At 54.0% G+C, this 57,671-nt stretch carries 53 protein-coding genes and 6 pseudogenes (1 of these 59 cut by a window edge); 52 read left to right on the top strand and 7 right to left on the bottom strand.

Annotation, left to right across the window (positions count from 1 at the left end; genetic code table 11):
* From HA50_RS27510 to HA50_RS27370, 31 genes and pseudogenes are all read left to right on the top strand, one after another.
* Positions 1-185, top strand: a pseudogene (locus HA50_RS27510) (DotH/IcmK family type IV secretion protein) (it extends 815 nt beyond the left edge of the window).
* Positions 186-187: 2 nt separating this feature from the next.
* Positions 188-1,438: a conjugal transfer protein TraO gene (gene traO, locus HA50_RS27505; RefSeq protein WP_244193695.1), complete on the top strand. Its 1,251-nt coding sequence runs from the start codon at positions 188-190 to the stop codon at positions 1,436-1,438.
* A 148-nt stretch (positions 1,439-1,586) separates the two neighbouring features.
* Positions 1,587-2,261, top strand: coding sequence for a conjugal transfer protein TraP (gene traP / locus HA50_RS31300; protein WP_139811058.1), 675 nt, complete (start codon positions 1,587-1,589; stop codon positions 2,259-2,261).
* On the top strand, positions 2,261-2,788 hold the full coding sequence (gene traQ / locus HA50_RS27495) for a conjugal transfer protein TraQ (protein WP_084879923.1): 528 nt from the start codon (positions 2,261-2,263) through the stop codon (positions 2,786-2,788). Before traP ends, traQ begins: the two co-directional genes overlap by 1 nt.
* A gap of 31 nt (positions 2,789-2,819) precedes the next feature.
* Positions 2,820-3,224: a DUF6750 family protein gene (locus HA50_RS27490; RefSeq protein WP_084879922.1), complete on the top strand. Its 405-nt coding sequence runs from the start codon at positions 2,820-2,822 to the stop codon at positions 3,222-3,224.
* Between the two features lie 51 nt (positions 3,225-3,275).
* Positions 3,276-3,473, top strand: coding sequence for a hypothetical protein (locus tag HA50_RS27485; RefSeq protein ID WP_084879921.1), 198 nt, complete (start codon positions 3,276-3,278; stop codon positions 3,471-3,473).
* Between the two features lie 124 nt (positions 3,474-3,597).
* Positions 3,598-4,275 (top strand): conjugal transfer protein TraT, encoded by a 678-nt coding sequence (locus HA50_RS27480; RefSeq protein ID WP_139811057.1) that lies wholly within the window; start codon positions 3,598-3,600, stop codon positions 4,273-4,275.
* A gap of 2 nt (positions 4,276-4,277) precedes the next feature.
* Positions 4,278-4,748 (top strand): hypothetical protein, encoded by a 471-nt coding sequence (locus tag HA50_RS27475; RefSeq protein ID WP_139811056.1) that lies wholly within the window; start codon positions 4,278-4,280, stop codon positions 4,746-4,748.
* A gap of 305 nt (positions 4,749-5,053) precedes the next feature.
* Positions 5,054-8,107: a conjugal transfer protein gene (locus tag HA50_RS27470; protein ID WP_084879918.1), complete on the top strand. Its 3,054-nt coding sequence runs from the start codon at positions 5,054-5,056 to the stop codon at positions 8,105-8,107.
* On the top strand, positions 8,104-8,679 hold the full coding sequence (locus tag HA50_RS27465) for a conjugal transfer protein TraV (protein WP_158087457.1): 576 nt from the start codon (positions 8,104-8,106) through the stop codon (positions 8,677-8,679). The genes HA50_RS27470 and HA50_RS27465 overlap by 4 nt, the downstream gene beginning before the upstream one ends.
* Positions 8,680-8,690: 11 nt before the next feature.
* Positions 8,691-9,893: a conjugal transfer protein TraW gene (gene traW / locus HA50_RS27460; protein ID WP_158087456.1), complete on the top strand. Its 1,203-nt coding sequence runs from the start codon at positions 8,691-8,693 to the stop codon at positions 9,891-9,893.
* Positions 9,890-10,429 carry a conjugal transfer protein TraX gene (gene traX / locus HA50_RS27455; protein ID WP_084879917.1) on the top strand — a complete coding sequence of 180 codons (540 nt, stop codon included), beginning with the start codon at positions 9,890-9,892 and terminating at the stop codon, positions 10,427-10,429. Before traW ends, traX begins: the two co-directional genes overlap by 4 nt.
* Positions 10,430-10,687: 258 nt before the next feature.
* Positions 10,688-12,842, top strand: a pseudogene (locus HA50_RS27450) (DotA/TraY family protein).
* A 57-nt stretch (positions 12,843-12,899) separates the two neighbouring features.
* Positions 12,900-13,247 carry a hypothetical protein gene (locus HA50_RS27445; RefSeq protein ID WP_084879916.1) on the top strand — a complete coding sequence of 116 codons (348 nt, stop codon included), beginning with the start codon at positions 12,900-12,902 and terminating at the stop codon, positions 13,245-13,247.
* 658 nt (positions 13,248-13,905) lie between these two features.
* Positions 13,906-14,523 (top strand): hypothetical protein, encoded by a 618-nt coding sequence (locus HA50_RS27440; RefSeq protein ID WP_084879915.1) that lies wholly within the window; start codon positions 13,906-13,908, stop codon positions 14,521-14,523.
* Between the two features lie 55 nt (positions 14,524-14,578).
* Positions 14,579-15,112: a hypothetical protein gene (locus tag HA50_RS27435; RefSeq protein ID WP_084879914.1), complete on the top strand. Its 534-nt coding sequence runs from the start codon at positions 14,579-14,581 to the stop codon at positions 15,110-15,112.
* 55 nt (positions 15,113-15,167) lie between these two features.
* Positions 15,168-16,574 (top strand): TcpQ domain-containing protein, encoded by a 1,407-nt coding sequence (locus tag HA50_RS27430; protein WP_158087455.1) that lies wholly within the window; start codon positions 15,168-15,170, stop codon positions 16,572-16,574.
* Positions 16,575-16,589: 15 nt separating this feature from the next.
* Positions 16,590-17,060: a type IV pilus biogenesis protein PilM gene (pilM, locus tag HA50_RS27425; protein WP_084879912.1), complete on the top strand. Its 471-nt coding sequence runs from the start codon at positions 16,590-16,592 to the stop codon at positions 17,058-17,060.
* Positions 17,061-17,075: 15 nt separating this feature from the next.
* Positions 17,076-17,351, top strand: a complete 276-nt coding sequence (locus HA50_RS31890; protein WP_244193694.1) for a hypothetical protein — start codon at positions 17,076-17,078, stop codon at positions 17,349-17,351.
* On the top strand, positions 17,290-18,720 hold the full coding sequence (gene pilN, locus HA50_RS27420; RefSeq protein WP_338117377.1) for a PilN family type IVB pilus formation outer membrane protein: 1,431 nt from the start codon (positions 17,290-17,292) through the stop codon (positions 18,718-18,720). Before HA50_RS31890 ends, pilN begins: the two co-directional genes overlap by 62 nt.
* Positions 18,721-18,728: 8 nt before the next feature.
* Positions 18,729-20,021 (top strand): type 4b pilus protein PilO2, encoded by a 1,293-nt coding sequence (pilO2, locus tag HA50_RS27415; RefSeq protein ID WP_084879911.1) that lies wholly within the window; start codon positions 18,729-18,731, stop codon positions 20,019-20,021.
* A gap of 8 nt (positions 20,022-20,029) precedes the next feature.
* Positions 20,030-20,482: a type IV pilus biogenesis protein PilP gene (gene pilP, locus HA50_RS27410; protein ID WP_084879910.1), complete on the top strand. Its 453-nt coding sequence runs from the start codon at positions 20,030-20,032 to the stop codon at positions 20,480-20,482.
* On the top strand, positions 20,472-22,028 hold the full coding sequence (locus HA50_RS27405; protein ID WP_084879909.1) for a GspE/PulE family protein: 1,557 nt from the start codon (positions 20,472-20,474) through the stop codon (positions 22,026-22,028). The genes pilP and HA50_RS27405 overlap by 11 nt, the downstream gene beginning before the upstream one ends.
* The gene (locus HA50_RS27400; RefSeq protein WP_084879908.1) at positions 22,018-23,082 is read left to right on the top strand and encodes a type II secretion system F family protein; all 1,065 of its coding nucleotides are present in this window, start codon (positions 22,018-22,020) and stop codon (positions 23,080-23,082) included. Before HA50_RS27405 ends, HA50_RS27400 begins: the two co-directional genes overlap by 11 nt.
* A gap of 37 nt (positions 23,083-23,119) precedes the next feature.
* Entirely contained in the window at positions 23,120-23,716 is a 597-nt protein-coding gene (locus HA50_RS27395; RefSeq protein ID WP_084879907.1) for a type 4 pilus major pilin, read from the top strand.
* A 60-nt stretch (positions 23,717-23,776) separates the two neighbouring features.
* Positions 23,777-24,307 carry a lytic transglycosylase domain-containing protein gene (locus tag HA50_RS27390; RefSeq protein ID WP_084879906.1) on the top strand — a complete coding sequence of 177 codons (531 nt, stop codon included), beginning with the start codon at positions 23,777-23,779 and terminating at the stop codon, positions 24,305-24,307.
* Positions 24,308-24,319: 12 nt separating this feature from the next.
* Entirely contained in the window at positions 24,320-24,901 is a 582-nt protein-coding gene (locus HA50_RS31465) for a peptidase (RefSeq protein ID WP_158087454.1), read from the top strand.
* 7 nt (positions 24,902-24,908) lie between these two features.
* A complete protein-coding gene (gene pilV, locus HA50_RS27385) occupies positions 24,909-25,835 on the top strand; it encodes a shufflon system plasmid conjugative transfer pilus tip adhesin PilV (protein WP_158087453.1) in 927 nt (308 codons plus the stop codon).
* 1,011 nt (positions 25,836-26,846) lie between these two features.
* Complete coding sequence (locus HA50_RS27380; protein WP_084879904.1) at positions 26,847-28,043, top strand: site-specific integrase; 1,197 nt, start codon at positions 26,847-26,849, stop codon at positions 28,041-28,043.
* Positions 28,044-28,431: 388 nt separating this feature from the next.
* The gene (locus HA50_RS27375) at positions 28,432-29,070 is read left to right on the top strand and encodes a hypothetical protein (protein WP_139811055.1); all 639 of its coding nucleotides are present in this window, start codon (positions 28,432-28,434) and stop codon (positions 29,068-29,070) included.
* Between the two features lie 107 nt (positions 29,071-29,177).
* Positions 29,178-30,384 (top strand): annotated as a pseudogene (locus HA50_RS27370) (conjugal transfer protein TraF).
* Positions 30,385-30,559: 175 nt separating this feature from the next.
* On the opposite strand, the pseudogene HA50_RS27365 reads toward HA50_RS27370, so the two are convergent.
* A pseudogene (locus HA50_RS27365) lies at positions 30,560-32,346 on the bottom strand (phage tail tape measure protein); the annotation flags it as partial.
* Between the two features lie 10 nt (positions 32,347-32,356).
* On the opposite strand from HA50_RS27365, the gene HA50_RS27360 reads away from it, so the two are divergent.
* The 3 genes from HA50_RS27360 to HA50_RS27350 all read left to right on the top strand — a co-directional run bounded on the left by HA50_RS27360 (position 32,357) and on the right by HA50_RS27350 (position 35,946).
* Positions 32,357-33,898 (top strand): ParB/RepB/Spo0J family partition protein, encoded by a 1,542-nt coding sequence (locus HA50_RS27360; protein WP_477614416.1) that lies wholly within the window; start codon positions 32,357-32,359, stop codon positions 33,896-33,898.
* Positions 33,899-33,961: 63 nt separating this feature from the next.
* The gene (locus HA50_RS27355) at positions 33,962-34,276 is read left to right on the top strand and encodes a hypothetical protein (protein WP_084879901.1); all 315 of its coding nucleotides are present in this window, start codon (positions 33,962-33,964) and stop codon (positions 34,274-34,276) included.
* Between the two features lie 371 nt (positions 34,277-34,647).
* A complete protein-coding gene (locus HA50_RS27350; protein WP_158087452.1) occupies positions 34,648-35,946 on the top strand; it encodes a DGQHR domain-containing protein in 1,299 nt (432 codons plus the stop codon).
* A gap of 30 nt (positions 35,947-35,976) precedes the next feature.
* On the opposite strand, the gene HA50_RS31885 is transcribed toward HA50_RS27350, so the two are convergent.
* Complete coding sequence (locus HA50_RS31885; protein WP_084880286.1) at positions 35,977-36,234, bottom strand: helix-turn-helix domain-containing protein; 258 nt, start codon at positions 36,232-36,234, stop codon at positions 35,977-35,979.
* 184 nt (positions 36,235-36,418) lie between these two features.
* On the opposite strand from HA50_RS31885, the gene HA50_RS27340 reads away from it, so the two are divergent.
* From HA50_RS27340 to HA50_RS27330, 3 genes are all read left to right on the top strand, one after another.
* Entirely contained in the window at positions 36,419-36,904 is a 486-nt protein-coding gene (locus tag HA50_RS27340) for a hypothetical protein (RefSeq protein ID WP_084879899.1), read from the top strand.
* Entirely contained in the window at positions 36,819-37,478 is a 660-nt protein-coding gene (locus HA50_RS27335) for a DUF4942 domain-containing protein (protein WP_084879898.1), read from the top strand. Before HA50_RS27340 ends, HA50_RS27335 begins: the two co-directional genes overlap by 86 nt.
* 252 nt (positions 37,479-37,730) lie before the next feature.
* Entirely contained in the window at positions 37,731-38,093 is a 363-nt protein-coding gene (locus tag HA50_RS27330) for a hypothetical protein (protein WP_084879897.1), read from the top strand.
* Between the two features lie 197 nt (positions 38,094-38,290).
* On the opposite strand, the gene HA50_RS27325 is transcribed toward HA50_RS27330, so the two are convergent.
* Entirely contained in the window at positions 38,291-38,578 is a 288-nt protein-coding gene (locus tag HA50_RS27325) for a molybdopterin-guanine dinucleotide biosynthesis protein MobC (RefSeq protein ID WP_084879896.1), read from the bottom strand.
* A gap of 230 nt (positions 38,579-38,808) precedes the next feature.
* Here HA50_RS27325 and mobA point away from each other — a divergent pair, with 230 nt between their 5' ends.
* The 3 genes from mobA to HA50_RS27310 all read left to right on the top strand — a co-directional run bounded on the left by mobA (position 38,809) and on the right by HA50_RS27310 (position 43,113).
* Entirely contained in the window at positions 38,809-39,144 is a 336-nt protein-coding gene (mobA, locus tag HA50_RS27320; RefSeq protein ID WP_084879895.1) for a plasmid mobilization protein MobA, read from the top strand.
* A 21-nt stretch (positions 39,145-39,165) separates the two neighbouring features.
* Entirely contained in the window at positions 39,166-41,865 is a 2,700-nt protein-coding gene (locus tag HA50_RS27315; RefSeq protein WP_084879894.1) for a relaxase/mobilization nuclease domain-containing protein, read from the top strand.
* 96 nt (positions 41,866-41,961) lie between these two features.
* Positions 41,962-43,113 (top strand): Fic family protein, encoded by a 1,152-nt coding sequence (locus tag HA50_RS27310; RefSeq protein ID WP_084879893.1) that lies wholly within the window; start codon positions 41,962-41,964, stop codon positions 43,111-43,113.
* Between the two features lie 234 nt (positions 43,114-43,347).
* On the opposite strand, the gene HA50_RS27305 is transcribed toward HA50_RS27310, so the two are convergent.
* The 3 genes from HA50_RS27305 to HA50_RS27295 all read right to left on the bottom strand — a co-directional run bounded on the left by HA50_RS27305 (position 43,348) and on the right by HA50_RS27295 (position 46,504).
* Positions 43,348-43,617, bottom strand: coding sequence for a hypothetical protein (locus tag HA50_RS27305; protein WP_084879892.1), 270 nt, complete (start codon positions 43,615-43,617; stop codon positions 43,348-43,350).
* Between the two features lie 67 nt (positions 43,618-43,684).
* A complete protein-coding gene (trbC, locus tag HA50_RS27300) occupies positions 43,685-45,985 on the bottom strand; it encodes an F-type conjugative transfer protein TrbC (protein WP_084879891.1) in 2,301 nt (766 codons plus the stop codon).
* A gap of 3 nt (positions 45,986-45,988) precedes the next feature.
* Positions 45,989-46,504 carry a thioredoxin domain-containing protein gene (locus tag HA50_RS27295; RefSeq protein ID WP_244193693.1) on the bottom strand — a complete coding sequence of 172 codons (516 nt, stop codon included), beginning with the start codon at positions 46,502-46,504 and terminating at the stop codon, positions 45,989-45,991.
* 293 nt (positions 46,505-46,797) lie between these two features.
* Here HA50_RS27295 and HA50_RS31460 point away from each other — a divergent pair, with 293 nt between their 5' ends.
* The 5 genes and pseudogenes from HA50_RS31460 (at position 46,798) to HA50_RS27280 (ending at position 49,285) form a co-directional block, all read left to right on the top strand.
* Positions 46,798-46,953, top strand: a complete 156-nt coding sequence (locus HA50_RS31460; protein WP_158087451.1) for a hypothetical protein — start codon at positions 46,798-46,800, stop codon at positions 46,951-46,953.
* Positions 46,954-47,078: 125 nt separating this feature from the next.
* Entirely contained in the window at positions 47,079-47,339 is a 261-nt protein-coding gene (locus tag HA50_RS27290; protein WP_244193692.1) for a hypothetical protein, read from the top strand.
* Between the two features lie 158 nt (positions 47,340-47,497).
* Positions 47,498-48,595: pseudogene (locus HA50_RS27285) on the top strand (RHS repeat-associated core domain-containing protein); the annotation flags it as partial.
* Positions 48,572-48,967, top strand: a complete 396-nt coding sequence (locus HA50_RS31880; RefSeq protein WP_276329387.1) for an HNH endonuclease — start codon at positions 48,572-48,574, stop codon at positions 48,965-48,967. The pseudogene HA50_RS27285 and the gene HA50_RS31880, both read left to right, overlap by 24 nt.
* A 15-nt stretch (positions 48,968-48,982) precedes the next feature.
* Positions 48,983-49,285 carry a DUF7716 domain-containing protein gene (locus tag HA50_RS27280; protein ID WP_084879888.1) on the top strand — a complete coding sequence of 101 codons (303 nt, stop codon included), beginning with the start codon at positions 48,983-48,985 and terminating at the stop codon, positions 49,283-49,285.
* 46 nt (positions 49,286-49,331) lie between these two features.
* On the opposite strand, the pseudogene HA50_RS32290 reads toward HA50_RS27280, so the two are convergent.
* Positions 49,332-49,436 (bottom strand): annotated as a pseudogene (locus HA50_RS32290) (SymE family type I addiction module toxin); the annotation flags it as partial.
* Positions 49,437-49,644: 208 nt separating this feature from the next.
* Here HA50_RS32290 and HA50_RS27270 point away from each other — a divergent pair.
* The 7 genes from HA50_RS27270 (at position 49,645) to HA50_RS31285 (ending at position 57,626) form a co-directional block, all read left to right on the top strand.
* Entirely contained in the window at positions 49,645-49,980 is a 336-nt protein-coding gene (locus HA50_RS27270) for a hypothetical protein (RefSeq protein WP_084879887.1), read from the top strand.
* A gap of 50 nt (positions 49,981-50,030) precedes the next feature.
* Entirely contained in the window at positions 50,031-51,125 is a 1,095-nt protein-coding gene (gene tri1 / locus HA50_RS27265; protein ID WP_084879886.1) for an ADP-ribosylarginine hydrolase Tri1, read from the top strand.
* 215 nt (positions 51,126-51,340) lie between these two features.
* Entirely contained in the window at positions 51,341-55,741 is a 4,401-nt protein-coding gene (locus HA50_RS27260) for an RHS repeat-associated core domain-containing protein (protein WP_084879885.1), read from the top strand.
* Between the two features lie 8 nt (positions 55,742-55,749).
* A complete protein-coding gene (locus HA50_RS27255) occupies positions 55,750-56,193 on the top strand; it encodes a DUF6386 family protein (protein WP_084879884.1) in 444 nt (147 codons plus the stop codon).
* A 224-nt stretch (positions 56,194-56,417) separates the two neighbouring features.
* Complete coding sequence (locus tag HA50_RS27250; protein WP_084879883.1) at positions 56,418-56,723, top strand: DUF7716 domain-containing protein; 306 nt, start codon at positions 56,418-56,420, stop codon at positions 56,721-56,723.
* 190 nt (positions 56,724-56,913) lie between these two features.
* Positions 56,914-57,156, top strand: coding sequence for a hypothetical protein (locus HA50_RS31290; protein ID WP_139811053.1), 243 nt, complete (start codon positions 56,914-56,916; stop codon positions 57,154-57,156).
* Positions 57,157-57,296: 140 nt separating this feature from the next.
* Positions 57,297-57,626: a hypothetical protein gene (locus HA50_RS31285; protein WP_139811052.1), complete on the top strand. Its 330-nt coding sequence runs from the start codon at positions 57,297-57,299 to the stop codon at positions 57,624-57,626.
* The last annotated feature ends 45 nt before the right edge of the window (positions 57,627-57,671 follow it).

Genomic DNA, 57,671 nt, shown 5'->3' with positions numbered 1-57,671 from the left:
CGGACACCACTATCTGGCAGAGCGGTGATGATCTGATGGTCCGCTCCCGCGCCATGCTACGTGATGAGTTCGAACAGACACTGTCCTCTGCCGACGGGACCCATCTGTGGAAACTGCCCGTCACCCCGCTTCTCACCTTTTCTGTGAATGGCCAGTCCGTTCACGTCACTCCGGAGCTGGAATAACCATGAGCGCAGAACAGGATGCCGGAAAGAACGGTAAAAAACTTGGCTCTGTCATCAGCCTTACACTGATCGTGATACTGGCTGGCGGGTACTGGCTGCTTTCCTGGCTTCATCAGGACAAAAGCGGTGCTGACTCGGCGGTCAATCTGAACGGTACCGCGTCCAGCGCGGGTACGCTTACCACCGAGACGCCACGCTACCGTGAACTGTTGAAAGCATCAAATAACCAGGGTGCTGCAGAGGCCGCACGAAACAACACCACCTTCATTGCCAGCATGCCAGTGGGGCTGGACAGTCCAGAGTCATCACAGGAACGCCGACCATCGCCGCCCCCGAAAACGACCACTGTGACGCCGGCCCCACCGCCCAGTCCGCAGACCTCTTCGGCGACAGAAAAGCAGGCGGACGAGAAACGCCAGGAGAAACTGCAGAAATTGTTGACCCGCATAAGTCTCGCTCAGGGGAAAGGGCTCCCCCCGGCACAGGCACGATCGTACGGTAACGGGAGTGGAATTTCAGCCACGGAGGCCCCCGTGGTGCCGGCAAGCCTGTCAACAGCGCAGCCCCGGACGCCGCAACAGCAGTTCATCCCGGCCCTGACCCGCGTAGGGGCTTCCATGGAAACCGCCATCGACTCCGATAACCTCAACTCCCAGGTGGTGGCGACAATACCGGCAGGTGTCCTCGCCGGAGCCCGGCTCCACAGCGATTCCGTGAAACTGGCTGGCGACGGCCTGGAAATCCATTTCACCCGCATGAGCTGGCAGGGCATGGTGCTGAATGTCAACGCTTACGCGCAGCGTGAAACCGACCTGATGTCTTCTGTCGCCAGCGATGTCAACCATCGGTGGGGGACACACATAGTCCTTCCGGCCATTCTGGGGGGGATAGGTAACGTTGGCAGTCTGTATAAAGAGTCCAACACACAGATTCTTCAGACCAATATGAGTACTGTCACTGGCCGGGCGGGTAAACCGGATGCCGGCACTGTCGCTGGCGTGATAGCCGGAGGGACAGCAGAGAAAGGGTCTGAAGTCCTCAGCCAGGAGATGGCCCGCGAGCCATATCGTCAGGTTCTGGTGAATCAGAGAGAGGTGATCTCTGTCCTGTTCGTCGATGCAGTTGGAACTGATGATATCGCCAGTAAAAAACGGGACCACAACGGCCACAACCGCAGCGATTCCCCCTCCTGTCGCAGCAGAACAACTTTCAGAAACGCGCCTGCAGGACGCCATCGCGCGCCGCCGGGCTGAAATCCGCCGCCAGTATGGCGGTACAACCTCACAAGAGAGTAATGAATGATGAGTCAGCAAGATGATTTAACCGCCCCTGCGGCACTGGATGATGTGGACGATTTTGGTGAGGATATCACCAGGAAAAACGCCTTTCTGGAAGCGTGAATTGCTGTTTGGCTACTCGCTCCCCTGGCTCCTCGGTGGGGCTCTGTTCGCCGGGGCGGGTATCTGGTATCTCTACGGACCGTCACTGTCGTCATTATTTTCTCATCCCTCAGACGCAGCGTTTGGTTCGGTGGACAACACCCTGTACAACGCAGATGCGGATGCTCACTCTGCGGCCTCTGCCAGACAGGCCGGTGGGCAGATTGTGGCGTCACAGCCCGCCCATATTCCGCCAGCGGTGACCGGACAGACCGATACGGTGACCATGATGACGGACATCCGTGACGAGCTCAACGATCGGGACAACAAGATAAACGGCACCCTCTCAACCCTGAAAGACAGTCTCACTCAGGTATCAGAGGCCATCAAACGGGATGAGGCCTATGCTGTTGAAACGCGCAATCAGCTGAATGCGCTGACACAAAGGCTGACAGCACTGGAAGCTCATCAGGCTACCAGTAAGGTCTCCTCACCAGTAAGATCATCAGGAAAGCGGACGACAGCCAGCCCTGTCAGTGGCATGAAAGTGGTGTCACTGGAAAATGGAATGGCCTGGATAAAGTGGCAGGGCAGTACCTGGGCCGTTCGGGAGGGCGATACTCTGGGTAAAGTCACCATACGTCAGATTGACCCGGCCAGTCGCACCGTCATCACGTCCGGCGGAACCCTGTACTGATGGCGCTGGATGCGCTAACTGCCATTGAGAATTTTGCATCGGGGATTTTCAGCAGCGGGATCAACTTCCTGTTCACCTGGGGTGAAATGCTCGGCTTTATCTGCCTGGCGCTTTTGTTAACCCGGGCCCGCTCGACAACAGCTATGCCGCTGTCCCCCGGGAAATTCTTTGGCGGCCTGTTTGCCTGCGCAGCCATGGTATCGCTGCCCTCCATTATCAATGCCAGCGGCGCGCAGTTCGGTTTTCATTCAACATCTTTTGATGCCATCGCTTACGTTCAGCCCTCGACCTTCGGGCAGGCGGCAGGTGCGGCCAACGCCGTTCTGTCACTCGCCCGACTTGCGGGGGTGGGCTTTGTCCATTCAGGTCTGAACATGTACCGCATGTCAGCCCTGGAAGGTCATACGGCTCTGAGCGCCAGCGAAAGCGTCCGCGCAGCCACGGTAAAAGTGGTGGCCGGTACTGCTCTTGTTTTCTCACCTCAACTGATCGATGCCTTTCGGGCCAGCCTTGGCCTCGCCTTTTAACACACTCTTTTTTAAAACCCAAGGAGACACTATGTCACGAATCCGTGCCCTGATGGCGCGTCTGTATGCCGTCGTCTTTTCTGTTCAGCTGTCCATGATGAGTCTGCGCGAACGGGCCATCCGGTCCCTGCTCACCCTGATCACAGTTCTGTTGCCGGGGATAGCATTCGCCGAAGGCGATGTTGCCGATATTATTGACAGCGGCGCAGCCGGTGCCAGACGCGTCAAATCATCCGGAATGGATTACTTTCAGATGATCGGTCTGTTTGTCGCTGGCGCTTCTCTTCTGGCCCTGAAGAAGGTAGGCAGCCACCCCCAGGTCACGCTGGGACGATGCCTCACCGGTATCGGTATTGGAGCCCTGATGTTTGTTATTCCTGAACTGATTGGCCGTGTACAGAAACAGGCGGGGATGAGTTCAGTCACCATCAGCTGACCGACATGCGGTGCCGGTATTGACCGGCACCGGCTAAGGAGCCCTGTATTTATGTTTATCCCCACTGATATCCTCCAGCCGCTGCAAAACATCACCCTCCTGCGCACCGACCATGGCAACGTCATTGCCCGGGACGATCGGGACAATCAGGAGTTCGTTTTCGCAGAGTGCAATTCCCCTGCCATCGCTGGCTGTATTCTGGCAATAGTAAGAATCATCGAGGGAGAAAAGGACGATGGCCGCCATTAAAAATAAACCGGAATCGCCGTACCTTCATCCGCTTCCCATACCCGATGTGCTACACACCACTGAACCCATGGTGCCGGCCCCGGAAAGGGTTGCCGGTGGTCGTTGTTTCTGCTGCGGCACTGATATGAAACACCGCTTTCTGCTGCCGGAATCGCTGCCACTGTCAAAGCTTGCAGAAGCGGTCGAAGACACCTTTGTTCGTCTGAACAGAGCACAGGACACACTCCAGCGTCTTGAAGCACGCCAGCCTCCGCAGGATCTGGCTGAACGGGATAAGTACCGGCGCGCACTGAAAGATGCGGAGACAAGCCTGCAGCACGCCTCCCTTGCTGCACGCCGCCTCGCGCTTCGCCATATTCCTTTCCGCCAGGTAACCGAAAGCAGGGTGTTGACCGTAGAGGAACAGGCTGAACTCCGCCGGATTATCCCGACCTTCCGCCTCTGTTACGTCTGCCATGCATGGCATGCACTCAACGGCTTTGCCGCTGCGCAAGGGAGCATGGTCTGGCTTCCGGATCTGCATCCGCGCAGTGTCGTATCCCTGAACCGTAAGGCTCTGCAGGCGATATACAGCCGTAGTCCGGCCCTCGCCCGTGAAGGACGTAAAGTCCTGACAGAGCTCCTTCGCCACCGCCTGCCCGTTGAGGAGCGATTTGGCTGCTGGCGACCGGCGGACTTTGCCGATGCGTTACGACGCTTTCCGCCCTCAATGCGCGGAGAACTGCGGGAAAAAATGTCTGGCGTGGCGCTGATACTGACGCCGGACTCCGTCGATGACCGGGAAAACCTTTCGGAGAACTGAAAGTGAAGATTTTTTTACGTATGTGCCGGCATCTTGCCCGGCACCACCCTGTGCTGGCTGTTTTTATCATCCTGTATTTCCTGGGGGGAAGTTACATCAGCTTTGGTAACTTTCATCACGTTCATCTGGGCTGGATTGCCGGAATTGACTATCAGGCTCAGTTCGAGGCTGGCGCCGCACGACTAAAATACATCAGTTTTTTGTTTATAATGCTTCCCCTGTTTTTCCTTTATCTGGAGTTTTATTTATTCAACAGGATCCCGTCAGGTCTGGAATTCATAAAAAAATACAGACTGAATATTTTTCCGTCCTGGATTACGCTGGCATTTATTTTTTACTGTCGTCAGGATCCAGAAATGGTTACCGGGAATAACTGTATTTTCATTCCGCTTTTCCTTTTAACCTGGCTAACCACCAGTACATTACTGGCAGGACTAAAAGTGACATCATTAACAAGAAAAACAAGACAATAGAATATTCAACCATTTGTTTTATCGTAAAAATAGTTACATCTTTACTGATATTTTTTTATAAAAAGGATGGCCTTTCACTCAAAATCAATATCAGCCTTAAGTTCAGGACATGAGTTATTGCATAAGGCATCATCGAACTGCCACATATATTCTTCAGTCATCTCATATTTCTTTGCCCGCAGGTAAATCAATTGTGAACAAATCCTGAATACTGGAGCCATCTCACCTCTGTCTTTAATGAACTGACGAAGAAATCCCCGCCGGCCTGAAATTTTACCTTTATCTATGGAGTCTGTAACCGCGCCATGAATATCAAACGTATCATCTTCGCTATTGAGGATATTCTTAACACTATTTCCCGTTTCACTGTTGCCGAAGACTTTGTCGACTATTGCGACCTTCGTACTGTTATCGGGCTGGATAAACAGGATCTGGAAGTGCGCCCCTGGCTACAGGCTCCCTATATTGCCGTCACTCACCAGGGGTACTACCTCTCCGTCTTTGAAATCGCCGGCGCACTGTGCGACAGGGATGAAGAGGCACCGACAGAACACCCTGATTCTTTTGAGGGCTTAATTATGCACCTCGCAACCACCCTCGCGACGACCTGGAAAAACACGGGCTATAAGCTGGCATTCATTTTTGAGCGGGACCCTGAAAAAGGTGTCGATGAAATTAGTACGATGATCGCACCTCAGAAACGGGCGATTCAGCATGTGGGGCTCCAGCTGGATGAGCTTCTGGAGGAAAAAATTACAACCCTCTCGCCCTGGCTTATCAGGGAGCGTGCCTGGCTGGCAGTCTGGAGTTCCCCCATACTGGTCAGCCAGCAGGAGAGGACTGATTTTAACAAAGAAATCCTGGCCATCAGTGATAAAGCCCCGGTCGCACGATTTGGTCAGCAACCCTGGCGCTGGCTGATGTCAGGACTGAAAATCCGCCACGACAGTTTTATCACCACCCTGGAAGAAGCGCTCAAAAAAGGGGGCCAGGGGCTTCTGGTCAGACTGATGGAGGTTCCGGAAGTCTGCAATGAAATCCGCCGGGAAATGGCGCGTGACAGCACCTCACCGCAGTGGCGCCCGCATCTGCCCGGGGATGCTTTACCGGCCGGAATCCTGCAGGAGAACGATAACACCGCATTACTCGCACCATTCCTTAATCTTCAGGTTTTCGGCGGGACACCAAAAACGGAAGGTAATCTGGTTAAGGCCGAAGGACTCTGGCACGGGATGGTGGCGATCACCCTTCCGCCTCAGCATCCCGAACCCTTTAACAAGCTGGTTCGCAGCGTGCCACGTGCCGTCCCCTGGCGGATCCGCATTGACCTTATGCCCGGGGGCATGAAGGCCCTGGGTGGGAAAAAGTTTCTCTCCTCCTTCGGGCAGTTTATTCCCTCCATTCGTCCTCTGTATGACGCATGTACCCAGTTAGCTCAGGTTAATGAAAAGGATCCGGTCTGCGTGATGACCATCGTGGCCACATCCTGGGGGAAGACACGGGAAATCTGCTCACGCAATCTTATGTTGCTGGAATCGGCTCTCCAGGGATGGGGGGTATGTGGCACCACCACCACTTTCGGTGATCCACGCCGGGGCTGGGTGAACACGATGCTGGCGGCCTCCGCAGGCTCAGGCCCGGTGCCTCTTTATCCGCCACTGTCGCACGCACTTTCAATGCTGCCATTTAACCGCCCCGGTTCAGTGTGGCGGGGTGAAGGTAATCTGATGCTGCACACTGAGGACGGTTGTGCATGGGAAGTGGGCCTGGCGTCATCACGACAGAACAAACATACCGAACTGGCCCCCGGCGATTCCGGGCTGGGAAAATCGGTTCTCATTAACACTCTCACGTCAATTCAGGTGACCTCAGCACAGGTATCGATTCCCTATGTGGCCCACATCGACAAGGGGTTCGGCGCAATGGGAACCATCCAGCTTATCCGCGACAGTCTGCCTGAAGGGCGTAAAGATGAAGCCATCGGTATCATCCTCAGTAACGACCCTTCGCAGTCACGTAATATCTTCGACATTCTGTACGGTGCCCGCGGGCCCATTCCTCCGGAGAAGCAGTTCATCAGTACCATGCTGACAGCATTCTGCATCGAACCCGACAGAGGGGTGCCCCCCAATCCCACAGACACCAGACAGGTAATGGAGCGTCTGATTGAGCTGGCGTTCGATATCCGCAGTAATGAGGAACCCAACATGTACCGGGAGCACGTCGAAGCGGAGGTGGATACCGCCCTGCAGGAGTCCGGAGTCCGGGAACTACATGACAGCGACTGGTGGGAAGCCACGCCATGGTATGAAGTCCGGGATATCCTGCACGAAAAAGGATTTATCCAGGCCGCCCAGCGCGCCCATTATCAGGCCGTGCCAGAACTGGCTGACATACCTGCCCTGTTGCGCCATGAAAAAATCCGGGAGAGTTTCGGCAATGTGCAACGCAGTGGCTCGCAGGAGCTTTTACTCGAGTACATCGAGCGCTGCCTGATACAGGCCCGCCAGGACTACCCCATGCTGGCAAGCCGGACCCGGTTCGCCCTGAACCCGGATACACGCATCGTGGCCGTGGACCTGAACAACGTCGCCGGTGATAAGTCACCTGCCGGCCGCCTGAAAACCGGTATCATGTTTCTGTTCGCAGGCCAGATCACTGCCGGGGACTTCATCCTGCCGCAGTACCGCAGGGAAGTACTGGCCGCTCTGCCTGAGGCATACCATGCCGGCATTCTTCGCCGTATTAATCAACTCGACAGCGAAATGAAAACCAAAATCTATGACGAACTGCACAACGTCAAAGGTATCGACTTCATTTTTGAATCGCTGGACACCCAGGACAGGGAGCAGCGTAAGTTCGGGATCCGTACCGTACTGAGCACCCAGTTTCTGACCGATTACCCGCAGAGCCTGTTTGATTCGGCCAATACCCTCTGGCTGTTGCGATACCGTGAAAAAGACATACCCATACTGCGTGATGCCTATAAGGTGCCGGAACATACGCTGCAGGCGTTCCTGCGGATGCCTGCCGGCCCTGCGGCCGACGGCAGCGGAGTACCAATGCTGTGTATCATGCGCACCACGCAGGGCACCCTGGCCCGAATTGTACGCTTCACACTCGGCCCGCTGGAGCTCTGGTCACTCAACTCAGACAAAAAGGACAGTGCACTGCGCCGTCACCTGACGGAAATTCTGGGGTCCGCCAGATCCAGGAAGTTACTGGCTAAAACCTTCCCTCATGGTTCTGCGAAGAAATACATAGAACTGAAAGAACGGAATTCAGGCGCCCGGGGCGAAAAGGGGGTCATCGCACAGATGGCCGGGGAGATGATTAATGATCTGGGGTATGACCTTTGATATGCACCATTCATCTGACCCCACGTTGTCGCCGACCCGCTCGCGGGCAGGTCAGTCTGTCCCGCCTGTTGCTCGATGTCGATGGGCATCATTACGCCTTGTCTTCGCGTCACTTCCGGACAGATGCCTCAGTGGGATCACGGGCGGTGTACGCCTCAGACAGACGCGCAAGCCCGGAGGCATGCGGTGTTCTACTGGGACTGGAGGAATATCCGGCCAGACTCACTACCACCGCTATCTGGCGCGTTGACGAACCCGGAGAGCCGGCAAGGGAAGCCAGGCATGTCGTTCAGTGGATGTTGCCCGACAGTGCTCAGGCACTGCTGAGTGACGACACCTGGCTCTGGCCAGCCTCAGAGGATACGCCGCCCCTCAGCGCGGGCGACTGGCCGGTCATGGATATCACCCCGCCGTTATACCCACAAATACAACGGCGCGGCCTGACGGTTATCGATACGCGCAATCACCGGGGACGGATATCGCGCCGGTATCAGACGTTTCCTCTGGCAGGACTGCCCCCCGGGACCCTCTCTGTTCGCCTTCCCGGAATTATCACTCCGCTTACCTTATAGCTGAGGTTTTTATGCACACCTTTCGATTACCGGTACTGCTGCTGACGATGACAGCAGGCCTCCCCCTGACCGTTTATGCCTACCCTGTTGAAGTGATGTCCAGTATTCCCGTGACGCAGCAAATACTGCCGGAAATGGGAACCATTCAGGGCACGCTGTCTGAAATAGTACGTATGCAGCAAGCCACCGGCACAGCCATCACACAGAACTCGGACAAGCTGACGGCCGTCATCAGTCAGGATGGTCAGGCCACCCGTCAGCAGATGATCTTCAATAATGAAACGCAGCGTCTGGAGGAGGCCAGGAGAAGCTTCTCTGTGCCGGACTCCGTTTGCAGTGATTCAGCCTCTGGTGTCGCATCGGAAATCCGGAGCGACGCTGGCAGCACCGCCTCCAGGCTGTCATCCGGTGGCGGCATAAGCAGTGCCCCTGTTCGTCATCGTTTTACTGCGGTCGCAGAATCGCAGGCACGGGATGCCTATGATGGCGCCAATGTTCATGCGGCCTACTGCACAGCAGCCGAATATGCACGTTATGGTGGCACAGACGTCTGTCCTGCTGTCAGCGAGCTGCCCGGTGGAGATAACCAGGTACGTTCAGTGTATGACGGGGCAGGTCCGGAAGGTCAGGCACCTGCGCTGACATGGACACAGGAACAGACTGACGCTGCAATGGCTTACATGAAAAACACGGCTCGCCCTTCCGCTGGTCGTACCCCCGGAAAAGGCGAAGTGAAAACGCTGACCGGGCGCACCTACGTGGGCCTGCTGAACGAATACAACGGTATCATCGATGCGGCTTCTGAGCCGCAGTTGTCACTCATCGCGGACAGCAAACTCAGCGAAGCCACAAAAAGTGCACTGCAGGAAGCCCTCCAGTCTCCATCAGCCGCGCAGTATTTTGACGAAGTGGCTTCACCTGAAGCAAAAGCAAAAGGGTACATGAGCCGTCGCGAGTTTGAGTCCTTCGAAGCCGGCAGGCGATATGCCAACACCGCCTATATCTCCGATCTGCAACAAATGGACGGAGATAACCTGATCCGCGAACTTATCCGGACCACGTCGCTTGTAAACTGGCAGTTAAACGACATCAAGGAGCAGCTACGCAGAGGGAATGTGATTAACGGTCAGTTGCTGGCCATCACCGCTCGCCAGACTTATGCGCCGAGACTACAGCAGCTGGAGTCCGCCATGAACCAGGGAACAGCCCGATGATAATCGATGACAAACCGAAGAAACCCCGCCGCCTGTGGCGCATCACCCGCGGACTGCTGAGCCTTTTCCTGCCGGTACAGGAGACACAGTGGTTCCTTCGCAGCTCCCGCGATGTGACAGCCCGGAATATGGAACGCATCCGCAATGCGTTTCCTGACCTGGATGTGTCCGCCGCGCCACCGTCCTCTCCGGACTGGTCGGCCGCAGTGGCAGCATCCGGGCTGACAGCAGAAGATCTGGAGAAAAACTACCTGAGGCAACGGCGTCGCTGGCGGATCATGTTCTGGCTCCTGGCGGTTCCGGTACCTTTATTTACACTCGCTCCAGTGATCACCGGTAGTGGGATAACGTTCCATCAGTTCACTACCGCTCTGGTTCTGCTTTCCGGTGCCGGGGTAGCCTGGTCAAAGGCCCTTATTGTGACTTACCGGCTTTGGCAGTTGCGTAACCGTCGGGTGAGTCTCGCTGAACGCGGTACCTTCCGCCATTTTTTGGCGGAAACCAATGCGGTGCGCGATGCCATACGCGGTGACTGATATCACGGGCCACCAAGTCACGAAGAGTCACGGAAAGCCCTCACAGCTGATCTGCCTCATCCTGCCGTACTCCCATAGACAAATCTCGCTACAGGATAGCGAAACGCTGAAGCAGACAACGGGCCTGATGAAAACCTGAAAATGCACCGCCACTCATCTTCCGGCCATCATGGCAACATTCCTTACGTGCTGAAAACCGGGCGCCCTGCCCGGTTTTTCTTTGCCACCCCGGCATTCCTGTAATCTCCCGGAGTTCCTGTGAAAAACATCTATCGTGCGCTTTGCGCAGGCCTGCTTATGCCTGCCATTCCGGCGTGGGCCATTACTTACGACGACATTGTCTCTGCCGCTACCAATGCTCAGGATTTATCCCGCCAGGCACTGGTCACAATCTTCGGCGACGTGGTGACTAACCCGCTTGCCGGGGGCAACACGACGATGATCGGTAATCTTTTTGCCCTTTTTAACGGCATCATCGCTATCCTTGCCGTCGTCTGGTTCATCTTTATCGGCCTTCGCCACATCAATAAAACGGGCCATCAGGGTAAGGTATTCAGCGCTGACCGGGATATTGTTGGTACGCTGAGCACCGTAGCAGGGTTTCTGATGATAGTCCCGACGGGTAACGGCTGGAGCCTGGCCCAGCTCATCATGCTCTGGGGCGCATCCATTATGGGTGTCGGGTCGGCCAATCTGATGGTGCAAAAAAGCCGCTGATGATATCGCCAGTGGCTATTCACTTACTGTGCAGCCCACTCAGTCGTCTACCCGTACAGCAGCGCGCGGTATTTTTGAAATGCAACTGTGCAAATACGGCATAAATAGTGCCCTTGATGATTACAACAGCACAGTTCCATCGTCTACGCCGAAAATGTCAGAATCCTCCGGCACCAGTGGCGGTAACTACACTTTCCGGGTGAGTAATGGCAGCGGGGTCTGTGGAACGGCCAGCATCCCGGAACAGCAGAATTCAGGCTCCTCATCTTCTGGTAGCTTCTTTAACCCGCTCAGTTCAGGTGATACCCGCAAGATTGTGGACGCGCAGCATTCGGCGATGGATGCGATGATCAAGGATATGGACAGCGCGGCCAGTGAATTTGTCAGGGGGTTTCAGGATAAACGGACAAATGACGCCGGCACACTCCCTGATATTGAAAGCCGGATACAACAGGCTGCAAATACCTATGAGCAGACCGTTCAGCAGGCCCTTCCGGCACAATCTGAGCAGAGTGGTATACAGGACAGCCTGCGAAATTATCTGGATACTTATGGCTGGGCGGCATTAGGGGCCTGGTACCAGACCTTTGCGACCGCAAACCAGCGCTTAATTGAAGTGGCCAGCCGAGCACCGGCAACCAGTGGTATGTCAGCACTGGGGGAAGTCGGTAACGCAGAGCTGTTTACTGCGGTGATGAGTGCCTATCGGACTCAGTTGCAGAACAGCACCTACGCACCTGCACTGGGAACTGTTGTGTCAAAGGATGAGCAACAGGCTAAAGATAGTAACGATCCTAACAGCATATTAATGAACTCCATTGCACCAACATCCCAATGGTTTACCAACAAAGTCGCTACTGTGTTAACAGGTACGGGCACTGATAACGGCCAAGTGAATCCACTGGTAAAAATGAAAAACGTTGGCGACATTACTTTAGTCGCTGCCGAAGGAACACTAACTGCCTTCACTGCTGCTAGAGTCATCGCAGCTATTGGTGATGGCTCACTTTTGGGAAAAGCACTGGATCTCACCACTGGTACCGTAAGTGGAATCAATAAAGGGTTGGATGCAGTATCACCCGTGGTCTACTTCCTGCTTTTACTTATGTTTACAGCGGGCTTCTCGCTGTCTATCTACCTGCCCTTTATCCCCTTCATCTACTGGATGACCGGGATCGGCAACTGGATTGTCAGCGTACTGGTTGGCTGTACTGCCGGACCTCTCTGGGGCGCAACTCATCTCGGTACCTCCCAGGATCGGGGCAGCAGAGCCGCCTATGGGTATATCTACCTCATTGATACGATGATACGCCCGCCCCTGATGGTATTTGGTTTCTTCTTTGCATCAGTGGCTATTGTGGCAGCAGGTACGATATTGCATGCACTTTTTGGTGCCGCACTGGTTAACGTACAGGCGAATTCCTTAACGGGGGTGTTCAGCCTATTCGGATTTTTGATGATCTATGCCCGTCTCTGTACTTCTCTGGTGTCCAGTATGTTTGCCCTACAGGCTTACCTTCCAGATTATGTCATCTCATTCCTTGGTGGACGTGATGCGCCCAATACTATGGGAAGCATGGCAAGTTCGGTCAAAGATATTTTTGCAGGGGGAGCTAGAAATATAAGACAGACCCCAGGTATCAGTACCAAAGGGTTAAACAGTAACCCAGCAGATAAAGATGGTATTAATCAATAAAAAATGGACATCACATATTAATAAACATAAGATAGGAAGAAACGTGGAGGGTTAATTATGGTCAATCGCTATCCGAGATGGTGGTCTCTTTATATTGTGGCTAAATCTTTTTTCTATGTTGCAGGAATAATAAGTCTTGTTTTTTATGGTGTCATATATACCGCAGCAGCACTAACAAATGACTACTCTACTTACAGTGAGTATGTAATAGGTTTTGGTTGTTGGACTCTACTATTCGCTCCATTTATTTTAAATTACTCCATTGCCAAAAAACGCAAACAGAAGATCCAGTCCGTTCTGAGCGAAATCAGGGCAACAGGCCACTTCAACCCGACGAAAGACTCTGAAGGTTGGTTGTTCTGGAAAAACACTTATATCGGCTTTGACTATCGTAAGGCTAGCTAGCTAGTCCCACAGGAAATACCATGAACTAAAAAAATAACCCGGGCTGCTGCTTCTGCTGCTGCCCGTTTTCTGCCCTGTCTGAACCGCTGATCACCTGTAAGCCGGACGGGGGCATGGGGATACATTAGTTTTCGGTTTGGGCGTAGTTTTTTTTCGTTTGTCCGTTTTTTATGGTCGTTTTTTAATAGCAACCAGCCACCTGTTCCACAAAACCCCGCCCCGGCAAATGGAAGTGGTGCTTTGTCGTGCTCGTCGATGCCGTCGTTAGTTTGGGCGGGAACGTTGCTCGCCATCCACACCAGTCAGCTGGTACCCGATAAAACACGCGGTGGTCAATGAAGTGGCGCTGATGTCCGCGCCCCGTGGTCCAGAAAGGCCTTCGCTACCAGACGCAATGCATCGTTATCAGCCGCAGCGACACTGACGTGGCATTAACCTGCTCGCCAGGTGCCAGAACTGAAACCGTATCGCGAACTGAATTTGATCGCGCGCTAAAAGCCCTGAGAGAGGCAGATGATCTCCGGGATGAACTCAGGATTCAGTCCAGTTTCATAAACATCTGTGCCCCGGACAGTCCCTGAATATGGATGAACCACCTGCCGGTATCGCTTTCCCCTCACAGTGATCGCACACCTCTTTTCAATACAGGAATATCTCCATGAAACACCTCACAACGATTTGCCTCGCCCTTTCCCTGGCCCTGACGGGCTGTAACATGATCCAGCCCGGGGCAGCAAAGCCTGATACCCACCCTGCCGGGCATTCCCTGAAGGCTGGTCCTGAGGTCATTACGCTAAAGGTGGGTGTCTATGAGTACAACCCGGCACAAGTGCCGGCGCTGGCCGCATTACTGACTGAGAAGGGGCCACGACCGACATTCACCATGCTCAGCACATCGCTGGAGCACGTCATCGCGGAACAAACCCGCTCGGGTAAAATCCACCTGATTCAGGAGATGAACGCTCAAACCACATCCGCTCAGGTGGTCCCATTTGCCGTCCAGCACTACAACGTAAAACGCACGTTGGAAGGCCAGACGGTTAACGAAGAAAACCAGTACCTGAACAGCATTGCAATGGCCATAACACCGTTTCATACCCCGGGTGCAGCAAAAATAATCCTGGCTGTGGACATGACACAGTCTGAGGGTAAGAACACCATTGGTTTCGCCCAGCGTCTGTCGCTGGCTGTGGGGCAGAAGGTGTTGTTTATGACGCCTGTCGGTCCTGACAGGATGCGCCTGATGGTCGTTACCCCGACGGTGAACCCTGCGTGATGCCCGTCCCCGGTCATACCGTAGCCAGGAGAAAAGGGCTTCGCATGCTCCCCGTATGCCTGCTCTTAATCTGGATTGCAACGGCCTGTGTCATCACCAGCATTCAGTACCGCCACATCAGCAACCCCTGTTTTTTGTCGTCTCCTTTATTCTGCTGGCCAGCGCACCATTACTGCCGGGCATCGTTGCCCGTCGTCTGCGGTCATTCATGGCCTGCGGGTTTTACAGCCGTGACAAAGGGAGCACCACGCAGATACACCTGAGCCCGTGGGCGAATGCCCGCTGCCGTTATCCCCGCGACGTGGCATTACTGAAAAAGCAGCTGAACCAGTGCATTGCTGATGCCCTGATGCGGGGGCGGACGGTCACGATCCGTTCACACCTTCTCACACGTAAGCGGACTGACGAAATTATGCGTTACCTGACGAAGCAGGGGCTCCGGATGACAGGTACTGTCCGGGAACGCCATACCCCACGCACTGAACGTGTCCTGCTTATTCTGATATACCTCCTGGCCGATCACCGCTACGCACAGATCAGCCGCACCGGTCTGGATGTCACGCTGCAGCCAGTTAACCCGCAATATTAATGACATCCCGTCCGGGGATGTTTTGTTCCCACAAACCTCCCTTTCCGGAGATTTCATGCAAATAAGATACTTTTCCCTGCTTCTGCCGGTACTGCTGGCAGGCTGCGACAGTCTCAGCGCCCGGCCGCGGGAACCCGTGACCCCGGCGCTGGTATTTATCGATGGTCAGATCAGTGACAGCACGGAGGTCATCGCGCAGACACAACGACGAATAGCCCCGGCCATCACCGCACCACGGCCGCAGCCTGTGACACCGGTACAGGCCACCGTTGCCCCGGTCTCTCATCCGGCATCAGTATCTCAGCCCCTGCCCTCACCGGTTATCAGCAATGCATTATCAGCTCTGGTGATGACCGGGAGCGTACCGTCAGTCCCGGTCGTGTCCGTCCCCCTCATCCGTAACCAGACAACGGGACAGGTGGTAAGGCGACTTCTCCCGGCAGACTGGCAGTTGCGCCAGGAGAATGCGGCCACGCCGGCACTGAATACCCGTCTGGTGTCCTGGTCATCCAACGATCAGTGGCACCGCAGCCTGAACCGCCTGTTACAGGAGCAACATCTTTATGGCCACCTGGACTGGAACCAGAAAATCCTGACCATTACAACAACGGCAGCTGTACCGGGAACACAGGCGCCGCCCCCTGCTCTCCGCCCCGTAGCGACGGCCCCAATGGTTAACGCCCGGCCGTCAATGCCTGTACCGGTAACCTCTCCGGCCAACACAGCACCAACACCGAAAAATCCGTTCCGTGAGAATACCGCAGCACCGGCCGCAACATCTCCGGTGAAAAATCCGGCGTCCAGGCTGGTTATGACAGGTCAGGCTCCGGGAGAACCCGTGATATTCCTGTCCGCAGATAATCTGACCACCGAGCAGTGGGTTATGCGGATGACCCCGGCAGGCTGGACGACATCCTGGTCTGGCGTACCAAAAAGTGCGCGCAGCAGCCGGGTGCGTAATTTCGGCGTTAACGATCAGTGGTACCGCGGGCTGGACAACCTGCTGAATCGTCAGAACCTCTGGGGACATCTGAACTGGAACACCAGAACACTGGTTATCTCTCCGTCTGCTGCTGCGCCGGTGGTCACTCCGGTTATTCCTCTGCCCCCTGCGACTCCGCACCCGCTCACGGGTACCGCAACACCCGGAGTAACACCGCCATCCTCCGCGACGGCCAGCCCCCCGCAGGTATGGGTTGCCGAAAAAGGGAACATGCTGCACCAGACTATCACCCTCTGGGCGGCAAAAGCGGTATGCGATGTTCCGGGGCAAGGGCCGCACTGGAACGTTGTCTGGACTACGCCAGTCGATTACTCCATTGATGTGCGCTTCGAAAAAACGGGGACCTGGCAGGAAGCCCTGGATCAGACATTTGCCCTCTACCAGTCAGCCAGGACACCGCTGTACTCCACCCTTTACCCCAAACAGTGCCTTGTCGGAGTCACCGACAAGGCACCCTGATCGGGAGCAGGACGTATGGCCTGGACAACACTGTTCTTCGCCCTTGTTATCAGTATGTTCACGCTGATTACGCATGAAGAGGGGCGGCAGTTCAATAACGCCATTGAACGCCAGCAGACGCAGGAAGCCGGAACCATCGCCATGCAGATGCTGAATCTGAGCCAGTATTTTGGCCACTGGCGCTGGCAAAATCCGGGCGCAACAACATTACCGGCGATCTCATCGCTGGGTCTGCCCTTCTCTGCACCGGATGACCGGATCCATTACGCACTCAGCGGCGGGCGGTTATGGGTATGGGTGGACATCGCAGAGGTGCCAGGCATTGAAACCCGTCTGCGGACCCTCTCGCTGGGATCAGGTCTGGTTCTTCGATGGCAGTCGGGCCAGCTGTATGACAGCCAGGGAAAGGCGATCAGCATGACCGGCCTGACCATTCCAGCCCCCTTGTCAGCCACCAACACCACCCAGCTCCTTCACCTCAATTAACATCAGGAACCGACAATGAAGACCAGAATCCCCACAGTAGCGCTTGTTGCGTTGCTGATTTCCGGTTGCGCCACGCACAGGGAATTCAAAGAAATTGATGCTCAGACCAACAATATTGCCGAACGGGCTCAGAGACTGCATGACGATAATGTCAACAGGATCAGCTCGCCGGCGCTGCGCGTCTCGGACAGCACCTGGATAAACCCGGAGCCGGTGAAGATGACCGACTCTGACAAAAAAATTACCTGTCTGCTGGCCACAGATAAACCGCTCAGACACTCTCACCATTGATGATTTCGCGACAATCATCGCCGACATCTGTCATATCAGCGTCCGCGTGCAGCCGGACGCCCGTGGCGGCACCGGTAACCGACAGGAGTCGTCCGCAGGCACACAGGTTGTACGGGGTAATCTGCCCCTGCCCGGCAGTGATGAACGGGGCCGTACACCGCTGGCACAGGAGACGTCATCACGGCCAGCCCCCGTCAGTGTCGCCGCTGGCGCAACCATTACAGGACTGCACTGGGACAGCAGCCTCAGCGCGCTCCTTGAGCGGGTAACCCCGCTCTACGGCATTTCATATCGCTGGCAGAATCAGCAGCTTCAGTTCTACCGTCTCGATACCCGCACTTTCCAGCTGGCCATCCTGAATGCTGACACGTCCATGAGCTCTAAAGTGATTGGAGGAATGAGCGCCAGTTCCGGCACAAACGGCGGCAACAGCAACTCACTGGGCGGGGAACAGAACACCTCACAGCAGTCGGATGTGACAGCCGCGTCCAAAGTTTACGATGACATCAAAAACACGGTTTCAAACATGTTATCGGCTGAGGGGGTATCTTATCTTGCACCGGGCAGTGCCACCTTAACCGTCACCGACACGCCTGATGTCCTGAACAAAGTGTCTGCCTTTATCGATCGGCAGAATGCCATTCTTGACAGGCAGGTACGCCTTAAGGTCGATATCTACCGCATCACCTTCAAGAAAACGAAGCAGCTCGGCATTGACTGGAGCGCTGTTTACGATAAAGCGAAAAGTCTGGGTTATACCCTGACGAGTGGCCTGAGTGGTGTCTCTTCCGAAGCAGCCACCATCGGGCTGACCTCAGCCTCCGGGCCGCTGTCCGGCTCCGAGGTACTGGTCAGGGCGCTGAACGAACAGGCGAATATCAGCTCGTCAACAACCTACACCCCCATCACCACCAATCTGGTACCCGCCCCGATCCTGGTGGCCAAACAAACCACTTATGTGGCGCGCATGGGGACCACAAACTCGGAAAACTTCAGTACCACCGAGATGGAGCCCGGGCAAATCACCACCGGTCTCTTTATGACCGTATTGCCGTATATCCGGGATAACGGCACTGTGCAGCTGCAACTGAGTTTCAGCCTCAGCGATGAGCCGGTCATTACCTCCCAGGCCTCACCGAACGGCAGCAGCGTTATTCAGACGCCGGTCACTGACCTGCGCTCCAGTTCACAGCGCTCCAACCTACAGCCAGGGCAAACGCTCGTCATGACCGGCTACCAGAACCTCTATAACGATGCAACCCGTCAGGGAACCACCTCCAGTTCCTGGTTCGGATTCGGCGGGGGTGAAAAAGGCCAGCAGGATCGCTCCATGCTGTTAATCCTCGTGACCCCTTCCCTGACTTCATAAGGCCCGTTATGTCTGCTCCAGGTATTCTTAACGTCATTCTTCCGGGGTTACACCCCCGGCTCCCCGGCAGACGCCTGCGGATCATCGCAGGTCTGTGGTGGGCTGATTTACCGCCCGGTCCGGCCGGTAAGGCACAGCTCCCGTCCCGGCGTGGCCAGTGGCTGAAGCTTACCACCTCGGCCGGTCCATATGCCCGCCGTACCGCCTTTACACCGGAACCCGGCCATCTCTGGTCACTTGCCGTGCTGGCCACCGTTCCGCTTGATGGCAACGGCTATGCCTTTGTCCGTAATGGTGACAACATCTCGTTTGTCGCCTGTGTTCGCGGCGCACCGGCACTGGTAGGCGATATCACCGGTCCGAAAGAAGCGGTGGAACGGGCACTGCAGACATTCCTGCAGCTACACAAACGTGACGTCCCGCCTCAGGGCTGGTCCGTTATCGGCAGTGTGGATGCGCCGGTGGATGTCCACCGGGTTATTCCGGAAAAACTGCCACGTCATGCCCGACTGAGACCGGTTAACTTCCGGGCCCGCCTGACCTTCCTGGTCCTGTTACTGTCACTCATCACCGGGTCATTTCTGTGGCTGATGCATCACAACGAGCAACAGAGAGAGGCCCGACTGGCTGCAGCCCGGGCACAGCAGACGGATCCCGCAGCGCGACTGTCCGGGCCGCTCCGTCAACGGGAATCGCCCCCCTGGCCACAACAGCCTGACATTAAAGTGTTTCTGTCGACATGCCTGCCGATGATGCATTCGATGGAAGCCACGATTAAAGGCTGGAAACTCACGGCAATGGAATGTCTTCCTGATGGTTATCGGGCTGAATACACGCGGCCTGCAAACAGCAACGCGACGTTCCAGGATTTCAGGGAGGCAGCGAAACTGAGGAAATGGGTGGATGGCATCGTGCTTGATGACAGCAACGGGGAAAAAGCCCAGCTGCAGCATCAGTGGAATATCGCCGGTGGCGGGGAGCAGTCGCTGCTTCCTGAAGAAGACACTCTGGCGCAGTTTCTGCACCCCTTCCAGCTGGCAAACAGACCCGTCCGACTGGAGAAACAGCCCGTCACCCAAAACAGAATTGTTGTTATTGAAGGCAAGGAGGTTGAGCTCTACCGGGACTGGTACGAATGGCATTTCTCACTCAGTGAACGCATGAACCCGGCTCAACTGAGCAACTGGTCCCTGCCGTCTGCCCGCATCACGTCCGTCTCTGTCACCCTGAGTGGGGATGACGATGACGACATTACCTGGAAAACTGAAGGGAACCTCTGGTCCCTCAAAACAACAGGCTGAGGTAAAACATGATCCACATAAAAAAAACACCAGGCTGGCTCGCCGGCCTCCCTCTGCTCCTTGCTCTGGTGCCGGGAGTTCATGCAGAAACACTGTTGTTTGGCGATATGGATGCCCTGCAGCAGGAAAACATCGTTCTGGCCCAGCAGGCCCGGGCTGCAGAACTACGTCAGCGCATCAGCCAGGCAAACGGTGGTGGCGCAAATGCCGTGGCGGTTCCGTCGTTTAGCTCCGGCGGAACCTATTCATCCACACCGGCGCCGGCACAACCCCGTCTGGCGGGCATTCAGGGCGTAAAAGGGGATCTCGAAGCCCGGGTAACGGCTGATGGCCAGGCCTGGACACTGCGCAAAGGCCAGCAGTGGCCGGGCAGCACCGTTCGGGTGAACGACATTCATCTCGATGGCATCACGCTGAGTGATGGTACGCGCCTGGTGCCGGGAGACAGTTATGGTAAATAATCCAGTGCTTCTCACTGTCCCCGATGCGTTGCAAAACATAGTGGTCCTCACGCGTGATCCGGAAACCCCCGAAGTCACCCTCGCCTGTATTTCCGCAGCAGACAGTGCCCGGGCGGAAATTCATGCCTTTCTGGCCTCACTGCTGGCCCGTTCCGACCTCGATGTCCGGCTTAACGAAATGTCGCCCGTCGATTTTGAGAACCTTAAAAAGGACAAGGGCCATCACACGCAGACGCCGGCCACAGCACAATCACAACAGGCGTCAGAGGTACAGTTACGGGTTATCAACATGATGCGCGAAGCCCAGCAGGTACGGGCATCGGATCTGCACATCGATGTCAGACGTAAACACACCACCCTGCAGGTCCGGGTCTATGGTCTGCTCTGGAAACTCAAACCACTTTCACGGGCTGACGGCATGAGTATGCTGAGCACCACTTTCCAGACCATGTGCGATGTTATGTCCCATAACCACTTTAAGGACTATCAGCCGCAGGATGCACGAATGAAGAAGGAGTTTCTGGGGGCCGCAAACCTGTTTGGCGCACGTTATGCCCACATAAATACTCCCCAGGGAGTGTTTGCCGTTCTGCGCCTCATCCCGGATGACGGCAGTGCCCCACCCTCCCCTGAGGAGCTGGGTTTTCTCCCGCAGCAGATTGCCCTTATCCGCGAGATGCTTGAAAGACCAAACGGCATCATCATCAACTCCGGTCCTGTCGGTTCGGGCAAATCAACATCCGGACGCAGTTTTATGCACTACTGGTTGCAGGTCACGAATAACCAGTTACGCATCATTACTCAGGAAGACCCTGTGGAAGGGGAAGTCGACGGTGTTATCCACTCGTCGGTCACGGGAGACCGGGCTTCAGAGGAGGATATTGAAACAGCCTGGTTGCGGGGACGCAGGGCCATGCTGCGCCTTGACCCCGATATGGTCTACATCGGTGAAATTCGTGATTACGATTCTGCCATGGCCTCCATCAACTTTGCGGAGGCTGGTCGTCTGGTAGTGACCACCCAGCATGCCAACAGTCCGCTGGGTAACCTCAACCGTCTGCAAATCATCGGCATTCCTGCGGGCTGGCTGCGCAGCAGCCGGTTATTTACCGGCCTTATTGCCCAGCGTCTCCTCCCCACACTCTGCCCGGACTGTGCCAGACACATGGAAGATGCAGGTTTGACCCGTGAACAAACGGATTTTATCAGGCACTGGTTCAGCACGGAGGAACAAACGCAACTGCGCTTCCGTAACCCGGCCGGCTGCCAGACGTGTGTTCTGAATGTGTTGGGGACCCACATTGGCCACGGACTTAAAGGCCGGACGGTGGCAGCCGAGGTAATGCGCCCCACTCCGGACATCCTGCGTGCCTATCATGAGCAGGGGGAAGATGCGGCACGCCAGATATGGCTGGACCAGGGGGGTATAACCCTGAGCCAGCATGCCCGGATTCGGGTGCTGGAAGGCCGGGTTGATCCACTTATCGCCCATAAAATCACCCCATTCGATGACTCTGAGGGGAATGGAGACCTGTATGGTAACTGACTGGCAACGCCGTCGGGCAAAGCTGGTTCTGTCAGGGACAAACCGGATCCGCTTTTATGAAGTCCTCAAACTGCAGATCGCCAGCGGCCGTGATCTCGAACCGGCAATCCGCAATATTCATGACGTCTACACTTACGGCGGGACGCGTTACCACGCTTTCGGGGTACTGGCCAGTGACTGTCTGGAGTCCCTGTCTCTCAACAAGGAAGGAAACCTGCTGCCTGATGTTTTCCTGCGCTGGTTTTCAGCCGAAGAGGCTGCCGCGCTGGAAGCCGGCATGCGTACAGATTCTCTGATCAGCGCACTCGACTCACTGATCCGGCTCATTAAAGATCTGCAGTCCATCCGCAGCACTATCATTGCTGCCGCGCTGGCGCCGTTTGCCGCGCTTCTGGCTATCAGCGCCCTGCTTGGCATGATATCCATTCAGCTGATACCGCTATTTACCCGCATACTGCCGCCGGACAAAGCCACGGGTTCACTGGCCATTACCTACAGCATGGCAGACTTCGTCACCCGGTATGGTGTGATGTTCCTGTTAAGTCTGATTCTGCTGTTTATTGTCGCTCTCTGGTCCCAGCCCCGCTGGATCGGCGTTATTCGCCGCGCCTTCGATTACGTTCCCCCATGGAGCCTGTACCGGCTGATGCAAGGCAGCGTCTTTCTGTTGAACCTGTCCACCCTGGTCAGTACCCGTATGTCCTTTAACGAGGCCCTGAATATGCTGAACCGCAACGGTGATCGCTGGCTTCAGGAACGCCTGGAGCCGACGATTTACCATTTCAGTAACGGGCAAAATCTGGGAACAGCACTGGAACTGAGCGGTCACCAGTTCCCCTCTCGTGAACTGATCCTGCATCTGAAAGCTCTCTCCCAGGGAGAAGGTGTAGAGCAGGCTATCCGAAACCTGGCCGAATGGTGGTTGCTACGCGCGCGACATATTGCCCGCGGCATACTCTACCTGAGTATGGTCATCTCCGTCGTGATGGTCTTCGGCTGCATGGGCATCATGGCCAGCAGCATGATGTCACTCCGGACACTCGTTCATATCTGATTGTTTTCACCTCCGCACGAAATATTAAGGAAATTCTATGAAAGACACGCGTCATGACATCGCGTCATCTGTGCACATTCGTCCTGATTCCGCCTGCCGTAAACCTGCACGGGGCATTGATATGCTCTCCGCAATGGGATGGTGGGGGTATGCTACGATCCTGATCGTCTGCGTGTTGGGGCTTTTGACCGCGCTTTACGTCTTCAGCCGTTCTGGCAGTGAGGCCACCAACCTGAACCAACTGGCCTCAGCCACACTGAAAGTGGGGCGAACCCAGGCCGGTTTTGGTACCGCTGACCTGAACGGCGTCCTGTACACAGCCAATGTCATCCCGTCCGGGTATACCTATGACAACGGCACCATCTACAACCAGTGGAACGGGACAGTCAGCGTTGTCGGGAAAAAGAGCTATTTCACCATCACCTCAACCAGCGTGCCATCATCTGAATGTATCTCCATCACTCAGTCCCTGGCATCAGGGGGGGTCGCCAGTTACCTGACCGTGGGTGGAAGTAAAATTACGGTGGCCAGTGATATCGCTGCCATCAACTCCGCCTGCGGGAACGCCAACAGTAGTGTCACCAGCAGCACCGTGACAATTATCATGTACGTAGGCTCCATGACCGCGTCCTGATCCCCGTTCCTTTCGACCGTGTGTCCGCCCGGACACACAACTTTCTTCCGGAAAATGATTATGCTCAGGAAAATCGCCAGTCTGCTTCTGGCCCTGTTCCTCAGTCTGTCACTGCCCGTACATGCGGGTAGGTCGCAACCACAGGCAGGAACGAATTCACTCCCTGTCCTCTCCCGGTCTGAGCTGTGCTTTGACCGGGCGGGCCGGATGTACCAGATAGACCCCTTGCTGCTGGAGGCTATTGCCAGGCAGGAAAGCCGCTTTAATCCCAATGCCACCAACACCCGCAGTGCCGGAGGCTCCACGGATTACGGCATCATGCAGGTAAACTCAACGCACATACCGAAGCTGAAACGCATGGGCATCATTCGCCAGACCGACGATCTGTTCAAGCCCTGCCTCAACATTCAGATTGGTGCGTGGATCCTGGCGCAACATTTCAGAACCTGCGGGGTGAACTGGAACTGCCTCGGCAGTTATAACGCGGGTTTTGACAAATCCCGCGATAACACGCGCGAAAATTACGCCGACATTATCTACAACAACTACCGCACACTGAGCCGGGAACGGCGCAATATCGCCCTGCACTGATGGAAACGACCCATGCTGATGATATTCCTGTTCCTGCTGGCCGGTGGGCTGCTTGGGTTATATACCATCAGATGGTATGAACCTGGCATCCAGTTTAGTTACAGAGAACTGACCATTGCCGCCACATGTGTCATCGGAGGGGAAGTGCTTTATTGTGGCTCCCCCATTCCCGCCAGCATGCCGCTGGGGATGGTCATGGGGTTGTTATGCAGCTGTACCGTGACTGATGCCCTGCGCAGCTGGCTTCCTCTTCCGCTCACACTTCCCCTTCTGGCTGCCAGTGCATGGTATGTCCGTGTATATCAGCCCTGGCTGTTAATACCCGGCCTTATCTGGGCAGTGATTTGGTCGGTGTTTTATGGCGTGCGTTATCTCCTGTATCGCTACAAAAACGGGAACGAAGACGAGTGCCCGGGCAGCGGAGATATCCTGCTCGCGGGCGCAGCCGGATTATGTTGCCACGTCTTCTCAGGGCTGGTTCTCACGCTGGCCATTACCGGTCATCAGTTGTGGGGAACCCTTCGTCACCACCACATCGCGCCTTTTGGCCCCTGGCTGGCCGTATCTGTCGCCGTCCAGCTGCTCTATTTTTGAGGATTTTATGACGCTCATTCACGCACTGAAACGCGCACGCCCGGCCCGGGGGGCCGATCTGATTGGCTCTTATGGTGGCCTGATCCTGTTTTTTACCGTGGTGGGACTGGCTTTAACCATGATGGCCATGAGCAACAAAGAACGTGACCACGAAACCGTAGCCCGTCAGGCAACGACCTGGGCCAATGCGGCCAAACTGTATATCGCGGCCAATTACGATCAACTGCTGGCCACAGCACCGGCGACCATCAGCTACAGCCAACTGGTCAACAGTGGCTATCTGAACAACGGCGAACCGGCCACGAACCTGTACCAGCAAACGTGGAGTGTGGCCGTCAGGATCTCGCCGAAAAACAACAAAGTGCTCGATGCCGTCCTGCTCTCAAGTGGAGGAGATAGCCTTGGGTACGACGCTCTGCGCTACATCTCTTCCGCAATAAATGGATCGGGTGGTTTTGTTTACAACGGCATCATGCCTGAAGGTTGTACAAGCAGCACAACGGTGATCAACGGCGCGGCCTGTAGCTGGACACAGGACCTGGCCGGATTCGGGATCAGCACCACAACAGGTCACATTGCCGTAAACCTGGGTGCAGATATTCTCGGGACAGCAAATGCCGGCAACGACTTTCTGCACCGCTTCTCCACACCGGGACGTGAAGAATATAATCAGATGAACACTGCGCTGGATATGAACGGTATGAATGTTAACCGGGCGGGCAACCTCGTTATTGCATCCGACGGAAAAACGGTGATGACCACGGCAGTAACGGTTCCCGCGGTTTTCTGGGATGGGCTTCAGGCAGTAGTGATGGCGCGGCCAGTGACGGTAAAAATCTCCGGACAGGTCTCTATTTTTCGACTGCCTCCCCCAGCGCTAATGATAAGGAAAGCGTGTGGATCAAAACGACAGATAACACCAGCCTTGAGGTGAAGGGGAAAGTGCTGGCGCAGACAGTTAAGGGGAGTCGTTTGCTGCAGTCTGATGGATATCTGATGCCAGGAATAATTGTCACAGAGGGGAGCCGATGTGATCCTTTATCACTGGGAATTTCTGACCTGCTGGCGAACACAAATGGCCTTGTAGCCCACGCCAGCTCTGGCGCCCCACTTTCCTGTCAATCCGGTCTGTGGAAAGGAGTAGGTATTGGTAACGTGTCATTTTCTCAGACAGTCAGACAAGGGCAGACAGCAAATATCGGTGCTCATGCTTTTTGTGCTCTTTCACAAGCCTCGTACGACTACAATAACTGGCGCTCTTGCGAGATCATTCGTAATGGCGATGGTACATGGCAGTTAACTGGAGCAAATGTCGGTAACGGAGAAGCCACCTGCAGGGCCGTTTGCTTCTGACTGATAGTTGATGGCTCTGATTCATTGACCAGCACAATAGGCGATGGCGGCCAGGCCATGTCCATCATGCATCCCACCCCCTGTCGTTATTTGCCAGGTAGAATCATCGGCAGGAATATTGGTATCGGGCGCATTTTGACCTTTCATCCCCTGACCATGCCCCTACCACCCAGCCACCTGAGATTACGCGTTTTCCACTTGGGCATTTAGCTAAAGAAGTTGCATGCACTCCGCATGCGTTTGGGCCTCTCACTCTGGTGAAGCTATTTAAGGTTCCTGATTTCCACGTGCCGGATTGACAGGTTAATTACTGGCACATATGGCGAAGACGGTTAAGTTCTCTCCGGGGCAGGCAGCAGCCCATCCGTTTCCACTTGGATTTGACCATTTGAGTCGTTCTTTACTACCAGGATTACATTGAGCACCTCCGCCGGTCAGGTGCTCGCCACTTTCGCAGTTAACAAATATTGATTCATACCCTGTATTTATTCTTGTAACCGCCTTAAAACTGCTTCCTTGCCACGTGCCGGATTGACAGGAATATTGATCTTTTCTCATAAAGTTATATGTTTAGCGGTTTTTGGGAGTGGATATGTCTTCCGTTCAGCGGATCCGCAAAATGGCCCTCAGTCGCGGCCTGGATAAATATTATGAGTCTGTCTCTGTGCATAAAAAGGGGCACCGTCAGGAGTTTTACCGGGTTAGCGTAATCAAACGTCACCCGCTTGCCAGCAAATCGATGGATGAAATCACGACCGTCGATATTGCCGCCTACCGCGATGAGCGGCTTGCGCAGCTCAATCCCCGCACAGGCCGTCCCATCACCGGCAATACAGTGCGCCTTGAACTGGCCCTGCTGTCTTCACTGTTCAGTATCGCTCGCGTCGAGTGGGGAACCTGCAGGACCAATCCCGTTGAGCTGGTCCGCAAACCAAAGACATCAAAAGGTCGTGATCGGCGGATAACTTCCACGGAAGAACGCAGGATTTCCCGTTATTTCCGCGAGCGGAACCTGATGCTCTATATCATTTTCCACCTGGCGCTGGAGACCGCCATGCGCCAGGGCGAAATTCTCAGCCTGCGGCAGGAGCATATCGATCTGCAACATGGTGTCGCCCATCTGCCGGACACGAAGAACGGCTCATCCCGCGATGTGCCGCTGTCACGTAAGGCCCGCAACCTTCTTCAGATGCTGCCGGCACAGCTCTCCGGCCCTGTGTTTAACTACACCTCTTCCGGATTCAAAAGTGCCTGGCGTACCGCCCTGCTGGCGCTGGACATTGCAGACCTGCACTTCCACGATTTGCGCCACGAAGCCATCAGCCGCTTCTTCGAGCTGGGCACTCTCAACGTCATGGAAGTGGCGGCCATCTCCGGACACCGGTCGATGAATATGCTCAAACGCTATACCCACTTGCGGGCCTATCAGTTGGTCAGCAAGCTCGATGCCCGACGTCGACAAACGCAAAAAATAGCGCCCTACTTCGTGCCGTATCCGGCTCTGATTGAGGCAGACAGTAACAAGACAGGCAATGTCAGGGTGATGCTTTGTGATTTCGAAGACCTGATAGTTTCGGCCCCAACCCGGGAGGCAGCACTGGAACGCGCCAGCGAATTGCTGTTGCGTACCCTGGCTCTGGCGGCCCAGAGAGGTGACAGGGTCCCCGCCCCCGGCGAACTGCCCGTGGGCGCGCAGTCCCGGATAATGATTTGTCCTCTCAACCCTGTGCAGGCGCTGACATCCCCCGTCAGAACTGATGCGGCATTCTGCTGCCCGGAGTCCCCATAATTTACCCATGAGTTGCAGACCGGGCCCTGCTGTTGTACTGCCCGGTCAACTGCCATCAACAAACGCAATCAAACCGAATGCGCAAACGCAGTCGATCTACCCGATCGAAATTACTCGTTATACATACACCCCACGATTAATTATCTTTAACTCACTGAGCAACAAGATATAATTTGACTTAGGAGACAATGTGGCAAACAGTCTTACGGAAATTTTCACCTCGCTACTGGCGCTCCCTGACCTTGACCGGAATGCGATAGCCGCGCTGCTTTACCGGGGTGACAAAAAACCGCTCCAGACCACGTCTCTGCGGATGAGGGCCGGTACGCTGCAACTGGTACAGGAACTGTCTGTTCGCATCGGTATTTCACAGTCAGAACTGCTGAATATGATTGTGGAAGGTTCACTACGGGACATTTTCCTGAGCTTCAGCAATTCAGCCGCAAGTATCATAGACAGGTTTGAAGTGCTGATGCAGGCGCATCAGCTGCCGCCTACGGATATTGCGCAGATACTCTCACCCTGGAATATCAAATTGAGCGTATTGCAGGACAGAGAACGCACTGTTGACTATCTGACCACATCGCTATTGCAGGAACTGGCAGACTGGTTTTACGTCTCGCGCGACTGGCTGCTTGGATACGATGTGCCCGTTGTGAATACCGGTCAGGCCATTCACCAGTGGCCGCACAGCGAGGATGAATTTAATAAATTCATTATTCCGTCGGCAGAAAATAAAAACTGCGACATTATATTTTTCAGTAACGAAAATTCACCGAAGGGGGAATGTAAAAATAAGTCAGGCATTTTAATTAAGAAGAACGAATCTGCTTCAGGGGTTAATTATTATCCGGTGTTATCGGTTATTCCGCAGAGAATAAACCATGAGCAGCGCCGCTGGGTTGAGCAGGCCATCAGGTCGCACGGCAGAACATGCCCCATACGTTCTGTTATTATCCCGGAGGGTACAGCGATTGCCCTGGCGCAGGGAACGACATTACCGACACTTATTTTCAGAAATATTTAAAGACCGGAAATACACGTAAACGCACCCTCGACAGAGAATGACATGATGCTTCCGCATCGGGCATTGCTTTGCCTCAAAATAAAAACCGAGAAACAGGAAATAGCCAGATGAAAAAAATGATGACAGTAAAAACAGTAATTTCTTCCGCCGTATTATTAGCTTTTCAGGCGACCGCAGCGACCTCTTATATGGAAGCCCGCAGCGACGCAATGGGGGGCACCGGCGTGGCATCAGCACACTACGGTACTGCAGCCCTGTCCAACCCGGCTCTGCTGACACATTTCGGTCCAACCGATGATTTCAGCCTCCTGCTGCCGTCAGTCGGCGCGCAAGTCTCTGATCCCGATAACACGGTGGACAAAGCGGATGATGTGAAAGATCTGTGGGACCGTTTTGATGCAGCAGTCGATAACCAGTCCGGCGTCAGCGAAAGCGCTGCGGCACTGAAAGATAAACTGCAGGATCTGAAAGATACTCATGCCAGTGGTCAGGTTGGTGCCTCAGTTGTGGCCACCGTGCCGAACCAGACCCTGCCGTTTGCTGTGGTTGTGAAGTCCTCTGGAACCGTATCTGTTGAGGGCAAGGTCAGTGACCATGATCTTAACTATCTGGACAACGTTGCTGACGGCACAATTCCCCCCGCAGCCGTGGACAAAGACTCCCTTACGTCAAAAGCTTATGGCCGCGCAGCAGTCATCACCGATGTGGGCGTGGCGATGGCACACGAGTTTGAAACTGCAGGCCAGAAGTGGTCACTTGGCGTAACCCCGAAATACCAGCGGACTTGACCTTTTCAACTACAACGTCTCCGTGCGTGATTTCGACAAGAACGACATCGACTCCGGTGATTACCGCAACACCAAAACCGGTTTTAACGCCGACGTCGGTCTGGCAACAAACCTGAACGATAACTGGACTCTCGGCCTTGCCGTTCAGAACATCATCCCCCGCTCTGTGGATACCAAAGAGATCAATGGCGAAAAAGAAACGTTCAAAGTCCGTCCTCAGGCCACAGCCGGTGCAGCATGGCATAACAGTTTCATCACGACAGCCCTGGATGTGGATCTGACAGAAGCCAGTGGTTTTACCAGCGACAAAAAACGACAGTTCGCAAGTCTGGGAGCAGAACTGAACGCCTGGAGCTGGATGCAGGTTCGCGCCGGTTATCGCCAGAACATGGTTTCTGGTGAAGGTAACGCCTTTACCGCGGGTCTCGGTTTCTCACCGTTCGACGTTGTTCATCTTGATGTTACAGGCATTGCCGGGACTGACCGCACTTACGGTGCCGTGGCGCAGCTGCAGTTTACCTTCTGATAATTTCAGGGAGACTTAGTAGCGGTTTTTTATGTTGAACTCAGGGCCGGTATTATCGCGCCCGGCGATACCCCGGCCCTGGACAATGGAATAAGTGAAACCACAGGCAAGCGAATTAGATCTAGCTAGCTAGAGCGCCAGCGCATCGTCTTTGTCTCATGCCTTCATGCATGTTGATTTCATACTGATACGTATTCTGGCTGCGGTCGGTGTAGCCGCCAGCTGTGGACGGTGACGACACCGGCCGGTAAGGTGCGCCGCCGGTGGCAAGGCTGTACTGCAACCCGTCGGTGTCCACGCCTGCGCCGCCGGTTGCCACCGGGTCGGGGGAAGGCACCTTGTCTTTCAGGCCGTCTGATTTGGTGTCGATAATGCCGAGTTTTTCCAGCACCCAGTCGATACCGCTGCGCAGCTGGTCAAGCGCATGGGTGGGAATTTTCAGCGCCTCAGCCAGCATGTTGCCGAATTTCTTACCCATATCACCGGCAGAAGCGAGTTCCGCCTGCGTGGATTTCACCGGCTCCAGCAGCTTGCCGAACCAGTCCCACAGCTCTTTAATTTTTCCACCGAGCCACTCAAAAGGCGGCTTCAGCGTGCCGAATGACTCGCCAATCGGCCCCATTGCGGCGGTAAAGCCTTCGGCGACACCGGCGATAAAAGCGCTGATGGGTTCCCAGTATTTGCGGATGAGCAGCGCACCGGCAACAATGGCCGCGCCCACGGCAACAACCGGCAGAGTAATCGCACCGATTGCGGCCACAATCGCGCCCCCTGCAACACTGAATACCGTTCCCAGCAGCCCGGCCCCGGCAATCAGCAGATTAACCCCGGCGATAACCGGCCAGGCAACCAGCCCGATGGCACCAATCGCACCGACCAGAATCAGGCCCGCCGTGGCGGCTTTGGCGATACCCGATGAAAGCGCTGGGTTGGCTTTTATCCAGCTGTCTATCTGTAGCAAAAACTTCGTAGTGTCCTGAGTCAGCGTGCGCAGGCTGGTGTCCAACTGGTCATAAAGATCGGTGCCGATAGCCTCATACGCCGATTGCAGTTCTTTGAAGTCACCGCCGAGGTTGTCCTGCTGCACGTTAACCAGCTTTGCCGTACTGCCGTCCGACTGCTGAAAGGTTTTGGTCAGCTTGTCCAGTTCACCACTGGAGGCAGCTTTCATCAGCGTCACCGCTGACGACGCGGCCTCTTCGCCAAAGATGGTTTTCAGGTACTCCGCCTGCTGCGCCGTGCCGAGCTTGTTTTTCTCAAAGGATTTCTGCATCTCTTTGAGCACGGTGAAAAACGGCCGCATGTTGCCTTTGCTGTCTGCGGTTTTGACACCCAGCTCCTGGATAGCTTTAAACGCCGCCCCGGTCGGTGCCTGCACGCGTAACAGCATGGCACGCACGCCGGTCCCGGCCATGCTGCCGGTGGTGCCGCTCTGCGCCAGCGCGCCAATCATCGCCGTGGTCTGCTCAACGCTGACGCCTGCATTTTTCGCCACCGGCGCGATGTAGGTCAGCGCATCGTTCAGCCCGTCAAAGTTGGCGGCGGTTTTGTTGAGCGTGGCCGAAATCACATCGCCCAGGTGGGCGACCTCACTGTTAGCCATGCCAAAGGCGTTTTTGGTACTCATCAGCAGCTGTGCACTTTCTTCCATCGTGCGGTTGTTCGCCAGCGACATATTCAGCGTCACCGGCGTGGCGGCTTTTATATCGTCTACGCTGCCGCCCGCTTTGGCGATGATAATCTGCGCCTGCGCGGCGTCGTTGGCTGAGGCGGCGGTGTTGTCGCCGATGCTGCGCGCCTGGGTTTTCAGTGACTGAAATTCGGGCGAGTTCTTATCGAAGGCCGTAGCGTTGCCTGTAGCGTGGAGTTTGCCAGGGCAAAGTCATAACCCGGACGCAGCACGGTCGATGCGGCCACCGCGCCGACCGTGGCGGCACCGATACCGGCCGCACCGGCGTTGCTAGCTAGCTAGATGCACCCGGCAGAGCAGGTTGCCGGATTCAGAATGATGGCTGAGGAAGGGAAAAGTGCCGCGCAGATCGGTGATTTGCTGGGGTATCAGACCCGTCATGTGCAGCGGATGCTGAAACTGGCCGGACTGGCCCCTGAACTCCTTGATGCACTGGCCAGAGATGAGATCACCACGGAACACTGTCAGGTACTGGCACTGGAGGACAGCCCGGCGCGGCAGATGCAGGTGTGGGAACAGGCCCGTCAGGCATACAGCAACGTGACGCCCGGCGTGCTGCGCCGTTATATCACGGAAAACGAGGTTTCCATCCTTAACAATGCCCGCTTTCAGTGGCTGGGTGAGGCGGCCTATGTTGACGGTGGTGGCGAGGTGCGTCGCGATCTGTTCAGCGAGGGGGAGGCCGGGTACGTGAATGCGGCCCTGCTGGAGCAGCTTGTATTGCAGAAACTGGAGGCGCATGCCCAGGCATTGTGTGAAGAAGAGGGCTGGGCATGGGCTGCGGGTCGTCTGTCAGTCCTTACGCGCTGGAGTGCGGATGCCGGTGAGTATGTTTTCCTTTCCCCGGATGCAGCGGCATTTACCGACGAGGAAGAGGCGCGTTACGACGACCTGCGACAGAGGGAGGATGAGGACGCCGCCGCAGAGATGGCGGCAATGGAAGATGCTGCTGAACGCCGGGCCTGGACTGAGGAACAGAAGGCCGTGGCGGGTGTGATTGTCAGTCTGGAGGGGGGCAATATTCAGGTTGTGCGCGGGATTGCCCGCCGTGCGGAGATGATGGTGGAAGAGGACGACACCGCGCCGGAAACGGCGGGAGGCGTTCAGGAAGGGAAAGACAGCGCGGAGACAAAAACCGGGATCGATGCGCTTCCTGCCTCTTTTGTGCTGGCGATGTCCGGGGAACGGACTCTGGCGGTACAGGCTGCCCTGAGCGATCAGCCACAGGTGGCACTGGCACTGCTGACCTGGACACTGTGCCGGAACTGTTTCACCCCCCGTTACGGTGTGAATCCGCTTGATGTCTGTCTGACCCCGTCTCAGCACAGGCTGGTATCCTCTGCGCTTTCCGGGAAAAGCGGGCGTGGTTTTCTGCATCTGGAGCAGCAACGGGAAGCCTGGCATGCGCAACTGCCGGAAGCGTGGAACACATCATTCAACTGGTTACTGGCGTGGCCGCAGGAAAGGGTGATTGCCCTGCTGGGATTCTGCGTGTCACAGGGCATCAATGGTATTCAGGAGCGCCAGTCCGGGCGGACCGGAAGCAGTCCTCTGGAAGGGCTGGAAACGGTGATGGGATTTGACCTGCGCGAGTGGTGGCAGCCCACGGCGACGGGATTCTTCTGCAAACTGAACAAGCGCCAGATTTCAGATGCGCTGTCGGAGGCCGGACTGAGTGATGCCGCGCGTGACGTGCTGGCGATGAAGCGCCGTGACGCTGCCGAACGTGCCGGTGCAGAGATGAGCACTAACCGCTGGGTACCCTCCTGGATGAAACCGGGAGTGGATGTATCGGGTGACAGTGTCACTGATAAAGCTGCGTAAGTTCAGGATGCCGTCCGGTTACGGGCGGCAAACCCCTTCCCGATCATCCGAAAGAGACTGTATATGACCACCAGTACTCAATTTTCCCCCGTTTCTGTCATGGAACTGGCCCGTGTGGCCGTCGATGGCGCTGCGTTTATTCACGCTGAGGAACTGAATAATGCAGACCGTGCCGCCCTGGCGGCAGAGGCGTTGTGCCTCTTTTCCACCCGTACCGGGCTGGCGCGCAGTGGTGAGGATGCCCGCACCGTGATCACCGATTTTCTGGCCGATCTGATGCACCTGTGCCGTGCAGTCGGCATTGAGCATGATGAACTGCCCGGACTGATGAGGGTTGCGGAAATGCATTTTGATGACGAAATCAACGAAGAGGGATGACACCCATCCTGACGCCGGTACGTCCGGCGTCATTTTCTGCTGATTTGAAAAAGGCCTCCTGCTGCCGTTCCGGCCGCGCGGCCCCGGCGGTTCGCCGGTGGCGACCGCAAAGGAAAGCCGGGTTCCCCGGCCTGCATACCACTCTCCCCCTTAACCTCCTGACAGGCGGAACGTCCGGAGCTGTTCCCTACGGTGCCCGTTCCTGTTCCGTATACAAGGGTGAAGGCTTTGCCCGTCGGCAAGCCGCCGCCCCTGCATCCGTCACTGGCGGAACGTGCGAACCGGGTCACAGCACCGGGTTCCGCCCTCCAGATGGAGGAATAAGGACACGGCAGAAAGGGCCACTGGCCCGTAACCCGAAGGAGAGAGTAGTGAATAAGATTAACAATGATGTGTACTGGTTTGAATTTCCGGCAATCCGTGGCCAGCAGGGCGGACGTGAACAGTATGTCCTGTTTGCTCCCATGAACATGCTACGCCGCATTCTGGCACCGGACGACGCCGGGGAGGTGATGTCCCGTTCACAGCGCGAACTGAACCAGACCCGTTCCCGCCGGATCACCAAATACCTGACCCACGGACACGATACCGGTGGTGATTTCATCCTTGGGACCCTCACCGGGAACATCAACAAACCCGTGGAATTCCGTGCCGCTGAGGGCGTTCAGGGGAACGTGGGACGTCTGTTTATCCCGATGGATGCAGACATCAAACTGTTTGATGGCCAACACCGCGCCCGTGGGATCATGGATTATATCGCGGCGCGTCCGGAGGCCTCCGATATGATCACCCTGCTGTTGACCACCGGACTGACGCTGGAAACCCGGCAGCAGTTTTTCTCGGACATTAACAACAATGCCAGTAAACCCGCCACGGCTATCTCGATGGCCTACAACCACAAAGACCCTCTGAACGATCTGGTCCGCCATATTGCGTCCAGTGTGGAGGCTCTGAGTCAACGCGTGGACTATGAACACAATGTTGTTCCGGCGAAAAGCGATCTGCTGGTCAGTTTCAAGGCTCTGCATGATGCCACACGGAAAATGACCGGACTACGCGCCGGTGATGCGGTTTCCGACAACGTGCGTCACGATGCCACGGAACTCTGGCGCTGCTGGGCAGAGGTATTACGCTGGGACTGGATCGGCGACCAGCTGGGAGCAGGTTATTACCGCAGTATCAGCATCGGGACGCACGGGGTGATGGTGAATGCTATCGGTCTGGCGACAGGGATGATGCTGGAACATCATTCTGCCGCGTCTGTTGTCGCGCAATTGCGCCAGCGCATGACGGAACTACCGGAGATCGACGTGGTGGAATATTTTCGTCATGTGCAGTGGGAAGGGATCTGCGTGGATGCAGAAACAGGTACAGTGAAGTGCGATGCCGCCGCCCAGAACCGGACAGCTACCCGACTGTTGTCGTTGTTTGGCCTGAATCCCGCACATCCCCATGCCTGGTTGCGTGAGGCGTGTGACGGGAGCGTCAGCGATGAACTGGTAGCCGAACTGGCCGCAAAAGTGGAGACCGTGGCCAGCGAAAAGGCCTGCGCTCCTGAACGGGTAAAAGCCGAAATTTCGGTGATGCTGGCCCGAAGCAACGGAGAGTTTTTGTCAACCCTGCGGAATATTCGCAAGCTACGTCAGTGGGTGGCGTCACTGGCCGGGTGACTGGTCCGGAGCCTGCCCGGTGGGGCAGGCTTATTTTCCCCCGGTGCCGTGCATATTTTCGAGCATCGAGATAATGGCGTCGCGGGGATGTTTGCGTGGTCGTCTTCGCCAGTCCGGCAGTAACTGTCGGGTGCTCAGGGCAAGGGTGGCCAGTTCTGTCTGCCGTGACACTTCCTGCGCATTCTCCCAGTCATGCCATGTCCGCAGACTGACGCCCATTTCTCTGGCTGCTTTCTCCCGTGACCAGCACATTCCCCTGCGCCAGAGTTTCAGTTCCCATCCGGTCATATTTATCTCATAAAAAAAGTGCAGGATCTGCACTTATTTTATCGTGAATAAATTTTTAAAAAGTTAGCAGATTCTGCACTTTTTTCYATATTAAGGATGCGCCCCTGTCTGACGCCTGCGGGGCGCACTGTTTTCTTTCCTGAGCCTGCGGCCATTCCGTACCGTGTGATGCAGCCGTTCGCCAGTGACCTGGTGGAAAGAGTGGGCGGATTTCCTGTCGCAGGTATCTCATCACAACGCCTCACTGGCTGGCAAGGGACGCAAGCTGGCCGTGGCCCCCCTGACAGCGCTCCCCGCCGTGCTGTTCCTCCTGTTGCGACACGAAGATCCGCAACTTTTTATCCACCAGGAGGACACTATGATGCAGCAAAATCACAACGATACGGCAGAAGGCGTGTTATCGCATGGCGCGCTCAGTGCAGACATTCAGCCGGACAGCGGGCAGGGTATGATCCCGTCCGTTTCGGTTGACCGTATTCTGGCGCACCGCCAGGCGGGAATGACGGCGCTGGAAAACGCCATGCAACTGCTGGCAGAGGACGAAAGCACAGTTCTCTGCTGCGGGATGCAGCCATGCCGGGGGGATGTCATTTCCGCGTCTGATGGAAAACGCCCTGTATCACTGCGGGGACAAAAGCCGGTGGCAGAAAATTATCCTGCGCGACGTTGACCGGGAGATCTGGCAGAAACTGATGCATGATTCCGGCATGCTTACCCTGATGAACACAGATCAGATCGATGCCTGGAATAAGTCGCTGTACAGCGATGATATGCCGGAGGCCACGCTGGAAAATGTGCTGGCTTCTTTCCGTCAGTTGCATGCCTCATCAGCGTCAATGTTTGAGCAGGGTATCGTGTCACTATTTGAAAAACTGTCGTGGGATTACAAAACCAATAATGTGCGGAAGTTTGGAAAGAAAATCATCATCAATACGCTGGTTGATGTCACCCGCTGGGGCGTCAGTGCTCATCAACGTGGTATCACCCGCCTCGATGATCTGAATAAAGCTTTCTGCTGGCTGGATAATAAACCCGTGCCCGATTTTCGTGACGGAGCCGGATGCCGTTTCCGGGATTTTGTGCATACACATCAGCTGAACGGTGAGGATTTTACGTCAGCATATTTTAGTCTGCGTTATTTCAAAAAAGGATCAGGGCATATCACCTTTCAGCGCATGGATCTGGTTGAAAAGATGAATGACATTCTGGCCTCTCATTATCCGGATGCGTTGCCTCCTGCATAAATCAGCTACCAGGCAGTCCGTCACAGGGCTGCCTGTTTATGTGTACGGATTATTTTCTCTTTTGCTGGCCGGACTGCGGCGCACGGTATTCCCGTCGTAACCTGCATCACTGATCCGACTGAAACAAGGTACGCACGGCTTACTCCCTGTTTCTGTCGGTCCCGCGATGCGAACGGTTGACGTGAATAACCTGAATGCGCCGCAGTCCGGAAATACTGACGGCATAAATCGTGATAACCGGAGAATATACAGATGGCCTTTTACCGCGTCAGCCCTGAACAGATTGCATCCATTTCCCGATATGCCTGCGATGTTGCGGGGATCATCAACCCAACGTTTGCCGTGGTGTTTTCCCGCGAACTGGCGAAAGTAAATGCGCAGTCTCTGGCCATATGGTCTGGCAATGAAGTGCATGCAGATGAAATCAGTAATGAGTTTATTGAAGATGCAGAATGTTTTGATGCTGCGCAGACGCTGGCCTTTATCTGTCACTATCGCTGGCAGGTTATGGAAGTACCCTTTTTCCCTTCCACGGTCACTGGCATTTTACTGGAGCAGATAGCCTCATACTGTCGGTGTGAAATTGTCCGGATGGCAGAGAATCAAAAAAATTGAACCAGAAGGAGAAACATTTGGCACAGATTGTGAAAAAGACAGGCGTTTTCTGATGAAAAAAGCTGATCCACTTTCCGACATGCTGATTGCCGGATTGAGTGGAAAACTCCGCTGGCAATGGGGAATGTAAATCAGGAAATCAGGAAGGACATCTGTGTCCTTCCTGAGACAACTACTGGTTTTCTGTCGTCGCCGGATTAGCCTGCTTCGGTGTGCGATTTTTTTTTATCTACTTTCTTCTTTTCCGCATCACGCATGATGTCCCGTAATGCCCTGTCACTAACCTCATAACCTGCTGTTTTAAGCGTCTCTTTGATGTCGGTCAGGGTATACCCTTTCGTTTTAACCAGTGCCAGCAGATCGTCACGGATCGCAGCCAAAAAATCCTGCTGCGTTTTTCTCTGCGGCGTTAAATCCGGCAATCCAGACAGCGCCTCTTTTGCCTTTACAATGTCATCATCGGAATAAAACGTTTTTTTACTCATCTGCACACCCCGGATAATCAAAAAATCCCGAAAATCATACCACTTATGCCAAAAAAATGGCAGTGCCCCGCACTGCCTATGCCGTCAAAAACGCCATAGGCGAAACCGATACTGACGTGTATAATGGCCAAAAAAAAGGACAGGATGTGCATTTGTAATACCGCGCACGCACGATATTACAAATGCCACCTGGTCAGGGCTTCGCCCCGACACCCCAGTAAGGAGTCAGCATGAGTGACAGAGCATCCCGAAGGGGAAGTGAAAAACGGCAGAAAACCGTAATAAAGACCCTGAGATTCACGCCGGATGAAATCGAAGATATTGAGACGCAGGCCACTGCTGCCGGACAAACTGTGTCGGCTTTTATCAGAAATGCAGCCCTGAAAAGAAAGGTGACCGCAAAAGCTGACGACACTTTTCTGACCGAACTTCTCCGGCTTGGACGACTGCAGAAACATCTTTTTGTGGAAGGGAAACGGGTGGGAGACAAGGAGTACTCAAAAGTCCTCGTCGCCATAACTGAGCTGTCAGAGACGCTCAGAAATCAACTGAAGAATAACGACTAATACGGAGAGACAAACAGCATTATGATCCCGGTCATTCCACCGAAACGGCAAGACGGAAAGTCCTCATTTGGGGACCTGGTGTCGTACGTTTCCGTGCGTGATGAGCCGAAAGATGATGATTTGCTGGAAGCGGTAAAGGCCTCCGGGATGAAACCGGACATGCCTCACCGCAGCCGTTTTTCCCGCCTTGTGGACTACGCCACAAAATTGCGTGATGAGTCTTTTGTTTCGCTCGTTGATGTGATGCCGGACGGCGGAGAGTGGGTGAATTTTTACGGCGTGACCTGCTTTCATAACTGCACGTCCATTGAAACGGCCGCAGAAGAGATGGAGTTTACTGCGCAGAAAGCTAAGTTTGCTCACGGTAACAGTGACCCTGTTTTTCACTACCTGCTCAGCTGGCAGTCACATGAAAGTCCGCGCCCGGAACAGATTTATGACTCTGTTCGTCATTCCCTGCGAAAACTTGGCATGACCGATCACCAGTTTGTCGCTGCCATTCACACTGACACGGATAACCTGCACGTTCACATCGCTGTAAACCGCGTACACCCGGAAACAGGCTACCTGAACCGACTGGCATTCAGCCAGGAGAAACTGAACAAAGCGTGTCGCGAACTGGAACTGAAGCACGGGTTTTCACCCGACAATGGTTGCTATGTTATCACTCCGGACAAACGTATTGTCCGCAGGACATCCGTAGAACGTGACAGACAGAGCGCATGGAAACGTGGCCGTCCGCAAAGTCTGAAAGAATACATTGCCGATACGGCGATTGCCGGACTACGGGAAGAGTCCGTTACTGACTGGCCGTCCCTGCATCAGCGCTTTGCGAAAGAAGGTCTCGTTCTGGTACAGGAAAAGGGTGAGCTGATGGTGAAAGATGCCTGGGAGCGTGAGCGTCCTGGTGTCACTCTGACGGCGTATGGCCCGGCATGGCGATCGGAAAAACTCATCCACAAACTGGGTGATTTCACACCGCCGGCGCAGGATATTTTTCATCAGGTGACGCAGGTTGGTCGCTATGATCCCGCGAAAGTCACCGCACCTTCACGCCCTGAAAAGATGACGGAAACGCAGAGTCTCTCAGACTTTGCCATTGCCAGACTGCGCGCACCGCTGATGGCGCTGGATCAGGATCCTGAGAAGCGGAATATACAGTCTGTGCATACGCTTCTTGCACAGTCAGGGCTGTATCTGCAGGAACAACACGGCAAACTGGTTATCTGTGACGGTTATGACAAAACGCGCACGCCGGTACGCGCAGAACGCGTCTGGCCAGCGCTGACAAAATCGGTCATGGAAAGTTATGAAGGGGGCTGGAAGCCTGTTCCTGTGGATATTTTCCAGCAGGTTACGCCGACAGAACGGTACGCCGGAGGTGGCCTGGAGGCTAAACCCGTCAGTGACCGTGAGTGGCGTAAACTGCGCACCGGCTCTGGTCCGCAGGGCGCACTCAAACGTGAGATTTTCTCGGATAAGGAAAGTCTGTGGGGGTATGCAATATCTCACTGCCGGCAGGAGATAGAAACGTTGATCAGCGGTGACGAATTTACCTGGTCACGCTGCCATGAGACTTTTGCGCGGCAGGGTCTGCTGCTGATGCGTGGGCATCAGGGGCTGGTCGTTATGGACGCGTATAATCATGACCAGACGCCGGTGAAAGCGAGTCATGTACATCCGGATCTGACGCTTGCAAGAGCGGAACCTCATGCGGGTGCGTTTGTTTCGGTGCCGGCAGATATCTTTGAACGGGTGCCTCCTGAAAGCCGGTATAACCCGGAACTGGCCGTGAGTGACCGTGATATTCCGGGCATGAAACGTGACCCTGAACTGCGTCGTCAGCGTCGAGAAGCCCGCGCCGCTGCGCGCGACGATCTGAAGGCGCGTTATGCAGCGTGGCGCGCAAACTGGCGTAAACCTGATCTGCATGGCCGGGAACGCTATCAGGACATTCACCAGATATGCCGCCGGCGTAAGGCGTATGTCCGGGCAACGTACCGTGATCCGTTGATCCGTAAGCTGCATTACCATATTGCGGAAGTGCAGCGTATGCAGGCGCTGATTGCGCTGAAGGATGCGATGAAATCTGAGCGTCTGGCACTGATTGGTGAGGGGAAATGGTACCCGCCGTCATACCGGCAGTGGGTGGAAGCTGAAGCGGTGAAAGGTGACAAGGCTGCGATATCGCAGCTGAGAGGATGGGATTACAGGGATCGCCGTGGTAATGCGGTCAAATCCACGACCGACAGCAGATGTGTTGTTATCTGTGAGCCAGGCGGAACGCCGGTATATTCCGGCGTCCCTGGCATGCAGGCTTCACTGAAGAAAAATGGTCGCGTCCAGTTCCGCGATCCGGAGACTGGCCGTCACATTTGCACCGACTACGGCGACAGGGTTATTTTCCGGAACACCGGCGATTACGATGCACTTAAGCAGGATATGATCAAAGTAGCGCCGGTTCTCTTCAGTCGTTCTCCGACCGTCGCGATGGCACCGGAAGGGAATAATGAACAGTTCAATACGGCATTTGCCAAAATGGTGGCATGGCATAATGTGAACCATCGCGATGAAGGAGAATACCAGGTCTCGCGGCCGGATGTAGACCAGTTGCGTGTTGAGCATGAGCAACAATTCACAATCATGCTGAATCAAAGCAACTATGATCCGGATGTCAAAGCTTCACATCAGAATACCTGGGAACCACCGACGCCCAGATAATCAGTGCCAGCACACCCTATTAAAGTTTCTTTTAACTAGTGCCTTCGTTATTAAAGAGTGCTTTAATAACTATCTGGCTTATTAAAAGGAGCTTTAATGAATCGAGTAACAGGCCGCTACATAACTACCCAAAGCCATCATGAGAAGGTGAATGCCTTTGTGCCATTTCCTCTGCCACCAACGAAACCAGAGCTGGAACCCCATGTATGGCAAGAACAAAACACGCGCGCTGAACTTGCTCTGGCCAGGCTTTCAGGTATGTCTGGTCTCGTCGCCTCGGGAGAGTGGCTCATTTACAGCGCCTTACGCCGCGAGGCATTGCTAACCTCACAACTGGAAGGGACACAAGCTACCCTGACAGACGTTTTTGATGAAGAAGCAGGTTTATCCGTTGCTAATGCAGATGATGTTGAAGAAGTCACACAATACCTGCAGGCGTTCCGGTATGTCCGGGAACAGATTAACTCTCCTGAAGGTCTTCCTGTATCGGTACGGTTGCTTACAGAAGCGCATAAGGTTCTTCTCAATGGAATTCGTGGCGCTAATAAACAACCCGGTAATATCAGAACCAGCCAGAACTGGATAGGTGGAACCCGTCCAGGTAATGCGGTCTATGTTCCTCCTCCCCCAGAAGAAGTAACAAACCTTCTGTCTGATCTGGAACTGTTTATTCACGACAAAAACCAGACGTTACCTCCCCTCGTTAAGATTGCCCTGGTGCACGCGCAATTCGAAACAATTCACCCCTTTCTGGATGGCAATGGGCGCATTGGCCGACTGCTTATTGCAATCCTGCTGGAAGAGTGGGGAGTCCTGCCTGAACCCCTTTTATATGTTTCCGGGTACCTGAAAAGCCATCAGGAAGAATATTACCGGTGTTTGTCTGAGATACGAAGTGATGGGAACTGGGAGCAATGGATTACCTTCTTCCTGGAAGGGGTTGAAATAGCAGCAGAGGAAGCTCAAAAGAGTATTATTCAGATAGCCTCTCTCATCGCCATGCACCGAAAGAGGCTACTTGCAAACGCCTCGACATCTTTGCCAACCATGCGTCTTTTTGAATTGCTGCCAGTTATGCCAAGATTAACAGTCGAACGTGCTCAGGCTGAGCTTTCAGTGACGTTTCCTACTGCCAGCGCTGCGATCAAGGTACTAGAAGCTACAGATATTCTTGTTGAAACGACGGGCAGAGCTCGCGGGAAAAGCTACGTCTATAAGGATTATGTCGACCTGTTGAGAAATGAGTGAGATCTGTTGCGACTTCAAAACTTTTGGAGTCGCCAGCAAGGATTTCTGTGCCTCGTCTTGGCATTTTCTTCGCCAATAAATTATGGGGCTCCCCCGTGGCATAGGCTATGCCCAGGAGATATGACTTGAAAATTGATGAGCAATTGTACAGGAAAACTATGTAACCTGTTTAGCCTGCAACTTTCATAACCGAACTGTACAAAAACAAAAAAGGACCGCTTTCGCGGCCTTTTTTTAATTGAATGCTATGCGTGGGACGACTTCCCATTCAGCATGGTCATTCTTTAAAACACATTTGTATTCCGAACCGTCATGTTTTATATGCAGTCCGACAGTATAGACTTTTTCGCCATCAGAGCAGGCATACGCCTTCTGCTGGTTCGTGAGGAGGATGTTGCGGATTTCAGTCAGCAGCGCCAAAGCATCAGTGTCAGCAACAGGCTGGGGCGCTGCAGCGGTAACGGCTGAAAAACCAAAAAGTGCGGCAAATATAAGCTTCTTCATTTCCTTTCTCGCTAGATCATTTTGATAATCGGTAGTTGTTCTTAAAACCTGGCAAATTTTTGAACCATCACTCTGGCCACTCCATATCAGGCTGTGTTGGATCTGTCTGTTTAGGGGAGATAAATGGCTCGTTTTGATACCGGGCTGGAGGAACATAGGCAGGTTGCGGGAGTGTCAGGTTCCTCAAAATAGCATCCGGTGCAGGCTGAATTTTTTCTGCGTTTACTTCCGTCGATTCCGGCTCAGGCTTACTGAGCGTGATGTACCGGATTGTACGTTCCTCCATCGTGGTGGTGCGGATGATATCCAGGGCTTCTTCCCACAGATTTTTTTCGCGGCCTGCAAAATCCATGTCATATGCTGTCAGCAGGTTGTGCGCCTCCTGCCGATTAGCCAGACGTTGCTGGAAGGTGTCTATCATTTTCCATGGAGCTGCAGACTGTTTTTTACGACGGCGTGACGGTTTTTCCGTCAGCACACCAATAATCCTGCTGACGTTCTCCGGCGTCGGGAGACGGCGTTGTGCCGTCCGGGGAACCAGTTTACGCAACTGCTCCAGTTTGGGCGGGTTAATCGTAATATAGCGGTTGATAACAAGAGGGTATTTGCAGGTTTTCTCCTTCGGTTCAATATAGAACGATGCCCCCGGAACCGGGTCCCCCTGAAACACGGTGTAGTTTTCCCCAGGCTGCAGCTTTATCAGATCCTGAACGTTGATTTTGTTCTCCATCTGAATATTGATATGGTCACCGTCAATCCAGGAGGTTCCGATAATCCCATCCCTGCGTTGCAGGTTGACCATGTTTGCCCGGGCTTCCTTGCCGGCGGCATTACTGATGGTCTGGGCTGTTTTGTCATCGCTGACGATTTTGCCAGCCACTTTGGTGCCGGCGTTCTGCATCAGCGTGGCGACGTTGGCGGCCGATGTCTGGGTTTCAATACGTTCCTGATCCTGCCCCATCATTATCAGCGCGAAATCCAGCGATCGAACCTGTGTGGCCTGAACGGCAATACGCTCTGTGTAAAATGCCCCGACTTCATCAAGGTAGCTGATGTAGGGATACGCCCCCTTGTACTTCGTTATCTCAAGCGCTTCCGAGTCCAGTCCTTCCAGCCTGTATCCGAGGTCGCGCGCCAGTATCATACTCTGCTGAGTGATAAACATGCGTCCCAGTGCAGAGGTGGTGTGTTGGGACGTGTTCATGGCCGGGATCAGCGTTAACAGGATACGGTCGCTGTGGATAGAATCGCGGATATCGATATCTCCCGCATCTTCCGCGAAGATATCGCCGAAGGTTTCCGTGAAGGTGCTGAATGTCTCCAGAAACTGCCCCGTCAGATAACTGTGTTGTTTGCGCGGCTCTTCCGTCCAGACCGACGGAGTACGGACAAGTGCCATGTCAAAACCCGGAACATCCACCAGGTAGTTATACAGTGGGGAGACAGCTTCTTCTGGCCACTGATCGTCCACGGCCCGGCAGTACAGCTCGGCCAGTTTCTCCAGTGGCATAAATTCGCGCAGCAGCTGCAGTGACATGGTTTTGTTTTCCCGGACACACCAGAACTTGGTGCCAAAAACCAGCGCCTTGTTCATTGCAATTGCCCTGGACTGCCATTCTCCACCCTGGACGTTCGTAGGCAGCATGGACTGCATGGTTTCAGCGATAAAGGCTTCTGTGCTGAGGCCAAAGGGGTTAAAGGTATTGGACTGTGGCCGGCTTTTATCGCCCTTGTGAATTATCTCACTGCGCGACATGCCGCCGGTCATGAAGTTAATGAACTCTACATCGTCTTCGCGGCCAAAACGGAGAGACAGGTACCAGACTGTCCGGGCCGTATCGTTCTGCGCCTTGCCATCGACAAAGGTGAAACCCCGGCCCCAGCAATACGAATTCAGCATCCAGGCATAGATGGTTTCTGTTTTCCCGCCACCGGTGCCGGCGAAGAACATGACGTGCCGTGTCAGGTCGTCCAGGGTCAGCCAGAGCTCGCGGCCGACGTCGTTAACTCGCTGGAAGCCGAGATAAAAAATTCCCCGCCCGATGCGTTCCTGTCTGGATTCATACTGGAAGAGGGAGGGGAAGGACGAAAGCAGACTACGCCGGACTTTGCGGTCTTCCGATGGATCCACTTTATTCAGATGCATGGGCATACGCATGGGCATGCGCCAGCGATGTGTACTGAAACTGATACTGGCTACGGTCACCAGTATCAGGCAAATCGGTGTAGACAGTGGCCAGATGAAACCTGCCACCACACTGCCCGCCATGATTACGGCATACAGCAGGTGATCGCGCAGCATCTCGAGCAGTGGAGAGCCCCAGGCGCTGCGGTTTATCATCGACTGGTTAACGGAGGGGGCTGCCATGGTTCACTCCTGAGTGTTAACGGTTTGCAGGAATCGATCGGCCTGTTCGGGAGGCATCGGGTCGGTGGTTTTCAGGAACAGGTCGATTTTGGCCGGTTCTGCCAGTAATCCGGTAGAGAGGTGGAAGCCCGTGTCGGTCAGTACCCATGGCGTACCTTCAAACCCGAACGCGCGGAAACCGAGGTCATTGACCGCGACGGCCGCTGCGGCTGCTTTTTCGCATTCCGGATCGATCGGCGCGCTGTTCTCATTGCCCGGCATAGCCATCCCTGCATCGGCCCGGAAAAGGTCCAGCCAGCCAGAAGCCCGTCTGGTCGGGTCTTTCTGACAGAGCAGGGGCACTATCTTCTTCACGGCATCCCCCCCGTCATTCACGACTGAGACCGGAAAAATAATCACGTTATATTCCTGTGCCAGCCGCTCTATTGCCGGCTCCGCGGCTCTGCAGACGCCGCACGTCGGATCGAGGAAGGCGAAAAGTGTCCTCTCATGACCAGAAGAGAGCGTGATCGTAAACATCCCGCGCGCCGCATTGCGTTTCAGTACGTCTGCCATCTGCAGGCGGGCAGCGGTTTGCGTGGAAACCTGTGGCGAGGTTTGAATGACCGGCGCTGCCGGAACGCTGGCCGGTGTCGCTGGGGTGGCTGGCGGTGCTGACGGCTGTAGCTAGCTAGCTAGTGGGGAAATAAGATGACCTTGAATGGCATTATAAAACAAATAGATAGATTAGACGATGAAAATGTTATCTATGTGAGAAGCCATGGAGCCCTGACTCAGAGGCCATTGTTGCAACAGAACCTGATGAGGGTGGCGTGCCGGATGAAGCAGCGAAAATAAATGCAGAATATTTTTTAGAAATATTCCTGGCTAATGAGTTTTTAGACGGTTGGTTATCAAATCCAGGTCAGGAACCATCAGTTAAAGATCAGTGTCTGCGCTTGATAAAATATACTGAAAATGATACCTGATGCTTAAAGAAGCCGGAAGTGATCTGAATGATTCTTCCGGCTTTTTTATTAGTCGCCGGTGGTCAGAGTAAGACAACCAACCTCCACCCGAACGGTAATACATGCAGATGTACAGGTTATCAATTTTGACTCAATTACAATACTATCGGATTAATCAAATGTATATGCTAGGTAAAAAAGATGCAGAAATAATGTTGTTGGAACTACTGAAAAGGACTTTAAAAAATCAGACTGATATTGATGAATTAATGGATTTAGCAAAAGCTAACGATAATTCTATTCCAATGAAAGGAATTAGACATAAATATGACAGCATGGAAAAAGATACATTAACTGAAAAAGATCGGGATGATCTTGATACCTTAATGCATTTTTATGGTCCATGATTTTATATCTGACTGATTTTAAATGAATAGCTGTTCCGAATGGTATATCCCTTTAAGGAAACTCTGCCTGGGTTGTGCTATCTGCTCAATAATCCGCAGTTCGCGGACACGGCCTGGAGCCGAGTAGAGGAGAAGGAAATCACCTTCCGTTACGATGCGCTGGGCATCTGCTGAGCATCGCGCTGGACAGCCTGACGGTGAGCGAATTCACCCGCGATACGCTGCACCGGGAGCTGAGCCGCAGCCAGGGCGGGCTGACGACGCGTACTGAGTATGACCGCCTGGGCCGTCTGGTGAAAAAGGATGTGTTTAACGGCGATGCGCAGCGTCCGGCCCCGCGCTGCTGGTCACGCCGTCGCGATTTTGACTACCGTAACAACCTTATCCGCGAAGAACGGGACGACAACCCGTTCAGCCAGACGCTGTGGCAGTATGACAGCGCGGGCCGCCTGCTGGGGCAGGAGGGCGTACAGCCGGGGAATGGTCAGTGGCGCTGGGACGCGGCGGGGAATCCACTGGAGCGCCATGCCGGTGCGGTGTCGTACAACCGGGTGACGCAGCTGAACGGCATCCGCTGGCAGTATGACGTGCATGGCCGCACCACGGAGAAGGACAACGGGCAGGTCCGCTGGCGCTACCGTTACGACGGTGAACATCGTCTGACGGAGGTGCTGAGCGAACCGTACGACCGCAACCGGCCGCCGGTGCGGGTGAGTTTTCAGTATGACCCGCTGGGCCGCCGTATCAGCAAAACGCGGCAGCCGCTGGTGCAGGGCAGGCCGGGCGGGAAGGCGGTGACCACGCGCTTCGTCTGGGAAGGCTTCCGCCTGTTGCAGGAGATTCAGGATGGCGTGCCGCTGACGTATGTGTACAGCGGGGCACAGAGCTTTGAGCCGCTGGCGCGTATCGACGGCGTGGACAGCCCGGAAATATTCTGGTTCCACTGCGCGGCAAACGGCATGCCGGAGCGGCTGACGGACCGCGAAGGCCGCATCAGCTGGGAAGGAGTTAACGGCGCGTGGGGCAAACTGCTGCGTGAGTCGGCCCTCCAGACCCCCGGCTTCGCGCAGAACCTGCGGATGCAGGGCCAGTACCTGGACCGGGAAACAGGACTGCACTACAATCTGTTCCGGTATTACGATCCGGACAGCGGACGGTTTACGCAGCAGGACCCGATAGGGCTGGCGGGTGGGTTAAACCTTTACGCTTATGCGCCGAATGCGTTCACATGGATAGATCCGCTGGGATTATATAAAGGTGAAGGGGAGCGTGGATTAGGGAAATATCATGTGTTCCATGAGCATACTTTGAACCCTTCAGAATATGAGTTGTCGGATGCTGAACATTTTAGAAGAGGGAATCAATCTGTATATGAACGTTTAAATGCAGATGCAGAGTTTAAACGTGAAATGCAAACGAAATATCCTGATCTTATTGAACATGTTCAACCTAACTCTAAAGGAAAGTTTAGTAAATATTCTCCTCCAGATATGACGTGGCATCATGAAAATAAAAGCGGAGTACTCAGCTTGGTTGATTACGATGATCATCGGTCATATCACAAAATCTACCATCCAGATGGTTCAGGTGGTCGTAAAAAATGGGGTGGTGGTTCTACGTGTCGCTGAAAAAAAGAGTGATCTATGAAGACGATTAAAGGCTTTGACGGTTTGTTATCTGTATATAAAGATTTACCTAAAGTGGGCGGCTTTTATGTGGATGAAGATTTTCTTAGTAAGAAATCCATAATCGAAAGTGCTAATTATTATCTTGCTGAGTCAGCCGAGGAGGATGATGATATGGAGGATGATTATAAAACATGGCTAGAATACCCGACATTTAAAGCTATTATCCAAAATAAGTTAGAGCACCATCCAAAATCAAGTAAAGATGAGTTATTAAATGCAGTTATTTATTATCTTGAAAACGATGATTTCTTAGATTAAAAAATTAAGCCGGAAGCGATTTGAATGATCCTTCCGGTTTTTTACTTCAGCCGCCCGCTGTTAGAATAAGACAACCCGTCTCCACCCTGAAGGTGACCACCTGCCCGGTCTCAAACCCCGCTTCAGCCAGCCATTTGCCCGCGATGCTGACCTGCGGCGTGCTGCGGTCACCGTATTATGGACGATAGCACACAATGCTGCGTCCCTCTGTAAAAGATATCCTGGGTGTAACACCGGTGAATGGTGATGGAAGTTTCGTAGGGTTTAGTTTTATTAATTTTTCGAGATATTAAAATGAGTTTTATTAAAAAAGTATCACTTGTCTCCATAATGGAAAGCTCAACAAAGTTGAACTCAAATTGACAGTTAGTGAAAAATGTATATTGGAAGTTGACATTCCATTCAATAATAACTTTATCGTTGAAGCTGATGATTTTTATGAGTGTTTCCGCAAATTAAGAGAGATGGATAAGTCGATAACGTATTATTGCAAAGGTGCCAGGCTCAATGTACTTCCATCAAGAATGGCCAGACAAATGACAATGGGTATGAGTGCATATGAGACGACACGTGGAAAGCCAGCTCGTAAAGAAGATTTGGTTGATATATTCGATTATGAAGATCAGGGGCTGGTTTTAGATCCTGAGCGACAGGATGAATATCAAAAGGAGTGGTTCTTGTCTCTCAAACACTAAGAACAAACCTCATTATATTGAACGGATGAGTTTCTTTAGGTGAAAATAGAATGATTGACCTGAGAGAGGAATACTCTACTATAGCGTGTTATGTCCGGAGAAATTACATTGAAAATTTCCCCGAAAAATTTCCAATAGATAAGATAAGTCGGGGGGTATTCCAACTCGATTATCAATCCTGGCTTAATGAAATAAAGCCTCTTCCTCAATGGTTATCATTAACGTTTCCTCTGGTAGACGACGTTATTCTGTATGATCGTGCTAAAGGGGCTTTAGTTGGTTTAGCTGTTGCAGATGCTGTGGGTACGACACTTGAGTTCCAGCAGCGTGATCAATATCAAATTGATGATATGGTGGGTGGTGGGCCATTTGGATTGCGGGTGGGAGAATGGACCGATGATACATCAATGGCGCTTTGTCTGGCTGAAACTTATCTTTTTAAAAATCGACTGGATTTAACTGATTTTCGAAATCGTTTAGTTAACTGGTACAGATATGGTGTCAACAGTGTCAATGGTATTTGTTTTGATATTGGTAATACGACACGATATGCTCTCGAACAATTTCTTCAGCAAGGCGATGATTGGTTTGGTAATGTTGATCCTGAAACCGCTGGCAACGCGTCTATTATTCGTCTTTCACCTTCGGTTATTTTTCAACGCCATTCTTTGATTCATGCACTTTACGATGCAGAACAACAAGGACGGGCTACACATGGCGCAGTCGAATCCGGAGATTGTAGCCGATTACTTGGTCTTATCCTTTACTGGCTTTTAAATGGAGCTGATAAGCAGCAGGCTTTATCAGCTCATGTTTGCCCTTTCAATGCACGAACTGCACTAATAAATGCCGGAGAGTATAAACACAAAGATCGCAATCAAATTCGGTCAAGCGGTTACGTGATTGATACACTTGAAGCTGCACTTTGGGCGGTCTGGCATACTGATAATTTTCGCGATGCCATCCTGCTGGCAACTAATCTTGCAGATGATGCAGATAGTGTGGCGGCTACAGCGGGTCAAATTGCTGGTGCATTATATGGTTATTCATCAATTCCAGAAGAATGGCGTAAAAAACTGGCAGAAGAGCAGCGTATCGCAAAGATGGCCGAAAATCTCTTTATACTTGCGCCGTCTTATTTATAAGACGAACGCTTAGAATATATTCATCATTGTAAATATCATTCAGCATTAGCGGAAATCATACCTTTTTATTTTCCCTTTTATATCGGGTAAAGAGCTAATGGATATTATCATATTCTCATGATGAGTTTTGTCATTTATATATGCCTGAAAGGGAACAGAGATTAATGCCTTCCTTAATAAAATATACAACCAGTTTTTTAAGCAGAGCCTGACCCATGGATAACCGCGCAGCCCGGCAGGGCGATGAGATCATTCATTCCAGCATCCTGGCGGATATTACCAGCATTGTCGCGGAGGGCGTGACCTATGCGGCAATGGGGGCGATTGTCGCGGGGGCGGCCACCTTTGCCGGGCCGGTTCTCGGCATCGGTGCACTGACTGCACTCGGCAGCAGCTGCCTGCTGAGCGGGATTGTAGCGGGGGTGGCCGCCAATGCCACCGGTCTGAGCAGCAAAATCAGCGCGGGTGCGGACGAAATCGGCAACTTTCTGTTCCCGCCGTCCCCGTCCGGGGTGATCATCAGCGGCTCTGACGATGTGATCATCAATGGCCTTGCCGCTGCGCGGGCTGCCGGAACCCTGACTTCCGGCGATACTCCCGCGCCGGAACCGCAGTCGCCTGCCAGTTTTGCCGATTACGGTGGCATGCTGCTGGCGGCGGCAGAGCAGTTCGGCAGCGCCATGTGGCAGCCCGGCGTGGCGTCTGCCGCTGCGGGTACCTCGCCGCTGATGCAGGACAAAGTGCTGTGTGAAAAGCACAGCGGGCCGCAGTTTCTGGCGGAAGGTTCGAAAAGCGTCTTTATCAATGGTCAGCCTGCCGTGCGGGCAAAGGACCGTACCACCTGCGAAGCCACCATCAGCGACGATGTCTCACCCGATGTCATCATCGGCGGCGAAACGCTGACGGTACGCGATATCAAAAGCGGTAAACAACCCGGCCTGGCGCTGGCGATGATCGGGCTGTCGCTGATCCGCGGTCGTCCGTCGCAGATCCTGAAAAATATGCCCTGTGCGCTGGCGATGGCCGGGGGCGGTATGCTGGCGGACATGGCGATCAACGCCGTGTTCTCCTCGCTCCACCCGGTGCACGCCGCCACGGGCGTGAAAGTCCTGAACGACGCCGCCGAGCGCGACTTTGTCCTGCCGGGACGCTTCCCGCTGCGCTGGCAGCGCAGCTACAACAGCCTGACACAACGCGCCGGGCTGTACGGCACCGGCTGGGCCACGGTGTTTGACAGCTACCTGATGCTGGAAGGGGAACAGGCTACCTGGTTTGATGACAGCGGCCGCGAGCTGACGTTTACTCTGCCCGGAGATCAGGAGGTGCTTTACAGCATCAGCGAAGGGCTGATGATCCGCCGGAATGCGCAGGGTGATATCGCCATTGCCGACGATGATGGTGCCGTCTGGCGGCTGTACAAACCCACAGCGGAAGACCCGCAGCAGCTGCGGCTGGCCTCGCTGAGCGATGAGTATGGTAACGCGCTGGAAACGGGGTGGGATGCGCAGGGACGTCTGGTGCGTATCCATGATGAGCCGCTGGCGATTGATGTGGCGCTGCATTATGACGATCCACGTCATCCGCAGCGGGTCACCTCCGCACACCACTTTGATGGTGARCGGCACTGGCCGCTGATGCACTGGACATATGATGCACAGGGGCAGCTGGCTGACGTCACCGATGCGGCGGGCGTGGTCACCCGTCGTTTCCGCTACAACGCAGACGGGCTGATGACCTGGCATCAGCTGGCGGGTGGTGCAGCATACGAATACCGTTGGGAAAAGTTCGATCACTGGCGCGTGGTGGAAATCCGCAGCAGCAGCGGTGACGGCTGCCGCATGCATTACGATCTGGCTGCCGGGATCACCCGTGTTTCAACCTGTGACGGACAGCAGCGGGAACATCACTGGAACGCACAGGGGCTGATTACCTGCTTTATCGATGAGCGCGGCGAAAAATGGCGCTATGAGTGGAATGAACACGAGCTGCTGACGCGGCGTATCGACCCGCTCGGCCATGCGGTGAGCTTTGCCTATGATGACTGTGGCAACCGCGTGGAGGAACAGGACGCGGACGGCGGCGCACAGGCGGTGCAGTGGCTGCCGCATCGTGCACTTCCGGTGGCGGTCACCGCGCCGGGCGGCAGCGTGACGCAGTATTTTTACGACAGCCATCACGGGCTGGAACGGGTGGTGGATGCGCTGGGTCAGAGCACGTTTTACCGGCGTGATGAATACGGGCTGGTGACGGAGGAGCAGGACGCGGCGGGTAATATTTACCACCGTGGCTACAACGATGCCGGTCAGGTGATCCGCGAGACCGACTGTTCGGGGCGGACCACGCGCTACCGCTACCATGCGCGGGGCTGGCTGAGCAGCGTTATCACCCCGGATGGTGAAGAGACGCGTTATGAATACGATGCCGCCGGTCGTCCGCAGCGGCTGGAGCGCGCGGAAGGCTGGGAAGAGAACCTGAGCTGGAACGGGGAAGGATTACCCGTTGCCTGGCACGCCGCCGACGGCCAGCGCAGCCTGTTTCGCTATGATAGCCAGGGCCGCCTGATTGCCACGCGCAACGCGCAGGGCGAGGAAGTGCAGCGCAGCTGGGACAGCCGCAGCCGCATGACGACGCTGACCAATGAAAACGGTGAAAGCTACCGTTTTGAGTGGGGAGCGGACTCGCTGCTGCTGGCTGAGACTGGCCTGGATGGCGTGGCGACGCGTTATGAGTACGATGCGGCGGGGCAGACGCGCTCGCGTACTTTTGCCGCCGGGCACCCGGCCGCCATCACGCACCGGTTCAGCTGGAGTCCGGCGGGGCAGCTGCTGGACCGGACCACCCCGGAAGGCCAGACGCGCTACCGCTACACGCCGGAGGGTCAGCTGGCCCGCATCACCCGGCATCTGCCGCTGTCGGACACGGCCTGGAGCCGCCAGGCGGAGCAGGAAATCACCTTCCGCTACGATGCGCTGGGGCGGGTGACGGAGGAACAGGGCGGACAGGGCCGTCTGGCGTGGCAGTATGATGCGCTGGGCAACTGCACCGCGCTGACGCTGCCGGACGGACGCCAGATGAAGCAGCTGTACTACGGCAGCGGGCATCTGCTGAGCATCGCGCTGGACAGCCTGACGGTGAGCGAATTCACCCGCGATACGCTGCACCGGGAGCTGAGCCGCAGCCAGGGCGGGCTGACGACGCGTACTGAGTATGACCGCCTGGGCCGTCTGGTGAAAAAGGATGTGTTTAACGGCGATGCGCAGCGTCCGGCCCCGCGCTGCTGGTCACGCCGTCGCGATTTTGACTACCGTAACAACCTTATCCGCGAAGAACGGGACGACAACCCGTTCAGCCAGACGCTGTGGCAGTATGACAGCGCGGGCCGCCTGCTGGGGCAGGAGGGCGTGCAGCCGGGGAATGGTCAGTGGCGCTGGGACGCGGCGGGGAATCCACTGGAGCGCCATGCCGGTGCGGTGTCGTGCAACCGGGTGACGCAGCTGAACGGCATCCGCTGGCAGTATGACGTGCATGGCCGCACCACGGAGAAGGACAACGGGCAGGTCCGCTGGCGCTACCGTTACGACGGTGAACATCGTCTGACGGAGGTGCTGAGCGAACCGTACGACCGCAACCGGCCAGCGGTGCGGGTGAGTTTTCAGTATGACCCGCTGGGCCGCCGTATCAGCAAAACGCGGCAGCCGCTGGTGCAGGGCAGGCCGGGCGGGAAGGCGGTGACCACGCGCTTCGTCTGGGAAGGCTTCCGCCTGTTGCAGGAGATTCAGGATGACGTGCCGCTGACGTATGTGTACAGCGGGGCACAGAGCTTTGAGCCGCTGGCGCGTATCGACGGCGTGGACAGCCCGGAGATATTCTGGTTCCACTGCGCGGCAAACGGCATGCCGGAGCGGCTGACGGACCGCGAAGGGCGTATCAGCTGGGAAGGGGTGAACGGCGCGTGGGGCAAACTGCTGCGTGAGTCGGCCCTCCAGACCCCCGGCTTCGCGCAGAACCTGCGGATGCAGGGCCAGTACCTGGACCGGGAAACGGGACTGCACTACAATCTGTTCCGGTATTACGATCCGGACAGCGGACGGTTTACGCAGCAGGACCCGATAGGGCTGGCGGGTGGGCTGAACCTTTACGCTTATGCGCCGAATGCATTCAGCTGGATCGATCCGCTGGGTCTGAGCAGATGTTCTTCAGGTAGAACATTAACGGTTAATAAGCCCAAAATCTTGAGCAGCCCAAACTTAACAAGTGCTGAAAGAAGTTATCTCGAAAGACAATTCATGAAGAAACAAAACTCCCTTAATCGTGCAGCGCAACGGGGAGAGTTAGTATGGTCACCAGGAACACATGATGTGAGAATTTCATCAGTGCAAAGTTCCTACAGGCAAGCAGTTTCGGCACGGTATGAAAGAATGTTTGGGAAGTCTCCGGATTTAACAACTTTGAATGCAGATCATCCTGTAGATTTAATCGTCGGTGGTTCACCAACGCAAAGATTACAAATGCTCAATGAGTCTATAAACAAAAGTGTTGGTAGCTCTTTGAAAAATGCAGGTAGAAAAGCGGGTCTTCAACCGGGAGACACGATTAGCGAAATAATATTCCAGTAGAGGTGATTATGAAAAAGCGTTTTTCTTTTACAACGGATACCGCGACGTTGTCTGTTTTTGATTTGGCTTCTCTGAAGCACCGAGTTAATGATGATCCTGACTGGTGGAGTATCCCTGATGATGAGATAGATGAAATAAACAAAGGGAATGTTATATTTTTAAATCTCGGTAGTGACGGTGATTATACGGTTGAAATTCATGATGATCTTAACGAAGGATATAGAGCATTATCCTTAAAAGTTCCAGCTGGAAGAGTTTTTATTGGTGCTGGAGAGGATACTAGTGGTGGAGATCTTGAACCGGATGGGTCAGATTATATGTCAGGTGTTTTTTTAGAGTTTTCTCCTGGAGCCTATGAGGTTAAGTTTAAAAAAGAACAACATAATATAAAGTTGTCATTTGCTAAGTCTGAGGGTGGAGTTAATAATATTACTGACTTGGTTAGGTTGTAATATACTGAAGAATAAAATTCAAAGCTGGATAGTTTATATGAAGTTAACTTAGAAAGGACCTGTAAATAAATCCGGAAGCATACTCAAAGGTGATTCCGGTTTTTTATTTTAGCCACTTAAGTCAGGATGAGACAACCCACCACCAATAAAATTTATCATCCTGATGGTACTGGTGGGCGTAATAAATGAGGTGGCGTAACTAAATGCCGAAAATGAGGTGTTAAATGATTGTTATTTCTGGCTTTGATGAGTTGCTGAAAAAATCCAATGAATTACCTGATGTTGGTTGGTTATATGTTGAAGGATCTTTTGATTTAGAATCAAGAAATGATATAGAAAATGGGAAATATTACATAGCTGAGAATGAAGACGAAGAAATGGACTTCGAACAAAATTATGGAACCTTTTTAGAAGCACCAATTTTTAAAGATGTTATCGAAAATAAATTAAATCATCACCCTGGGTCATCCAAAGATGATCTGTTTGATGCAGTTGTTTATTATCTTGAGAAAGATGATTTCTTAGATTGATAAATAAAATAAATATGGATTGTAAGGTTATTTCTTGTTTAATTATATCCTTCCGTTTGCTCACGGCCTGTAAGACTTTTGGATGCCATTTTTCTATTTAAAAGCTACAGTCTAATCGGAATGCATTGGGTAAGAGGTCATCTTGTGACCTGTATACCATACTTTGGTCAAGGAACAATCACCATGGCCGATGGATACACCACCTTTAGATGCGACTCTTATTCCAAGAACAAAATTAAAAATGGCAGTATCACTAGGCCAACCCGCCACTAGACCAGGTGGATTTGCTACATTTGATGAAATACCTGATGTGTTCTATGTACGCAATAACCTTGCAGTTAAAAACGAATGGAAGCCAGACATTGATCGAGTAATCACTTATGAAGTTAAAAAGCCATTGCCAGTGAAAATAGGTGCAGTTGGCCCCAAGTAGATAAAGGTACTGGTTCTTATCTTCCGGGGGGAGGCTCTCAGGTTGAAATGGCTATTGCACCAAAAGACCGCATGAATTACCTGAATGTTATTGATGAAAATCCCATCAAACCATAGGTTTGATTTTTCGCTAGTTGCAGAATGATAGAAAAATTTGAGATTGAGAAAGATAACGATAACCTTAGATGGTTTTGTAATAAAACTGCGATTTTGCGGGCGGTAAGTAACTTAGATCAAGCTATGGTTGATGAAAGTCGACAGTTAGTATTTGTATTGAGCGGACCACAAGAGCTTCCAACAGAACTGAAAATATTGGATGAAGCAGGGATGGAAGTATTTTCTTGTTCACCACCCCAGGGTTCAGATTTTTACTATTTAACAAAAACCCCCGCACGGAATGTCCTGATAATATGTGTATTTGATGAAAAGCCAGAGGGTTGGCATGACTGGCATTATTCTTTTGATTTATAAAATATGCGATTACTTAGGGAGCTAGCTAGCTAGCTCACCACGCTG

The organism is Pantoea cypripedii (genome assembly GCF_002095535.1).
Classification (GTDB): domain Bacteria; phylum Pseudomonadota; class Gammaproteobacteria; order Enterobacterales; family Enterobacteriaceae; genus Pantoea; species Pantoea cypripedii.
The sequence above is the reverse complement of the archived record's forward strand: the minus strand, read 5'-3'. Positions and strand labels throughout refer to the sequence as shown.

Coding starts and splice junctions, on each gene's coding strand:
- pilV (WP_158087453.1), top strand. CDS start 24,909: ATGACGCTCATTCACGCACTGAAACGCGCACGCCCGGCCCGGGGGGCC.
- traW (WP_158087456.1), top strand. CDS start 8,691: ATGCACACCTTTCGATTACCGGTACTGCTGCTGACGATGACAGCAGGC.
- HA50_RS27295 (WP_244193693.1), bottom strand. CDS start 46,504: ATGTTTACGATCACGCTCTCTTCTGGTCATGAGAGGACACTTTTCGCC.
- HA50_RS27400 (WP_084879908.1), top strand. CDS start 22,018: ATGGTAACTGACTGGCAACGCCGTCGGGCAAAGCTGGTTCTGTCAGGG.
- HA50_RS31885 (WP_084880286.1), bottom strand. CDS start 36,234: ATGACCGGATGGGAACTGAAACTCTGGCGCAGGGGAATGTGCTGGTCA.
- traX (WP_084879917.1), top strand. CDS start 9,890: ATGATAATCGATGACAAACCGAAGAAACCCCGCCGCCTGTGGCGCATC.
- pilP (WP_084879910.1), top strand. CDS start 20,030: ATGATCCACATAAAAAAAACACCAGGCTGGCTCGCCGGCCTCCCTCTG.
- HA50_RS27355 (WP_084879901.1), top strand. CDS start 33,962: ATGACCACCAGTACTCAATTTTCCCCCGTTTCTGTCATGGAACTGGCC.
- HA50_RS27390 (WP_084879906.1), top strand. CDS start 23,777: ATGCTCAGGAAAATCGCCAGTCTGCTTCTGGCCCTGTTCCTCAGTCTG.
- traO (WP_244193695.1), top strand. CDS start 188: ATGAGCGCAGAACAGGATGCCGGAAAGAACGGTAAAAAACTTGGCTCT.
- trbC (WP_084879891.1), bottom strand. CDS start 45,985: ATGGCAGCCCCCTCCGTTAACCAGTCGATGATAAACCGCAGCGCCTGG.
- HA50_RS27430 (WP_158087455.1), top strand. CDS start 15,168: ATGCAAATAAGATACTTTTCCCTGCTTCTGCCGGTACTGCTGGCAGGC.
- HA50_RS27445 (WP_084879916.1), top strand. CDS start 12,900: ATGGTCAATCGCTATCCGAGATGGTGGTCTCTTTATATTGTGGCTAAA.
- HA50_RS31890 (WP_244193694.1), top strand. CDS start 17,076: ATGAAGACCAGAATCCCCACAGTAGCGCTTGTTGCGTTGCTGATTTCC.
- HA50_RS27250 (WP_084879883.1), top strand. CDS start 56,418: ATGATTGTTATTTCTGGCTTTGATGAGTTGCTGAAAAAATCCAATGAA.
- HA50_RS31290 (WP_139811053.1), top strand. CDS start 56,914: ATGGATACACCACCTTTAGATGCGACTCTTATTCCAAGAACAAAATTA.
- HA50_RS27330 (WP_084879897.1), top strand. CDS start 37,731: ATGGCCTTTTACCGCGTCAGCCCTGAACAGATTGCATCCATTTCCCGA.
- pilO2 (WP_084879911.1), top strand. CDS start 18,729: ATGTCTGCTCCAGGTATTCTTAACGTCATTCTTCCGGGGTTACACCCC.
- HA50_RS27485 (WP_084879921.1), top strand. CDS start 3,276: ATGTTTATCCCCACTGATATCCTCCAGCCGCTGCAAAACATCACCCTC.
- tri1 (WP_084879886.1), top strand. CDS start 50,031: ATGATTGACCTGAGAGAGGAATACTCTACTATAGCGTGTTATGTCCGG.
- HA50_RS27305 (WP_084879892.1), bottom strand. CDS start 43,617: ATGAAGAAGCTTATATTTGCCGCACTTTTTGGTTTTTCAGCCGTTACC.
- HA50_RS31465 (WP_158087454.1), top strand. CDS start 24,320: ATGCTGATGATATTCCTGTTCCTGCTGGCCGGTGGGCTGCTTGGGTTA.
- HA50_RS27395 (WP_084879907.1), top strand. CDS start 23,120: ATGAAAGACACGCGTCATGACATCGCGTCATCTGTGCACATTCGTCCT.
- HA50_RS27325 (WP_084879896.1), bottom strand. CDS start 38,578: ATGAGTAAAAAAACGTTTTATTCCGATGATGACATTGTAAAGGCAAAA.
- HA50_RS27440 (WP_084879915.1), top strand. CDS start 13,906: ATGAAACACCTCACAACGATTTGCCTCGCCCTTTCCCTGGCCCTGACG.
- HA50_RS27380 (WP_084879904.1), top strand. CDS start 26,847: ATGTCTTCCGTTCAGCGGATCCGCAAAATGGCCCTCAGTCGCGGCCTG.
- traQ (WP_084879923.1), top strand. CDS start 2,261: ATGGCGCTGGATGCGCTAACTGCCATTGAGAATTTTGCATCGGGGATT.
- mobA (WP_084879895.1), top strand. CDS start 38,809: ATGAGTGACAGAGCATCCCGAAGGGGAAGTGAAAAACGGCAGAAAACC.
- pilM (WP_084879912.1), top strand. CDS start 16,590: ATGGCCTGGACAACACTGTTCTTCGCCCTTGTTATCAGTATGTTCACG.
- HA50_RS27310 (WP_084879893.1), top strand. CDS start 41,962: ATGAATCGAGTAACAGGCCGCTACATAACTACCCAAAGCCATCATGAG.
- HA50_RS27315 (WP_084879894.1), top strand. CDS start 39,166: ATGATCCCGGTCATTCCACCGAAACGGCAAGACGGAAAGTCCTCATTT.
- HA50_RS27335 (WP_084879898.1), top strand. CDS start 36,819: ATGTCATTTCCGCGTCTGATGGAAAACGCCCTGTATCACTGCGGGGAC.
- HA50_RS27375 (WP_139811055.1), top strand. CDS start 28,432: ATGATTGTGGAAGGTTCACTACGGGACATTTTCCTGAGCTTCAGCAAT.
- HA50_RS31285 (WP_139811052.1), top strand. CDS start 57,297: ATGATAGAAAAATTTGAGATTGAGAAAGATAACGATAACCTTAGATGG.
- HA50_RS27435 (WP_084879914.1), top strand. CDS start 14,579: ATGCCTGCTCTTAATCTGGATTGCAACGGCCTGTGTCATCACCAGCAT.
- HA50_RS27405 (WP_084879909.1), top strand. CDS start 20,472: ATGGTAAATAATCCAGTGCTTCTCACTGTCCCCGATGCGTTGCAAAAC.
- HA50_RS27360 (WP_477614416.1), top strand. CDS start 32,357: ATGCACCCGGCAGAGCAGGTTGCCGGATTCAGAATGATGGCTGAGGAA.
- HA50_RS27470 (WP_084879918.1), top strand. CDS start 5,054: ATGAATATCAAACGTATCATCTTCGCTATTGAGGATATTCTTAACACT.
- HA50_RS27490 (WP_084879922.1), top strand. CDS start 2,820: ATGTCACGAATCCGTGCCCTGATGGCGCGTCTGTATGCCGTCGTCTTT.
- HA50_RS27480 (WP_139811057.1), top strand. CDS start 3,598: ATGAAACACCGCTTTCTGCTGCCGGAATCGCTGCCACTGTCAAAGCTT.
- HA50_RS27255 (WP_084879884.1), top strand. CDS start 55,750: ATGAAAAAGCGTTTTTCTTTTACAACGGATACCGCGACGTTGTCTGTT.
- HA50_RS27280 (WP_084879888.1), top strand. CDS start 48,983: ATGAAGACGATTAAAGGCTTTGACGGTTTGTTATCTGTATATAAAGAT.